Annotated in this window: 50 protein-coding genes and 3 tRNA genes (1 of these 53 cut by a window edge); 35 read left to right on the plus strand and 18 right to left on the minus strand. The window is 66.2% G+C overall.

Translation table 11 applies throughout. The annotated features are described in order from the left end of the window. Window positions 1-106 precede the first annotated feature (106 nt). From eno to truD, 5 genes are all read left to right on the plus strand, one after another. On the plus strand, window positions 107-1,399 hold the full coding sequence (gene eno, locus XcodCFBP4690_RS07785) for a phosphopyruvate hydratase (RefSeq protein ID WP_104540419.1): 1,293 nt from the start codon (window positions 107-109) through the stop codon (window positions 1,397-1,399). Window positions 1,400-1,402: 3 nt separating this feature from the next. After that, window positions 1,403-1,759, plus strand: coding sequence for a cell division protein FtsB (ftsB, locus tag XcodCFBP4690_RS07790; protein WP_104540420.1), 357 nt, complete (start codon window positions 1,403-1,405; stop codon window positions 1,757-1,759). Further along, window positions 1,756-2,556: a 2-C-methyl-D-erythritol 4-phosphate cytidylyltransferase gene (gene ispD / locus XcodCFBP4690_RS07795; protein ID WP_104540421.1), complete on the plus strand. Its 801-nt coding sequence runs from the start codon at window positions 1,756-1,758 to the stop codon at window positions 2,554-2,556. The genes ftsB and ispD overlap by 4 nt, the downstream gene beginning before the upstream one ends. Before the next feature lie 3 nt (window positions 2,557-2,559). Beyond that, a complete protein-coding gene (gene ispF / locus XcodCFBP4690_RS07800; RefSeq protein ID WP_104540422.1) occupies window positions 2,560-3,051 on the plus strand; it encodes a 2-C-methyl-D-erythritol 2,4-cyclodiphosphate synthase in 492 nt (163 codons plus the stop codon). A 102-nt stretch (window positions 3,052-3,153) separates the two neighbouring features. Beyond that, complete coding sequence (gene truD, locus XcodCFBP4690_RS07805; RefSeq protein ID WP_104540423.1) at window positions 3,154-4,263, plus strand: tRNA pseudouridine(13) synthase TruD; 1,110 nt, start codon at window positions 3,154-3,156, stop codon at window positions 4,261-4,263. A 135-nt stretch (window positions 4,264-4,398) separates the two neighbouring features. On the opposite strand, the gene XcodCFBP4690_RS07810 is transcribed toward truD, so the two are convergent. Beyond that, window positions 4,399-4,938, minus strand: a complete 540-nt coding sequence (locus XcodCFBP4690_RS07810) for a Smr/MutS family protein (protein WP_104540424.1) — start codon at window positions 4,936-4,938, stop codon at window positions 4,399-4,401. A 99-nt stretch (window positions 4,939-5,037) separates the two neighbouring features. Between XcodCFBP4690_RS07810 and surE the strand changes: the two genes are divergently transcribed. Genes surE through XcodCFBP4690_RS07830 form a run of 4 tightly spaced genes read left to right on the plus strand, consistent with a single transcriptional unit; the run spans window position 5,038 to window position 7,900 of the window. After that, a complete protein-coding gene (surE, locus tag XcodCFBP4690_RS07815) occupies window positions 5,038-5,817 on the plus strand; it encodes a 5'/3'-nucleotidase SurE (protein WP_104540425.1) in 780 nt (259 codons plus the stop codon). Further along, window positions 5,814-6,491 (plus strand): protein-L-isoaspartate(D-aspartate) O-methyltransferase, encoded by a 678-nt coding sequence (locus XcodCFBP4690_RS07820; protein WP_104540426.1) that lies wholly within the window; start codon window positions 5,814-5,816, stop codon window positions 6,489-6,491. Before surE ends, XcodCFBP4690_RS07820 begins: the two co-directional genes overlap by 4 nt. Window positions 6,492-6,509: 18 nt before the next feature. Then, complete coding sequence (locus XcodCFBP4690_RS07825) at window positions 6,510-7,124, plus strand: YqaA family protein (RefSeq protein ID WP_104540427.1); 615 nt, start codon at window positions 6,510-6,512, stop codon at window positions 7,122-7,124. After that, window positions 7,121-7,900: a peptidoglycan DD-metalloendopeptidase family protein gene (locus tag XcodCFBP4690_RS07830; RefSeq protein ID WP_167394525.1), complete on the plus strand. Its 780-nt coding sequence runs from the start codon at window positions 7,121-7,123 to the stop codon at window positions 7,898-7,900. The genes XcodCFBP4690_RS07825 and XcodCFBP4690_RS07830 overlap by 4 nt, the downstream gene beginning before the upstream one ends. 200 nt (window positions 7,901-8,100) lie before the next feature. Here XcodCFBP4690_RS07830 and XcodCFBP4690_RS07835 read toward each other — a convergent pair whose 3' ends face one another. Together XcodCFBP4690_RS07835 and yhbY are read right to left on the minus strand one after the other, a co-directional pair. Further along, window positions 8,101-8,481, minus strand: a complete 381-nt coding sequence (locus tag XcodCFBP4690_RS07835) for an Mth938-like domain-containing protein (protein ID WP_104540429.1) — start codon at window positions 8,479-8,481, stop codon at window positions 8,101-8,103. A gap of 16 nt (window positions 8,482-8,497) precedes the next feature. Then, window positions 8,498-8,803 carry a ribosome assembly RNA-binding protein YhbY gene (gene yhbY, locus XcodCFBP4690_RS07840; RefSeq protein ID WP_104540430.1) on the minus strand — a complete coding sequence of 102 codons (306 nt, stop codon included), beginning with the start codon at window positions 8,801-8,803 and terminating at the stop codon, window positions 8,498-8,500. 65 nt (window positions 8,804-8,868) lie between these two features. Between yhbY and rlmE the strand changes: the two genes are divergently transcribed. The 16 genes from rlmE (at window position 8,869) to XcodCFBP4690_RS07920 (ending at window position 29,617) form a co-directional block, all read left to right on the plus strand. Then, window positions 8,869-9,501, plus strand: a complete 633-nt coding sequence (rlmE, locus tag XcodCFBP4690_RS07845; protein WP_104540431.1) for a 23S rRNA (uridine(2552)-2'-O)-methyltransferase RlmE — start codon at window positions 8,869-8,871, stop codon at window positions 9,499-9,501. Between the two features lie 60 nt (window positions 9,502-9,561). Further along, complete coding sequence (gene ftsH, locus XcodCFBP4690_RS07850) at window positions 9,562-11,502, plus strand: ATP-dependent zinc metalloprotease FtsH (protein WP_167394516.1); 1,941 nt, start codon at window positions 9,562-9,564, stop codon at window positions 11,500-11,502. Window positions 11,503-11,847: 345 nt separating this feature from the next. After that, a complete protein-coding gene (folP, locus tag XcodCFBP4690_RS07855; RefSeq protein WP_104540433.1) occupies window positions 11,848-12,750 on the plus strand; it encodes a dihydropteroate synthase in 903 nt (300 codons plus the stop codon). Beyond that, window positions 12,750-13,733: a tRNA (adenosine(37)-N6)-dimethylallyltransferase MiaA gene (gene miaA, locus XcodCFBP4690_RS07860; RefSeq protein WP_104540434.1), complete on the plus strand. Its 984-nt coding sequence runs from the start codon at window positions 12,750-12,752 to the stop codon at window positions 13,731-13,733. Before folP ends, miaA begins: the two co-directional genes overlap by 1 nt. 77 nt (window positions 13,734-13,810) lie before the next feature. Beyond that, complete coding sequence (gene hfq / locus XcodCFBP4690_RS07865; protein WP_005915027.1) at window positions 13,811-14,089, plus strand: RNA chaperone Hfq; 279 nt, start codon at window positions 13,811-13,813, stop codon at window positions 14,087-14,089. Between the two features lie 11 nt (window positions 14,090-14,100). Next, a complete protein-coding gene (gene hflX, locus XcodCFBP4690_RS07870; protein WP_104540435.1) occupies window positions 14,101-15,420 on the plus strand; it encodes a ribosome rescue GTPase HflX in 1,320 nt (439 codons plus the stop codon). 452 nt (window positions 15,421-15,872) lie between these two features. Then, window positions 15,873-16,373, plus strand: a complete 501-nt coding sequence (locus tag XcodCFBP4690_RS07875; RefSeq protein WP_104540436.1) for a CinA family protein — start codon at window positions 15,873-15,875, stop codon at window positions 16,371-16,373. Window positions 16,374-16,610: 237 nt separating this feature from the next. Then, on the plus strand, window positions 16,611-19,160 hold the full coding sequence (locus XcodCFBP4690_RS07880) for a TonB-dependent receptor (protein ID WP_104540437.1): 2,550 nt from the start codon (window positions 16,611-16,613) through the stop codon (window positions 19,158-19,160). Between the two features lie 426 nt (window positions 19,161-19,586). Then, the gene (gene ubiB, locus XcodCFBP4690_RS07885; protein ID WP_104540496.1) at window positions 19,587-21,263 is read left to right on the plus strand and encodes a 2-polyprenylphenol 6-hydroxylase; all 1,677 of its coding nucleotides are present in this window, start codon (window positions 19,587-19,589) and stop codon (window positions 21,261-21,263) included. Window positions 21,264-21,346: 83 nt separating this feature from the next. Beyond that, entirely contained in the window at window positions 21,347-21,988 is a 642-nt protein-coding gene (gene lexA, locus XcodCFBP4690_RS07890) for a transcriptional repressor LexA (protein ID WP_104540438.1), read from the plus strand. A gap of 172 nt (window positions 21,989-22,160) precedes the next feature. Continuing rightward, entirely contained in the window at window positions 22,161-23,195 is a 1,035-nt protein-coding gene (recA, locus tag XcodCFBP4690_RS07895; protein ID WP_104540439.1) for a recombinase RecA, read from the plus strand. Window positions 23,196-23,447: 252 nt separating this feature from the next. Then, entirely contained in the window at window positions 23,448-23,936 is a 489-nt protein-coding gene (gene recX, locus XcodCFBP4690_RS07900) for a recombination regulator RecX (protein WP_104540440.1), read from the plus strand. A 101-nt stretch (window positions 23,937-24,037) separates the two neighbouring features. Beyond that, the gene (gene alaS / locus XcodCFBP4690_RS07905; RefSeq protein WP_104540441.1) at window positions 24,038-26,686 is read left to right on the plus strand and encodes an alanine--tRNA ligase; all 2,649 of its coding nucleotides are present in this window, start codon (window positions 24,038-24,040) and stop codon (window positions 26,684-26,686) included. Between the two features lie 138 nt (window positions 26,687-26,824). Next, window positions 26,825-27,037, plus strand: a complete 213-nt coding sequence (gene csrA / locus XcodCFBP4690_RS07910; RefSeq protein WP_003481884.1) for a carbon storage regulator CsrA — start codon at window positions 26,825-26,827, stop codon at window positions 27,035-27,037. A gap of 84 nt (window positions 27,038-27,121) precedes the next feature. Then, window positions 27,122-27,214 (plus strand) — tRNA-Ser (locus tag XcodCFBP4690_RS07915). Between the two features lie 450 nt (window positions 27,215-27,664). After that, window positions 27,665-29,617 carry a methyl-accepting chemotaxis protein gene (locus XcodCFBP4690_RS07920; RefSeq protein ID WP_208622711.1) on the plus strand — a complete coding sequence of 651 codons (1,953 nt, stop codon included), beginning with the start codon at window positions 27,665-27,667 and terminating at the stop codon, window positions 29,615-29,617. A 362-nt stretch (window positions 29,618-29,979) separates the two neighbouring features. Here the strand turns inward: XcodCFBP4690_RS07920 and XcodCFBP4690_RS07925 are convergent, their stop codons facing one another. Then, window positions 29,980-30,681 carry a pirin family protein gene (locus XcodCFBP4690_RS07925; protein ID WP_104540442.1) on the minus strand — a complete coding sequence of 234 codons (702 nt, stop codon included), beginning with the start codon at window positions 30,679-30,681 and terminating at the stop codon, window positions 29,980-29,982. Window positions 30,682-30,817: 136 nt separating this feature from the next. On the opposite strand from XcodCFBP4690_RS07925, the gene XcodCFBP4690_RS07930 reads away from it, so the two are divergent. Continuing rightward, window positions 30,818-31,762: a LysR family transcriptional regulator gene (locus XcodCFBP4690_RS07930; protein ID WP_104540443.1), complete on the plus strand. Its 945-nt coding sequence runs from the start codon at window positions 30,818-30,820 to the stop codon at window positions 31,760-31,762. A 44-nt stretch (window positions 31,763-31,806) separates the two neighbouring features. Then, window positions 31,807-32,799 carry a DedA family protein/thiosulfate sulfurtransferase GlpE gene (locus XcodCFBP4690_RS07935; RefSeq protein ID WP_104540444.1) on the plus strand — a complete coding sequence of 331 codons (993 nt, stop codon included), beginning with the start codon at window positions 31,807-31,809 and terminating at the stop codon, window positions 32,797-32,799. Between the two features lie 121 nt (window positions 32,800-32,920). On the opposite strand, the gene XcodCFBP4690_RS07940 is transcribed toward XcodCFBP4690_RS07935, so the two are convergent. From XcodCFBP4690_RS07940 to XcodCFBP4690_RS07980, 9 genes are all read right to left on the minus strand, one after another. Further along, window positions 32,921-32,997, minus strand: a tRNA-Arg gene (locus tag XcodCFBP4690_RS07940). A 96-nt stretch (window positions 32,998-33,093) separates the two neighbouring features. Beyond that, window positions 33,094-33,170, minus strand: a tRNA-Arg gene (locus XcodCFBP4690_RS07945). Between the two features lie 40 nt (window positions 33,171-33,210). After that, a complete protein-coding gene (locus XcodCFBP4690_RS07950; protein WP_104540445.1) occupies window positions 33,211-34,092 on the minus strand; it encodes an alpha/beta hydrolase family protein in 882 nt (293 codons plus the stop codon). Continuing rightward, window positions 34,089-34,898: a bifunctional hydroxymethylpyrimidine kinase/phosphomethylpyrimidine kinase gene (thiD, locus tag XcodCFBP4690_RS07955; protein WP_167394517.1), complete on the minus strand. Its 810-nt coding sequence runs from the start codon at window positions 34,896-34,898 to the stop codon at window positions 34,089-34,091. The genes XcodCFBP4690_RS07950 and thiD overlap by 4 nt, the downstream gene beginning before the upstream one ends. 82 nt (window positions 34,899-34,980) lie before the next feature. Then, window positions 34,981-35,463: a hypothetical protein gene (locus XcodCFBP4690_RS07960; RefSeq protein WP_104540447.1), complete on the minus strand. Its 483-nt coding sequence runs from the start codon at window positions 35,461-35,463 to the stop codon at window positions 34,981-34,983. Continuing rightward, a complete protein-coding gene (locus XcodCFBP4690_RS07965) occupies window positions 35,463-36,860 on the minus strand; it encodes a PhoH family protein (protein WP_104540448.1) in 1,398 nt (465 codons plus the stop codon). The genes XcodCFBP4690_RS07960 and XcodCFBP4690_RS07965 overlap by 1 nt, the downstream gene beginning before the upstream one ends. Window positions 36,861-36,942: 82 nt before the next feature. Further along, complete coding sequence (locus tag XcodCFBP4690_RS07970) at window positions 36,943-37,425, minus strand: peroxiredoxin (RefSeq protein WP_104540449.1); 483 nt, start codon at window positions 37,423-37,425, stop codon at window positions 36,943-36,945. Window positions 37,426-37,465: 40 nt separating this feature from the next. Continuing rightward, window positions 37,466-37,816, minus strand: coding sequence for a ribonuclease E inhibitor RraB (locus XcodCFBP4690_RS07975; RefSeq protein ID WP_167394518.1), 351 nt, complete (start codon window positions 37,814-37,816; stop codon window positions 37,466-37,468). A gap of 14 nt (window positions 37,817-37,830) precedes the next feature. After that, complete coding sequence (locus tag XcodCFBP4690_RS07980; protein WP_011036914.1) at window positions 37,831-38,457, minus strand: glycine cleavage system transcriptional repressor; 627 nt, start codon at window positions 38,455-38,457, stop codon at window positions 37,831-37,833. Between the two features lie 92 nt (window positions 38,458-38,549). Between XcodCFBP4690_RS07980 and dapA the strand changes: the two genes are divergently transcribed. Together dapA and XcodCFBP4690_RS07990 are read left to right on the plus strand one after the other, a co-directional pair. Next, entirely contained in the window at window positions 38,550-39,458 is a 909-nt protein-coding gene (gene dapA / locus XcodCFBP4690_RS07985; RefSeq protein WP_104540450.1) for a 4-hydroxy-tetrahydrodipicolinate synthase, read from the plus strand. Window positions 39,459-39,474: 16 nt separating this feature from the next. Continuing rightward, on the plus strand, window positions 39,475-39,993 hold the full coding sequence (locus tag XcodCFBP4690_RS07990; RefSeq protein WP_104540451.1) for a hypothetical protein: 519 nt from the start codon (window positions 39,475-39,477) through the stop codon (window positions 39,991-39,993). 106 nt (window positions 39,994-40,099) lie between these two features. Here the strand turns inward: XcodCFBP4690_RS07990 and fdxA are convergent, their stop codons facing one another. The 5 genes from fdxA to XcodCFBP4690_RS08020 form a co-directional block, all read right to left on the minus strand. Beyond that, the gene (gene fdxA / locus XcodCFBP4690_RS07995) at window positions 40,100-40,423 is read right to left on the minus strand and encodes a ferredoxin FdxA (RefSeq protein ID WP_039404267.1); all 324 of its coding nucleotides are present in this window, start codon (window positions 40,421-40,423) and stop codon (window positions 40,100-40,102) included. 328 nt (window positions 40,424-40,751) lie between these two features. After that, entirely contained in the window at window positions 40,752-41,630 is an 879-nt protein-coding gene (locus XcodCFBP4690_RS08005) for a 2-dehydro-3-deoxygalactonokinase (protein ID WP_104540453.1), read from the minus strand. Next, a complete protein-coding gene (locus XcodCFBP4690_RS08010) occupies window positions 41,627-42,538 on the minus strand; it encodes an SMP-30/gluconolactonase/LRE family protein (RefSeq protein ID WP_104540454.1) in 912 nt (303 codons plus the stop codon). The genes XcodCFBP4690_RS08005 and XcodCFBP4690_RS08010 overlap by 4 nt, the downstream gene beginning before the upstream one ends. Then, on the minus strand, window positions 42,532-43,680 hold the full coding sequence (dgoD, locus tag XcodCFBP4690_RS08015) for a galactonate dehydratase (protein ID WP_104540455.1): 1,149 nt from the start codon (window positions 43,678-43,680) through the stop codon (window positions 42,532-42,534). Before dgoD ends, XcodCFBP4690_RS08010 begins: the two co-directional genes overlap by 7 nt. Next, complete coding sequence (locus XcodCFBP4690_RS08020; protein ID WP_104540456.1) at window positions 43,677-44,309, minus strand: 2-dehydro-3-deoxy-6-phosphogalactonate aldolase; 633 nt, start codon at window positions 44,307-44,309, stop codon at window positions 43,677-43,679. The genes dgoD and XcodCFBP4690_RS08020 overlap by 4 nt, the downstream gene beginning before the upstream one ends. A gap of 415 nt (window positions 44,310-44,724) precedes the next feature. Here XcodCFBP4690_RS08020 and XcodCFBP4690_RS08030 point away from each other — a divergent pair, with 415 nt between their 5' ends. From XcodCFBP4690_RS08030 to galD, 6 genes are all read left to right on the plus strand, one after another. Beyond that, window positions 44,725-45,696, plus strand: a complete 972-nt coding sequence (locus XcodCFBP4690_RS08030; RefSeq protein WP_104540457.1) for a LysR family transcriptional regulator — start codon at window positions 44,725-44,727, stop codon at window positions 45,694-45,696. Window positions 45,697-46,032: 336 nt separating this feature from the next. After that, window positions 46,033-48,885 (plus strand): TonB-dependent receptor, encoded by a 2,853-nt coding sequence (locus XcodCFBP4690_RS08035; protein WP_430523609.1) that lies wholly within the window; start codon window positions 46,033-46,035, stop codon window positions 48,883-48,885. Between the two features lie 333 nt (window positions 48,886-49,218). Beyond that, window positions 49,219-51,939 carry a TonB-dependent receptor gene (locus XcodCFBP4690_RS08040; protein WP_104540459.1) on the plus strand — a complete coding sequence of 907 codons (2,721 nt, stop codon included), beginning with the start codon at window positions 49,219-49,221 and terminating at the stop codon, window positions 51,937-51,939. A gap of 111 nt (window positions 51,940-52,050) precedes the next feature. After that, complete coding sequence (locus XcodCFBP4690_RS08045) at window positions 52,051-54,312, plus strand: WD40/YVTN/BNR-like repeat-containing protein (RefSeq protein ID WP_104540460.1); 2,262 nt, start codon at window positions 52,051-52,053, stop codon at window positions 54,310-54,312. A gap of 106 nt (window positions 54,313-54,418) precedes the next feature. Beyond that, window positions 54,419-56,335: a sialate O-acetylesterase gene (locus XcodCFBP4690_RS08050; protein WP_104540461.1), complete on the plus strand. Its 1,917-nt coding sequence runs from the start codon at window positions 54,419-54,421 to the stop codon at window positions 56,333-56,335. Between the two features lie 83 nt (window positions 56,336-56,418). Beyond that, window positions 56,419-56,771: the start of a GH35 family beta-galactosidase GalD gene (gene galD / locus XcodCFBP4690_RS08055; protein ID WP_104540499.1), read on the plus strand. 1,318 nt of this gene lie beyond the right edge of the window; only the first 353 of its 1,671 coding nucleotides appear in the window; the start codon lies at window positions 56,419-56,421; its stop codon lies beyond the right edge, outside the window.

The raw sequence follows: 56,771 nt of genomic DNA on the forward strand, positions 1-56,771 counted from the left end.
AGGCACGCATCGGGCCCATGCGATTTGGCAATGGCGCGGTGTACGGCGATAATCCGGCAGCTTGTTTCCGGTGTACTTCCCCCCTTACTGGTAACCGAACGGACCTATGACCACTATCGCCAAGATCCTCGCCCGCGAAATCCTCGATTCCCGCGGCAATCCCACGCTGGAGGCGGAAGTCACGCTGGCAGACGGCTCGTTCGGTCGCGCGGCCGTCCCCTCGGGCGCCTCGACCGGCACCAAGGAAGCGGTGGAACTGCGCGATGGCGACAAGACCCGTTACCTGGGCAAGGGCGTGCGCCATGCAGTGGACAACGTCAACGGCACCATCGCCGAGACCCTGAAGAATTTCGACGCCGCCGACCAGCAGGGCCTGGACCGTCGCCTGATCGATCTGGACGGCACCGAGAACAAGGGCCGCCTGGGCGCCAACGCGCTGCTGGGCGTCTCGCTCGCCGCTGCGCATGCGGTGGCCGCCTCGCGCAAGCAGCCGTTGTGGCAGTACCTGTCCACCATCACCGAATCGGACGTGGTGCTGCCGGTGCCGATGATGAACATCATCAACGGTGGTGCGCATGCCGACAACAATGTCGACTTCCAGGAATTCATGGTGCTGCCGGTCGGCTGCGGCTCGTTCTCCGAAGCGCTGCGCGCCGGCACCGAAATCTTCCATTCGCTCAAGTCGGTGCTCAAGGGCCATGGCCTGAGCACGGCAGTGGGCGATGAAGGCGGCTTTGCGCCGGATTTCCGCAGCAATGTCGAAGCGCTGGACACCATTCTCGAAGCGATCGGCAAGGCCGGCTACACCGCCGGTGAAGACATCCTGCTGGGTCTGGACGTGGCTTCCAGCGAGTTCTACGACAACGGCAAGTACAACCTGGTCGGCGAGAACAAGCGCCTGACCAGCGAGCAGTTCGTCGACTTCCTGGCCGACTGGGTCGCGCAGTACCCGATCATCAGCATCGAAGACGGCCTGGCCGAGGACGACTGGTCCGGCTGGAAGCTGCTCACCGAGCGCGTCGGCAAGAAGGTGCAACTGGTGGGCGACGACCTGTTCGTCACCAACCCGAAGATCTTCAAGCAGGGCATCGACTCGGGCACCGCCAATGCGATCCTGATCAAGGTCAACCAGATCGGCACGCTGACCGAAACGCTGGAAGCCATCGCGATGGCGCATGCGGCCAACTACGCCTCGATCGTCTCGCACCGTTCGGGCGAAACCGAAGACACCACCATCGCCGACATCGCCGTGGCCACCACCGCCACCCAGATCAAGACCGGCTCGCTGTGCCGCAGCGACCGCGTGGCCAAGTACAACCAGTTGCTGCGCATCGAGCAGGCGCTGGGTTCCGGCGCGCGTTACGCCGGCCGCGACGCGTTCGTTTCGATCAAGCGATAAGCCGTGCGCAACTGGCGCTGGCTACTGCTGGTGCTGGCGGTACTGCTGGCTTGGCTGCAGTACCGCTTCTGGTTCGGGCCTGGGAATTCCGGTGAAGTCATGATGCTGGAAGCCCAGGTCGCGCATCAGACACAGGACAACGAAGGCCTGCGCCAACGCAACCAGGCGTTGGCCGCAGAGGTCAAGGATTTGAAGGATGGCGAGGCGGCAATCGAGGAGCGCGCGCGCAGCGAGCTGGGCATGATCAAGCCGGGCGAGACGTTCTACCGCGTGGTCGAGGATGCGCCGCTGCCATCGCCTGACGCTGCGGCTCCCGCACCGCAAGCGCCTGCCTCCACCGATCCGGTGGACCATCCGTGACCGGCTCGATCTGGGCGATCGTGCCTGCCGCCGGACGCGGCACCCGGTTCGGTGGGCCCACGCCCAAGCAATACCTGCACGCGGCCGGGCAGCCGCTGATGGCCTACACCCTGGCGGCACTGGCCGCACACACGGCCGTGGCCGGCATCCTGGTGGCGATCGCTGCCGACGATGTCGACTGGCCGGGCTGGACGGCGGCGCAGTCCAAGCCGGTGCTGACCTGTGCCGGCGGTGCGACGCGCGCTGCCTCCGTGCTGGCCGGCCTGCTGGCATTGCCCGACAGCGTACGCGCGGACGATTTCGTGCTGGTGCACGATGCGGCGCGCCCGAATCTGGCGTTGGCCGATCTGGACCGATTGCTGGAAATCGGCCGCGGCGACCCGGTGGGCGCTATTCTGGCGGCACCGGTGCGCGACACGCTCAAGCGTGCCGGCGACGATGGCGGCATCGATGGCACCGAGCCACGCGAGCGCCTGTGGCGCGCTCTCACTCCGCAATTGTTTCGCCGGCATCAGCTGATCCGCGGCCTCACCGAGGCCTCGGCCGCCGGGGTGGACGTGACCGACGAAGCGATGGCGATGGAGCGGCTGGGATTGCGCCCCTTGCTGGTGGAAGGGGCCGAAGACAACTTCAAGGTCACTACACCGGCAGATCTGGCGCGTTTCGAGTTCGAACTGGCGAGGCGGGACAGGGGACCCGGGACCCGGGACCCGGACAGCCTCGGTCCACCGTCTACCGTCTTGGCATCTGCCGTTCCGGGTCCCCGGTCCCGGGTCCCCGGTCCCGAAGAGATCTGATCCATGTCATTCAATTTCCGCATCGGCCAGGGCTATGACGTCCATGCGTTCGGTCCTGGCGACCACGTGATGCTCGGCGGCGTGCGTGTGGCGCATAGCCACGGCGTGCTCGCCCACAGCGACGGCGACGTGGTGTTGCACGCGTTGTGCGATGCCATGCTGGGCGCGCTGGCGCTGGGCGACATCGGCCAGCATTTTCCGCCCAGCGATGCGCGCTGGAAGGATGCCGACAGTGCGCAATTCCTGCAGCAGTGCGATCAGTTGCTGCGCGAGCGCGGCTGGCGGGTCGGCAATGCCGATATCACCGTGATCTGCGAGCGACCCAAGGTCGGCCCGCACGCGCTGGCGATGCGCGAACGCATTGCCGGCCTGCTGGCGATCGAACTCGATGCGGTCAGCGTCAAGGCCACCACCAGCGAAAAGCTCGGCTTCACCGGCCGCGGCGAAGGCATCGCGGCACAGGCGGCGGTGCTGCTGGGCAAGATCGCTGCTTGATCCACTCCTGCCTGTCGGCCCCATCCGGCAGGCCAGGCGACATTCCGCGCCGAGCCATCGGCCCACAGCGCACGCTGCGTCGGCGCGAAGGCAAACCACTACATGAGCGAGACCTCCGTTCTTCCACGCGCACACGGCGCAGCGGTGCTGCGTGCGGTCATGCGCAGCACGCCGGAGGACTTCCAGGTGGACGAGCAGCCGGCATTCGAGCCCTCCGGCGAGGGCGAGCATCTGCTGCTCACCATCCGCAAGCGTGGGCAGAACACCGCCTATGTCGCCAAGGCGCTCGCGCGTTGGGCAGGCATCGCCGAGATGGGGGTGAGCTACGCCGGCCTGAAGGATCGCCATGCGGTCACCACGCAGCGTTTCAGCGTGCACCTGCCCAGGCGGGTGGCGCCGGATCTGGCCACGCTCGACGACGCGCAACTGCAGGTGATCGATAGCACCTGGCACAACCGCAAGCTGCAGCGCGGCGCGCTGCTGGGCAATCGCTTCGTGCTGACCCTGCGCGAGGTGCACGGCGAGCGCGAGGCCATCGAGCAACGCCTGCAGGCGATCGCCGCGCGCGGCATTCCCAACTGGTTCGGCGAACAACGCTTCGGCCGCGACGGCGGCAACGTGGCATCGGCGCTGGCGATGTTCGGCCATGTACAGCACGCCGACGGCAGCCTGGCGCCGGCGCCGCCATCGAAACGGCGGCTGCGCAACGACCAGCGCTCGATCCTGCTGTCGGCGGCGCGCTCGGCGCTGTTCAATCGCGTATTGGCCGCGCGCGTGCAGCAGGGCAGTTGGGACGCCGCGCTGGAGGGCGAAGCCTGGATGCTGGATGGCTCGCGCAGCGTATTCGGTCCCGAGCCCTGGAGTGAGGTGCTGGCCGAGCGGCTGGCGCGCTTCGATATCCACCCCAGCGGCCCGTTGTGGGGTGCCGGCGAGCTGCGTTCGACCGGGCAGGCGGCGGCGCTGGAGCAGGGCGCGTTGTCCGATCCGCAATCGGACGTGCTGCGACACGGCCTGGAGGCCGCGGGCTTGAAGCAGGAGCGCCGCGCACTGCGCTTGCGTCCGCAGCAGTTGGAGTATCGCTGGTTGGAGGCGGACAGCCTGCAGATCGAATTCGCACTGCCGCCGGGCTGCTACGCCACCGCGGTGCTGTGGGAGCTGGGCGACGTCAGCGATGCCGGGCGTCTCGATGCCGGCCTGCGTTCCGATGCCTAGGCCTGTCCGGTGGTCGTCGGCGGCCCGGCAAACACGTCATCGTCGTAGGAGCGGACCTGGCCGCGACAGGCCTGCCCGTCAACGCGTCCTTTGCGCAAGCGCATGCCACACCGGCGACCCATCGCCCAATCGGCGCTAACGCCGCGCCAGCAGCACCAGCAACGCACCGGTGCCGCCCTGCGTGGGCGGCGCAGAATGGAACGCCAGCACGTCATTGCGCTGGCGCAGCAAGCGGTCCATCAGGTTCTTCAACACCGGCGCGCCGTTGTCCGATTGCAGACCCTTGCCGTGGATGATGCGCACGCAGCCATGTTCGTGCGCGTGCGCCTCGAGCAGGAACTGGCGCAACAAGGCCTCGGCCTGCGCGGCGCTGGCGCCGTGCAGATCCAGTTCGTCCTGCACCGAGAATTGCCCGCGCTTGAGGCGCTGGAACAGCCGGGCAGGCAGCGTGTCGCGCCGATAGCTGGCGATGTCGCCGGCTTCCAGCGGCGCGCTGTCGCGCAGCAGGCGGGCGAATTCGGTGTGTGCCTGCGCCTCGTCGCGCTCGGCCATGCGCGCGCGCGGCTTCGGCCGCGGCTTGGCATTGGCCGGCGGCGCCACCTCGCGGATCGGCTGGACCGCGCCAATGGCCGCGCGGAACAGCGCGCCCTCGTCTTCGTCTTCGGAATGCGACATGGGTACAGCCTAACCGTTCCAACCCCAGGCGCACGCGAAGATCAAGCGGCAAGCCCGTGGACGCATCCGGTATCATGACCGGGTTTTCCGAGGAGTCCCATGCGCGTACTGGTTAGCAACGACGACGGTGTCGACGCCCCCGGCATCCAGATCCTGGCCGAGGCACTGCGTGGTGCCGGTCATGAAGTGATGGTGGTCGCGCCCGATCGCGACCGCTCCGGCGCCAGCAATTCGCTGACGCTGGATGTTCCCATTCGTACCCGCCGCATCGACGCGCAGACCTGCGCGGTGGCCGGCACGCCGACCGACTGCGTGCATCTGGCGCTCACCGGCATGCTGGATTACGACCCGGATATCGTGGTCTCCGGCATCAACAATTCGGCCAATCTGGGCGACGACGTGATCTATTCCGGCACCGTCTCTGCCGCGATGGAGGGCCGTTTCCTGGGCCTGCCCGCCGTGGCGGTGTCGCTGGTCACGCAGAATCACCAAGCGCACAACTACGAGACCGCCGCACGCGCTGCAGTGGAAATCGTTGCGCGGTTGAAGGCCGATCCGTTGCCGGCCGACACCATCCTCAACGTCAACGTGCCGGATCTGCCCTGGTCGGATGTGCTCGGTTTCGAGGTTACCCGGCTCGGCAACCGCCACCGTTCCGAGCCGTGCGTGCCGCAGCGCGACCCGCGCGGCCGCACCGTGTACTGGATCGGCCCGGCCGGTCCCGAACAGGACGCCGGCGCCGGCACCGATTTCCACGCCGTGCGCACCGGGCGGATTTCGATCACGCCGATCCATGTCGATCTCACCCGCTACCAGGCGCTGGAGACCGTGGCCGGCTGGGTCGGCGGCCTGACCGCCGCGCTGGACGGACCGGCATGACGCCCAGGCTGCGCCTGCAACCGGAGTCGGTGGGGATCGGCATGACCTCGCAACGCGTCCGCGACCGCCTGGTCGAGCGCCTGCGCGAGGCCGGCATCCAGGACGAAGCCACACTCAATGCGATGCGCACCGTGCCGCGGCATTTGTTCATCGATGAAGCGCTGGCCTCGCGCGCCTATGAAGACACCGCGCTGCCGATCGGCCATGGCCAGACCATCTCCCAGCCCTGGGTGGTGGCGCGCATGACCGAAGCGGTGCTGCAGGTGGCGCCGACCAGGGTGCTCGAAGTGGGCACCGGTTCCGGTTACCAGGGCGCGATCCTCGCCGCGCTGGGGCTGGAGGTCTATACGGTCGAGCGCATCGGCGATCTGCTGCGACAGGCGCGCAAGCGCTTCCGTCACCTGGGCATGAATGTGCGCAGCAAGCATGACGATGGCCGCATCGGCTGGCCCGAGCACGGACCCTACGATGCCATCGTGGTCACCGCCGCCGCGCCGGCGCTGGTCGATGCGCTGGTCGATCAGCTGGCGGTCGGCGGTCGGCTGGTCGCACCGGTCGGTGGTGCGTCCTCGCAGTCGCTGGTGCAACTCACCCGCGCTGCCGACGGGGCGATCGAGCAACAGGTTCTGGCCCCGGTCACGTTCGTCCCGCTGTTGTCGGGCATGCTGGATTGACCCCATGAGAGTTCCACGATGAAGATTTTCGGGCCGTTGTACGACGTGGCCATCCGTTGGTCGCGCCACCGCCGCGCACCCGCGCTGCTGACCGGCCTCAGCTTCGTGGAGGGATTCATCTTCCCGGTGCCGCCGGAGGTGATGCTGGCGCCGATGTCGCTGGCCGAGCCCAAACGCTCGCTCTGGTTCGCCACCTTGAGCCTGATCGGTTCGATCTGCGGCGCATTGGTCGGCTATCTATTGGGCCACTTCGCTTTCGCCGCACTGCAGCCGTTGATCGAATGGCTGGGTTGGAGCACGAAGATCCAGGCGCAGATCGAGACCCTGCGCGTGCTGGTGGCCGACTCGCCCTGGAAGGCCTTCTGGGCGTTGGTGCTGGTTGGCTTCACCCCGATCCCGCTGAAGATCTTCACCTGGGCGTCGGGCGTGGTCGGCGTGCCGATCCTGCCGTTCATCGCCAGCATGCTTGTGGGGCGCGGCAAGCGCGTGTACCTGGTGGCCGGTGCCATCCGCCTGGGTGGCGCGCGGGCCGAGGCCGCCTTGCACAGGTGGATCGAGCCGCTGGGCTGGGTGGCGATGGCGGTGCTCGCGGCCGGCGCAGGCTGGCTGGTATGGAAGACAACGAACGGATGAGCAAGACGCAGATGAATTCGGTACGCAAGACAGCAGTCATGCTCATGGTCGCCATCGGGCTGACCGCCTGCAGCAGTGCCACGGTGGTGCGTTCGCCCGGTGCCGGCGGCGGTTCCGGGTCGTCGCGCCCTGCGGCGCCGCCGCGGCCGTCGGTACCGCGCCCCGGTGCCACCGTCACCGTGCAGCGCGGCGACACCCTGTATGCGATCTCGCGCCGGACCAATATCACGGCCGCCGACCTGGCCACCTGGAACGGCCTGTCGTCTCCGAACACGATCTATCCGGGGCAGACCCTCAAGCTGTATCCCGGCGGGGCGAGCAAGCCCGGCAGCAATGCCCCGGTGGCTGGCGGTACCGTAGTCCCGGCGCGTCCGGCCGCACCGGTCGCCGCGCCGGTCAGCAGCGGTTTTTCATGGCGCTGGCCTGCCGATGGCGTGGTGGTCGGTACGTTCGTGAGCGGCGAGACCACCAAGCAGGGTGTGGATATCGCCGGCACCAGCGGCCAAGCCGTGCGTGCGGCCGCCGATGGTGTCGTGGTCTATTCCGGCGCCGGCCTGGTCGGCTATGGCGAACTGATCATCATCAAGCACAACGACCAGTGGCTGTCGGCCTACGGCCACAACCGCAAGCGCTTGCTCAACGAGGGCCAGAACGTCAAGGCCGGCCAGCAGATCGCCGAAATGGGCCGCAGCGGCGCCGCGCGCGACATGCTGCACTTCGAGATTCGCTACAACGGCAAGCCGGTGGATCCGTTGCTGTATTTGCCCAAGAAGTGATTCGGGAATGGGGATTCGGGATTCGGGATTCGAAATTTGGGATTCGCAACAGCGCCTGGGCGGGCGCCCTGCGCGGGGTGTGACGTTCGATCGCTCGGTGGTCGTCAGCTGCAGCGCGTCATCGGCGAGTCGGCCTGGCAGCACGCGCAAGCGCGAAACACTGCAGTAGTCCGCTCCTGCGAATCCCCAATCCCGACGCCCTAATCCCGCCCTTCCAGAATCATCGCCAGCGCCACCCGGCGGCCTTCGCTGGCCAGCACGTTGTAGGTGCGGGCGGCTGCGGCGTTGGTCATCGCTTCCAGGCCGATGCCGCGGGTCAGGCAGGCGGCCAGGACCTGGGCATTGGGAAATTGCTGGCGGTCGCCAGTGCCCAGCAGGATCACGGCCGGGGCCAGCGCCAGGACCGCGTCCATGTGGCTGGCCTGCAGGTGCGCCAGATCCTGCACCGGCCAATGGTCGACCAGTTCGTCCGGCATCAGCACGAAGCTGCGTTGCAGGATCTGCTCGTTCACCTTGGCATGGCGGCCATCGGCCGCGCGCAAGGCGTAGGTGTAATCGGGGTGTTCCTGGCTCAAAGGCATGAAGGCACTCGCAGGTTCAACCGCGCGGCAGCACGATCTGGCGCTTTTCCTTGCTGGGGCGGTACAGGATGGCGATGTGGCCGATCCGCTGTACCAGGGCGCTGCCGGTCTGTTCGACCAGTTCGGCGATCAATGCATCGCGGGTCTCACGGTCCTCGGAAGCCACCTTCACCTTGATCAGTTCGTGGCGCTCGAGCACTTCCTCGAGTTCGGCCAGGAATGCCGGCGTGACGCCCTTGCCGCCGGTCTGCAGCAGCGCCTTGAGGTCGTGGGCCTGGCCGCGCAGGAAACGGGTCTGGGCGGAGGTGAGAACGATGGACATGCAGGATCGAAGGGCAGCAAAGGGTGTTCAGGGTATCATGGCGGCCCGTTCGGACCCCTTTGCCAATGCCTTCCCGCAGTAAAAGCAGCCAGCGCTGGCTCAAGGAACATTTCGCCGACCCTTACGTCAAGAAGGCCCAGGCCGAGGGCATGCGCTCGCGCGCGGCCTACAAGCTGGAGGAGTTGCTGCAGCGCGACCGCCTGCTCAAGCCCGGCATGGTCGTGGTGGACCTCGGCGCCGCGCCGGGCGGCTGGTCGCAGCAGGTGCGCAAGTCCATGGGCGACAGCGGCCGGGTGGTGGCCTTGGACATCCTGGAGATGCCCGCCCTGGCCGGCGTGGAGTTCCTTCACGGCGACTTCAGGGAGCAAGCCGTCCTATCGCAGTTCGAAGCGCTGCTGGGCGATGTGCCGGTGGACCTTGTGCTGTCGGATATGGCCCCCAATAAGAGTGGCATGGATGCGGTCGACCAACCGCGGATGATGCACCTGGCGGAACTGGCGATGGACTTTGCCGACTCCCACCTCAAACCGGGTGGGGCGTTCCTGATCAAGCTGTTCCAGGGTGTGGGGTCCGACGACTACATTCGCGAGCTTCGCCGCCGCTATGACAAGGTGACGATCCGCAAGCCGGCGGCCTCGCGCAAGCGCTCCCCGGAAGTTTATGCACTCGGTCAGGGCAAGCGTGTCCAGATCAAGTAAGCTGGCAGTGACCACCGTGTTTCAAGAATTAAAGAGTAGAGGGCACCGGAGCCAATGAGGATGAACGACTTGACCAAGAATCTGCTGCTGTGGGTGGTCGTCGCGGTTGTGCTGATGGTCGTCTTCCAGAGCTTCTCGCCGCGGATGGCGGGCGGTGTCGGTGTCGACTCGATCACCTATACCCAGTTCCTGAAGGAAGTGGATTCCGGGCGCGTCAAGTCGGTGGATTACACCGACGAGACCAACCTGGCCGTCAACGCGATCCGCTTCAAGCGCACCGACGGCAGCGAAGCCACCGTCTACGGTCCGCGCGACGACAAGCTGGTCGACGTGCTCTACAGCAAGAACATCGAAATGACCCGGCAGAAGCCCTCGACCGGCCCCGGGTTCTGGTCGCTGGTGCTGAATTTCCTGCCGGTCATCCTGATCATCGGCTTCTGGCTGTTCATCATGCGCCAGATGCAGGGCGGCGGTGGCGGCGCCAAGGGCGCGATGAGCTTTGGCAAGTCGCGCGCCAAGCTGCAGGGCGAGGACCAGGTCAAGATCACCTTCGCCGACGTCGCCGGCTGCGACGAGGCCAAGGAAGAAGTGGGCGAGCTGGTCGAATTCCTGCGTGACCCGACCAAGTTCACCAAGCTGGGCGGCAAGATCCCGCGCGGCGTGCTGATGGTAGGTCCGCCGGGTACCGGCAAGACCTTGCTCGCCAAGGCGATCGCCGGCGAGGCCAAGGTGCCGTTCTTCAGCATTTCCGGTTCGGATTTCGTGGAAATGTTCGTCGGCGTCGGCGCCAGCCGCGTGCGCGACATGTTCGAGCAGGCCAAGAAACATGCGCCTTGCATCATCTTCATCGACGAAATCGATGCGGTGGGCCGTCACCGCGGTGCCGGCCTGGGCGGCGGTCATGACGAGCGCGAGCAGACCCTGAACCAGTTGCTGGTCGAAATGGACGGCTTCGAGGGTGGCGAAGGCGTGATCGTGATCGCCGCGACCAACCGTCCGGACGTGCTGGACCCGGCGCTGCTGCGTCCGGGCCGCTTCGACCGCCAGGTCGTGGTGGGCCTGCCGGACGTCAAGGGACGCGAGCAGATCCTGCGCGTGCACATGCGCAAGCTGCCGCTGGCCGACGACGTGGCGCCGATGTTCATTGCGCGTGGGACGCCTGGCTTCTCGGGTGCGGACCTGGCCAATCTCTGCAACGAGGCGGCGCTGTTCGCCGCGCGCGAGGCGGTCAAGGAAGTGCGGATGGATCATTTCGATCGCGCACGCGACAAGATCCTGATGGGCGCCGAGCGTCGTTCGATGGCGATGAGCGAAGAAGAAAAGACCAACACCGCCTATCACGAAGCCGGCCACGCCATCATCGGCCGCCTGGTCCCGGATCACGATCCGGTCTACAAGGTGACCATCATCCCGCGCGGGCGTGCGCTGGGCGTCACCCAGTTCCTGCCCGAGGGCGATCGCTACAGCTCCACCCGCGAGAGCCTGCATAGCCGTCTGGCCACGCTGTACGGCGGACGCGTTGCCGAAGAGCTGATCTTCGGCGCGGACAAGGTGACCACGGGCGCCTCCAACGACATCGAGCGCGCCACCAAGATGGCACGCAACATGGTCACCAAGTGGGGCTTGTCCGATGAGCTCGGTCCGATCGCCTATGGCGAGGAAGAGGACGAGGTATTCCTGGGGCGTTCGGTGACGCAGCACAAGAGCGTGTCCGATGAAACCGCACGCAAGATCGACGATGTGGTGCGCGACATCCTGGATGGTGCCTACAACCGCGCCAAGACCATCCTGACCGAGAACATCGACAAGCTGCATGTGATGGCCAAGCTGCTGCTGGAGTACGAAACCATCGACGTGCCGCAGATCGACGCCATCATGGAAGGCCGCGACCCGCCGCCGCCGGCCGGTTGGGGCAAGTCGGACAAGGACGGTGGCAACAACAACGACAAGGGCAGCCCGCGTCCGTTGCCGCCGATCGCAGGTCCCGCCGAGCAGCTATAAGCTGCCGCTGACCAGCGTGACGTAACAAGCGTCGGGGCCAGGAAGCGATTCCTGGCCCCGATGCGTTGCAGCGTCAGGCAATGTGGGAACGTCTGCGGGAAGGGCGGCAATACGCATACCGTGTTGGTGGTGCGCAGGCTGTGGTAACCGGATAGGCACGCGCGGTTGCGCAAGATGCCAGATGCCACGCGCTGCGCGACAATGGCCGACACGCTGGCCGCCCGCCGCAGCGCTGGCCGGCTGCGATGACACGACACGGCGGCCGTTGCCGTCGCCATCGCTGCAGTACGCTCATGCAAGAGCGGCGTGCCCATGACCTCGTACCACCGATGCAGGAGCTTCCCGATGTTCGACACCGCCCTCAAACTGGATTGCGCCGGTCGCAGCCTGCGACTGGATGCGCCGCAGGTGATGGGCATCGTCAATGTCACGCCCGACTCGTTCTCCGACGGCGGCCAGCACGCGACTTGCGATGCGGCAATCGCCCATGGCCTGCGGTTGGTGGAGCAGGGCGCGGCGGTACTGGATATCGGCGGCGAATCCACCCGTCCCGGAGCAGCGCCAGTGTCGCTGGACGAGGAGCTGCAGCGCGTGATTCCGGTGATCCAGGCGCTGGCGCATCAGACGACGGCGCCGATCAGCGTCGATACGTTCAAACCGGAGGTCATGCGGGCGGCCGTCGCGGCTGGTGCCGGCATGATCAACGATGTGCATGCGCTGCGGTCGCCGGGCGCATTGCAGGCGGTGGCAGAGTTGCAGGTGCCGGTGGTGTTGATGCATGCGCGCAACGCGCCGCATGCGATGGAGCAGGCCCCGCACTACGACGACGTGGTGGGGGAGGTGCATCGTTTCCTCGCCGAGCGCATCTTCGCCGCGGAAATGGCAGGGATCGACAAGCGTCGGCTGCTGCTCGACCCCGGCTTCGGTTTCGACAAGACCACCGCACACAATCTCACCGTGCTGGCGCAACTGCAGCGCCTGCAGGAGTTCGGTTTGCCGGTGCTGGCGGGGCTATCGCGCAAGCGCAGCATCGGTGAGGTGACCGGCCGCGAAGTGGCCGCCGAGCGGGTACACGGTTCGGTGGCCGCGCATCTGATCGCCGCCCAGCACGGCGCGCTGGTGTTGCGCGTGCATGACGTGGCCGCGACCGTGGACGCGCTGAAGGTCTGGAGCGCGGTCGCTGCGATCCCGGTGCCACGGGTGACAGCGCCGGCTGCGCCGACGATCCGCTGGCCGGACGAGGACTGATGCCAGCGGACCGCCGCCCGCTGGCGATCGCGCTGATGGGCCCTACCGCCAGCGGCAAGACCGCGCTGGCGGTGGAGGCGGCGCAGCGCTGGAATGGCGAGATCGTCAGCGTCGATTCGGCGCTGGTCTATCGCGGGCTGGATATCGGTGCGGCCAAGCCGGACGCGGCAATGCGCGCGGCGGTGCCGCACCATCTGATCGATCTGCGCGATCCCTGGCAGACCTATTCGGCCGCCGAGTTCGCCAGCGATGCGCGGCGCGCGATCGACGACATCCTTGCGCGCGGCAAGCTGCCGATCCTGGCTGGCGGCACCGGGCTGTATTTCCGCGCGCTGCTGGAGGGCCTGTCGCAATTGCCCCAGGCCGATCCGGCGGTGCGCGCGGCGATTGCAGCGCAGGCCGAGCAGCTCGGATGGGCCGCCCTGCATGCGCAGCTGGCACGGATCGATCCTGTTGCCGCGGCGCGCATTCATGCCACCGACCCGCAACGCATCCAGCGCGCACTGGAGGTGCATCGCATCAGCGGCCGGCCGCTCAGCTACTGGCAGAGCCTGCCGGCGCCGCCACGGTTGCCGGTGCGGGTGCTGAAGCTGATTCTGGCCCCGCGCGAGCGGGCGGTACTGCATGCGCGGATTGCGCAGCGGCTGGAGCAGATGCTGGCGCAGGGTTTTCTCGGCGAAGTGGAAGCGTTGCGGGCGCTGCCGCAGATGCGTGCGGTGGCCGCACCGCTGGATCTGCCGGCAGTGCGCGCGGTGGGCTACCGCCAGGCCTGGGAGTATCTGGACGGCGCCGGCAGCCTGGCGGAGTTTGGCGACAAGGCGGTGCAGGCGACCCGGCAACTGGCCAAGCGGCAGCTCACCTGGCTGCGTGGCGAGCTCGACGCGCGCTGGTTCGACCCGGAGCGTGACCGACATCAATTGGAGGACGCACTTGTCGGCTTCCTCGCCCATTGTCCCCCTGTACGGCAGGCTTCAGGCGTGTAACATCCCGTTTCCGGGACCGGCTGGGGATGGCAGGTGTCGACCGGGACAATAAGAACAATAATGAACAGGAGTTTTCGATGGCTAAGGGGCAATCTTTACAGGACCCGTTCCTCAATGCGCTGCGGCGCGAGCGGGTGCCGGTGTCTGTGTATCTGGTCAACGGCATCAAGCTGCAGGGCACGATCGAGTCGTTCGACCAGTTCGTGGTCCTGCTGCGCAACACCGTGAGTCAGATGGTCTACAAGCACGCCATTTCCACGGTCGTGCCGGCGCGCAACGTGCGTGTGGGGCCGGGTGGCGGGTATGTGCAATCCAATGAAGGCAATCAGGCGGAAGATGACGACGTCGAGCAGTAATGGAGTAGTGCGTGTTTGATCGCTCACGCAAGGGTGAACACGCGTTGTTGATTCAGACCCACTCCGGTGGGCCTGCCGAAGAAGATGTGCTGGAGGAGTTCGCCGACCTCGCAAAGTCGGCGGGCGCCACGGTGGCGGCGACGCTCACCGCGCGCATCGACAAACCCAGCCCGTCGACCCTGATCGGCAGTGGCAAGCTGGAAGAGGTCAAGGCGGCCGCCGAGGCCACCGGCGCGGATCTGGTGCTGGTCAACCACACCTTGTCGCCCGGCCAGGAACGCAACCTGGAGCGCTATCTGGAGCGGCGCGTGATCGACCGCACCGGGCTGATCCTGGACATCTTCGCGCAGCGTGCGCGCAGCCACGAAGGCAAGTTGCAGGTGGAACTGGCGCAGCTGCGGCATATGGCCACCCGGCTGGTGCGCGGCTGGACCCACCTCGAGCGCCAGCGCGGCGGTGCGATCGGCCTGCGCGGCCCTGGCGAAACCCAGCTGGAAACCGACCGCCGTCTGCTGCAGAAGCGGGTGGAGCAGTTGCAGAAACGGCTGGAAAAGGTCGAGGTGCAGCGCAACCAGATGCGCCGCGCGCGGCTGCGCAGCGAGCTGCCGCGCATTGCGCTGGTTGGCTATACCAATGCCGGCAAGTCCACGCTGTTCAATGCGTTGACCGGCGCCGATGCGTACGCGGCCGACCAGTTGTTCGCCACGCTCGATCCCACCGTGCGGCGCATCGCCTTGCCGGGAGGCAGCGCGATCCTGGCCGATACGGTCGGCTTCGTGCGCGATCTGCCGCACGAACTGGTGGCCGCGTTCCGTTCGACCCTGTCCGAGGCGCGCGAGGCCGATCTGCTGCTGCATATCGTCGACGCCGCCGACCCGCTGCGCGAAGAACGCATCCTGCAGGTGGACGAGGTGTTGCATGCCGTAGGTGCCGGCGATCTGCCGCAGCTGCTGGTGTTCAACAAGATCGACAGGATCGAAGGTGCGCAAGTGCGCCACGACGCCCAGGACGGCATTCCCGATCCGGCGCGCCGCGAGCGCGTATGGATTTCCGCGCGCGATGGCCGCGGGCTGGAAGAACTGCAACACGCGCTCGGCCAGCGCCTGGATCTGCGCCATGTGACCGGGCAACTGCGGCTGCCGCCCTCGGCCGGCCGCCTGCGCTCCAAGCTGCATCAGCTGGAAGTGGTACGCGGCGAGCAGGTCGACGAAGACGGCTGGCTGCTCGAGGTCGATCTGCCGATGGTCGAGGCCGAGCGTCTGGCCGCCGGCGACGACGGTGCGCCCCTGCGGGCGATGTTGCCGGATCGCCGCGAAGACTGGGAAACCTGATCCCCGCGCCCGTCCGGCCTGCCGGGCGGTGGACAGCAACCGGCCAACCAATGGCCTGCTGTGCCGGGTGTGGTGGAACGCACGCCGCATCCGGCCGGTCGTGTGCTTCACCACGCAAGGGCGGGGCGATCGCCAGCGACATGGCCTGCCACCGCGCTGCCCTGCGCAAGCTCGAAGGCGATGCGGTGCGCGTCAGGAAACGCCATCGACGCCAGGCAGCGAGCAGCCGATCGTGGAGCGGTGATGCATGCACAGCGTGCAGCTGCATGCCATGCCACCTGCTGCGGCAAATCAGCGGTGGCCGCGCATCGTGGGCACGCGTGGGCAATCTGCAACCGTCGTCCAGCCGATGGTAACGACAGGCGTGCGGCCGATCATCGGGCGCACGGTGCGGGGAGACAGCACGCACAAATTCGGATAAAAGTGATCGCTGCCCATGCCTGATCCCCGCAATGACGTCTCCCACTGATCACGATCTGCTGCAGCTTGCCCAATCCCTGAGCGCGCAGTTGCGCGCGGCGCGCGAGCGTCTGGTGACCGCGGAAAGCTGTACCGGTGGCTGGATCGCCAAGGCCATGACCGATATCGCCGGTTCCTCGGACTGGTTCGATTGCGGCATGGTGGCCTACAGCTATGAGGCGAAACAGGCCCTGCTGCGGGTGCGTCCGCAGACCCTGGAAGTCCATGGCGCAGTCAGTCGGGAAACGGTGATCGAAATGGTGTCCGGCGCCCTGGTGACCTCCGGCGGCAGCATCGCGGTGGCGGTGACCGGCATCGCCGGCCCGGGCGGCGGTAGCGAGGACAAGCCGGTGGGTACGGTCTGGATCGGCTGGAAGCGGCGCGGCGGTTACGCATCCGCACAGTTGTTCCGGTTCGACGGCGATCGTGATGCCGTGCGTCGTCAGACGGTGGTGGCTGCGCTCCACGGGTTGAGCGCGCTGCTTCAGATGTAACTGCTGCGGCTGCTTGGCGACGGCTGGATGTGGTCGCAAGCACATCGACTCGTACTGTGATGAGCCGGTCCGGCGCATGGTTTGCATGCGCATTGGCGCGCGGTCGGGTTCGCCACGCGCACGGCGCATTCGGTTCGTTGCATATGACGCGCTGCGCAATTGAACGATGATGGAGCTTCGTGTGCGCATGCAGGGTCGGTGGCACTGCCTTGTTCGCGCCTTCGCCGGGGGAAACGCATGAATCTGCAGCAGCAACCTCGCGCCGCATTGGCGCTCGCCTTGCTCATGGCGCTGCCTGCGCCTTGTCTCCATGCGCAGGTCGCCTCGTCCGCGGAGCAGTCAACTACGGTGCCCTCCGAACCTGCCACCTTGGCGGCGCTCAGGGTCACCGCACAAAAGCGCGAGGAAGCGCTACAGAACGTCCCTGTCGTGGTATCGGTGTTGCCCGAGCAGCTGCTGCAGGACAGTGGCGTGCATGACATCAAGGAACTTCAGGTACTGGTGCCTGGCCTGATCGTCACCAGTTCGCAAAGTGCGGCGCAGACCACCGCGCGCATTCGCGGGATCGGCACGGTGGGCGACAACGCCGGGCTGGAATCGTCGGTGGGTGTAGTCATCGATGGTGTCGCGCGTGCGCGCAATGGCGTGGGCTTCGCCGATCTGGGCGAGCTGGAACGCATCGAGGTGCTGAAGGGGCCGCAAGGCACGGTGTTCGGCAAAAATACCTCGGCCGGCGTCATCAACGTGGTCACGCGCCGGCCCAGTTTCACCCGCAGCGCCGATGCCGAGGTCACGGCCGGCAACTTCGGCGCGCTGGGAGTGGCCGCTGCGTTCAACGACGCCCTGAGCGACAGCGCTGCGTTGCGTGCCTATGCCGCCAGACGGCAGCGCGACGGCTTCGAACAGGTGGTGACCGGCGCCGGCCCGCGCACGGCCACCGATGACGGCGACCAGAACCTGCGCACCGCACGCGTGCAGTTGTTGTGGGAGCCGAGCGCCGATCTGCAGATCAACCTTGCCGCCGATGCCACCAGCCGCAAGGAAAACTGCTGCGGCACCGTGACCACCGAGCGTGGCCCCACCGCCGCCCTGATCGATGCGCTGGCGCCGGGCGGGCAGGGTACGAGTCCGCGTGCCGAGCCGCAACGCCGGCGTGCCTACAGCAACCGCAGCACGGCGCAGGACATTCACGACAAGGGAGTGTCGGCGCAAGTCGATTGGACCACGCCCTGGCTCGAAGATGCGGTGCTGACCTCGATCACCGCACTACGCGACTGGAAGTCGGTCAACGGCCTGGACTTCGACTATGGCGCGGCCGACATCTTGTATCGCGACGCGCGCGAGGATGAAATGCTCACGAAGTTCAGGACCTTCAGCCAGGAACTGCGCTTTGCCGGTTCCACCGAACGCGTGGACTGGCTGGTGGGCGCGTTCTATGCCGATGAAACCCTGCATCGCAACGAGTCCTACCGCTTCGGTGACGCGTACGAACCGTATCTCTCCAGCGTGCTGCTGGCGCGCATCAATCCGGCCTTGACCGCACGTGCCGATGCGCCGCGTTTTCTCGCCGACGTCACCGGGCTGCCGACGGGAAGCCTGTTTCGCGGCCAGGGCAGCCAGGACCGTTTCCGTCAGGACGGTACCAGCGCGGCGCTGTTCACCAACAACACCTGGCACGCTACCGACGCGCTGGATGTGGTGGTCGGCCTGCGCTACACCTACGAACACAAGGCGCTGCGATCGGCCTTCGCCAACCCCGATGGCAGCCCTGCCTGCGCCCGCTACTTTTCTCCGAAGGGGCAGGTCGACCCGGCGGCCGTGCGGCGCATCGGCGCGGCGCTCACCTCGCGTGGCGTACCTGCGGCCGCCGTGCCGGCCATCGCACCGCAAGTCATCGGTTTCACCTGTCTGCCCTGGGCCAACATCGCTCACGCCGGTCGCCTGACCGAGCAGCGCCGTACCGAGCGCGAGTGGTCCGGCACCGCCAAGCTGGCGTATCGCTGGAACGAGGCGCTGATGACATACGTCTCGGCAGCGCGTGGCTACAAGGCCGGTGGATTCAACCTGGATCGCGTGCAATCGTCCGATGGCCTGTCCAGCGGTGTGCAGGGCATCGTGCCGGTGGACGACACCTCGTTCCCGGGCGAGTTCGTCGACAGCTATGAGCTCGGCGCCAAGAGCACCTGGCTGGGCGGCAACCTGTTGTTGAACGCGACGCTGTTCTACCAGGACTTCAGCGATTTCCAGCTCAACAACTTCCTCGGCACCAGCTTCGTGGTGCGCTCCATTCCCACCGTGGTGTCGCGGGGCATCGACACCGAGGTTCTGTGGCAGGGCGCACTTCCCGGGCTGATGCTGCAAGGCGGGCTCAGCTATGCGGACACCACCTATGGCAACGACCCGCTGCCGGATGCGGAGCTTGCACTGTTGCCAGGCAGTCGCCTGAGTTTTGCGCCGCGTTGGTCGGCCAACCTGTCGGCGACCTACGAACACGCGATAGGCAGCCGATTGACCGGCCGTGTCAATATCGGCGCCAAATACACCTCCGAATACAACGCCGGTTCGGATCTTGATCCGCAGAAGGCACAACCGGGCTACACCTTGCTCAACGCGCGCGTGGGCATCGGGGCCACCGACAAACGCTGGCTGCTGGAGGCATGGGCGGAAAATCTGGGCAACGAGACCTATCGGCAGATCGTCATCGACACGCCGTTGCAGGCCGGCTCGTGGAATGCATTCCTGGGTGCGCCGCGTACCTACGGGCTGACGTTGCGCTTGCGCTACTGAGCCGTGCTGCCACCTGCGTGCAACGGCACGGCGCCAGCATGCAGCCCACTGCGCGCTGAGTACCGATCGGTCCGGGGCGCGACATTGGCGGATGGATCGGCTACAAACAAGGTCTCATTGCCAACGCTGCGTGCCGATGTTTTCGTTTCCTGCTGCAGTGCCCGACGCCTTGCCGCCTCCTGTTCTGCATGAGCGGCCAGGTGCGCGGATCGGTTGGTCTGCATCGCCTGTCCAGGCTGCGATGGCGCAAACGGACGACCGTCATGGCCCGGTCTTGCGCCTGCGCGATGCGTGCGCATCTGTCCGGATGCGGCGGTTCGCTCATGGCATCTCGCGGCGGTGCCGGCTGATTGCCGGGCGCATGCGGGCCGTGCAGCCGAGCGCCCCGCAGTCCCGGGTGTGTGCGTCGCAGCAGGCGGTGCGCTGATGTGGGAAGCGCTTGGCACGGTGCGGGATCTGGGGCGCCTGCAGGAAATCGCATCCGTCCTGATTCGCTATGGCTTTGGCGATGTGGTGCGCCGCATCGGGCTGGCCGATGTGCTCGATCGCGCCGGCAGGTTGCTGCACTGGAACAACGTCGAAGGCCGCCTGCGCATGTCGGCCGCGCTGCGCGTGCGCCGCGCGCTGGAGGAACTCGGCCCCACCTTCGTCAAGCTGGGGCAGGTGCTGGCCACGCGCGTGGACCTGCTGCCGCCGGACTGGATCGAAGAGCTCAGCGAACTGCAGAACGCGGTGCCGGCCTTGCCGTTCGACCAGATCCGGCCGCAACTGGTGGCCGCGCTGGGCGCGGAACCGGAGGGCGTGTTCGCCCGGCTGGACGAGCAGCCTCTGGCGGCTGCCTCGCTGGCGCAGACCCATCGTGCCTGGCTGGCCGACGGCACGCCGGTGGTGCTGAAGATCCGCCGCCCCGGCATCGGCGACACCATCGACGCGGATCTGCGCCTGCTCGCGCGGCTGGCCGACATCGTCGAAACCCGTGCTCCGGACCTCAAGCGCTATCGCCCGGCCGAAGTGGTGCAGCAATTCACCGTCTCGCTGCGGCGCGAGCTGGATTTCGCTGCCGAGGGCCGCAACGCCGAGCGCATCGCCGCCAATTTCGCCAACGATGCGCAGGTGGTGGTGCCGGCGGTGTATTGGGAGTGGACCTGCGATGCGCTCAACGTGCAGGAATTCATCGATGGCATTCCCGGCCGCGACATGCCGGCGGTGGATGCCGCAGGCCTGGATCGCCAGGCATTGGCGCGCGCCGGCGCCGGCATCGTGCTCAAGATGGTCTTGCAGGACGGCTGTTTCCACGCCGACCCGCACCCGGGAAATATTTTCTATCTGCGCGACGGTCGTATCGCCATCATCGATTTCGGCATGGTCGGCCGGGTGTCCGAGCAGCGCCGTTTCCAGGTGGCGCAGTTGCTGCACGGCATGGTGAGCTACGACGCCGACGCGGTCATCGATGTGCTACTGGAGTGGGCCGGCACCAGTCTGGATATCGACGAGGCGCGCCTGCAGCAGGACATCGGCGCATTCGTCTACGAATACCGCGGCGTGCCGCTGAAGGAACTGCGCATCGGTGCGATGCTCGGCGATGTCACCGCCATCCTGCGCGACCATGGGCTCACGCTGCCGTCGGATCTGGCGCTGATGATCAAGGCGTTTCTTACTCTTGAAGGCATGGGACGCCAGCTCGACCCGGACTTCGACATGGCCACCGAAGCGCGGCCGTATCTCGAACGCGTGGTGCTGCAACGCTATGCGCCCAGTGCCATGCTGCGGCGCAGCCGCCGTACCGTGACTGGCGCGATCGACCTGATCGGCGACCTGCCGCGCGATCTCAAGCGCCTGATCCAGGCGGCGCGTCGCGGCAAGCTGCAATTGCATGTGGAGACGCGCGCCCTGCGCGAATTCGGCGAGCAGGTGGATCGCGCCGCCAACCGGCTCACCATGGGGATCGTGACTGCCGCGCTGGTGATCGGCTCGTCCATCGTGATGAACAGCGTCGGTGGCAGCGCAAGTCGCTGGCTGCTTGGCCTGGGCGTGGGCGGCTTCATCGGCGCCGGACTGTGCGGCATCTGGATCCTGTTTTCGATCTGGCGCAGTCGGCGCTAGCCGGGGCCATCGACACGTGCTGCTCGGCTGAGCGGGCCGGGAGGGGATTGCACACTGCGCGGTTAGTAGTAATACTACTAACCATGGACCTGACCGATACCCAGCACGCCATCCTTGCCTTGATCGCCGAGCGCATCGACGCCGATGGCGTCCCGCCCTCGCAGACCGAAATCGCCCGTGCGTTCGGTTTCAAGGGCGTACGCGCGGCGCAGTATCACCTCGAGGCCCTGGAGCAGGCCGGCGCGATCCGCCGTGTACCGGGGCAGGCGCGCGGCATTCGCCTGGCCGGGCAGGGCGCGGTGGCGCGCATGCCGGCGGTGAGCGCACCGCCGCGCGAGGACGTGCTGCGGTTGCCGGTGCTGGGGCGCGTGGCGGCCGGCCTGCCGATCGGTGCCGACATCGGCTCGGACGACTTCGTGGTGCTGGATCGGGTGTTCTTCTCGCCATCGCCGGACTATCTGCTCAAGGTGCAGGGCGATTCCATGCGCGACGAAGGCATCTTCAACGGCGACCTGATCGGTGTGCACCGCACCCGCGATGCGCGCTCCGGGCAGATCGTGGTGGCCCGGATCGATGAAGAAATCACGGTCAAGCTATTGAAGATCGGCAAGGACCGGATCCGGCTGTTGCCGCGCAATCCCGACTATGCCCCGATCGAAGTGCAGCCAGATCAGGACTTCGCCATCGAGGGCCTGTATTGCGGGCTGCTGAGACCCAATCGCTGAGCGCTGTACCGATGCCTGCGCTGGTCGTTTTCCCAGCCGGCATTGCAGTCTTTTCCGCTGCCTGGGAACGGATCGCATCGTTACTCTGAGTGTGTCGCCTGCAGTCTCAGCCTGTGCGATACACCACCGCTACATTGGCTCCACACCGAAATCACTGACAAGGATCACCCAGATGGATGAGAACAAGAAGCGCGCCCTTTCCGCCGCACTGAGCCAGATCGAAAAGCAATTCGGCAAGGGTTCGGTGATGCGCATGGGCGACCGTGTGATCGAGGCGGTCGAAGTCATTCCGACCGGCTCGCTGATGTTGGACATCGCACTGGGGATCGGCGGTCTGCCGAAGGGCCGGGTGGTGGAAATCTATGGCCCGGAATCTTCGGGCAAGACCACCTTGACCCTGCAGGCGATTGCCGAATGCCAGAAGAAGGGGGGTACCGCGGCCTTCATCGACGCCGAGCACGCGCTGGATCCGATCTACGCCGCCAAGTTGGGCGTCAATGTCGACGATCTGCTGCTGTCCCAGCCCGATACCGGTGAGCAGGCGTTGGAAATCGCCGACATGCTGGTGCGCTCTGGTTCGGTCGATATCGTGGTGGTCGACTCGGTCGCCGCGTTGACGCCAAAGGCGGAAATCGAAGGCGAGATGGGCGACCAGCTGCCGGGCCTGCAGGCCCGCCTGATGAGCCAGGCGCTGCGCAAGCTCACCGGCAACATCAAGCGCTCCAACACCTTGGTGGTGTTCATCAACCAGTTGCGCATGAAGATCGGCGTCATGATGCCGGGCCAGAGCCCGGAAGTGACCACCGGCGGCAACGCACTGAAGTTCTACGCCTCGGTCCGCCTGGATATCCGTCGCATCGGCGCGATCAAGAAGGGCGACGAGATCATCGGCAACCAGACCAAGATCAAGGTGGTCAAGAACAAGCTGGCGCCTCCGTTCAAGCAGGTCGTCACCGAGATCCTCTACGGCGAAGGCATCAGCCGCGAAGGCGAGCTGATCGATATGGGCGTGGAAGCCAAGCTGGTTGACAAGGCTGGTGCCTGGTACAGCTACGGCGACGAGCGTATCGGTCAGGGCAAGGACAACGCGCGTGGCTATCTGCGCGACAACCCGCAGGTGGCAGCCAAGCTCGAGGCCGAATTGCGCGAGAAGTTCCAGCCCGCCGAAGCGCCGCGCGAAGAAGGCGACGACGCCGAGAAGGAATAAGCGGTATCGGTGACCGGGCACGCTGGCGACGGCTGGCGCGACCGGCAGGCTGCGGCGCGTTGCTCTCCAGGGCGGTGTGGCAGCCTCGGCCGCTCTGCTTCTTACCGATGCAGTGCGTGAGGTCGTTTCAGGTTTTTCTATCGCGGGAACGGCGGAGTCAGTGCCGTCGCGTCCCGCGGTAGATCTATCGAGGGCCAGGAGGGCAGGCGCCAGGGACGGCGCATTGATGCAGCAATCGAGGGATACGTCACGATGGACGAGCAAGAGCCCGCACCCAAGCGGGGCCGCCGGTTCAAGGAGCAGACGCCGGTCCAACGCGCACTGGGGCTACTGGTGCGGCGCGAGCACTCTCGCAAGGAATTGAATCGCAAGCTGCTGGCGCGCGGGATCGAGCCGGACGCCGCGCAGGCGGCCGTTGATCGCCTGGCCGGCGAGGGGTGGCAGGACGACGCCCGGTTTGCCGCTTCAGTGGTGCGGAATAAGGCAAATTCGGGCTACGGCCCATTGCATATCCGTGCCGAACTCGGTACCCATGGCCTGGACAGCGAGGCCATCAGCGCCGCAATGGCGACGTTTGAGGGCGATTGGACCGAAAATGCGCGCGAGCTGGTCCGCCGCCGGTTCGGCGAGCAGGGACCGGTGGATCTGCCTCAGCGGCGCAAGGCCGCCGATCTGCTGGCCCGGCGGGGTTTCGACGGCAACAGCATTCGCAGCGCCACGCGCTTCGACCTTGAGGACTGAGGGCGTCAGGCCTGCTACCCTTCGTGGTTTCAGGTTGTTCCGCTCATCTGCGCCCACATCTCATTGGGTGACCGGGACTGCCGCCCGCCCAATGCCAGCACATGAACGCACCTGCCAAATTCAGCACTTCCCAGATCCGTAGCGACTTCCTTGCGTTTTTCGAGGGCAAGGGTCACACCATCGTGCCCTCCGCACCGTTGGTGCCGGGCAACGACCCGACCCTGCTGTTCACCAATTCCGGCATGGTCCAGTTCAAGGACGTCTTTCTTGGCGCAGAGAAGCGCAGCTATGTGCGAGCCGCAGACGTGCAGCGCTGCCTGCGTGCCGGCGGCAAGCACAACGACCTGGATTCGGTGGGTTACACCGCGCGTCACCACACCTTCTTCGAGATGCTGGGCAACTGGTCGTTCGGCGATTACTTCAAGAAGGACGCCATCGCCTGGGCCTGGGAGCTGCTGACCCAGGTCTGGAAGCTGCCGGCCGACCGCCTGCTGGTCACCGTCTACCACACCGACGAAGAAGCCTTCGCGCTGTGGCGTGACATGATCGGCATTCCCGAAAGCCGCATCGTGCGCATCGGCGACAACAAGGGCGCGCCGTACGCCTCGGACAACTTCTGGCAGATGGCCGACACCGGCCCCTGCGGCCCCTGCACCGAGATCTTCTTCGATCATGGCGACCACATCGCTGGTGGCCCGCCGGGCTCTCCGGACGAAGATGGCGACCGTTTCATCGAGATCTGGAACCTGGTCTTCATGCAGTTCGACCGCCAGCCCGACGGCACCCTGGTGCCGTTGCCGGCGCCGTGCGTGGATACCGGCATGGGGCTGGAGCGGCTGGCCGCGATCCTGCAGCACGTCCACACCAACTATGAAATCGACCTGTTCCAGACCCTGATCGGCAAGGCCAGTGCGCTGACCGGCGTCAGCGATCTGGAAAACAAGTCGCTGCGGGTCATCGCCGATCACATCCGCGCCTGTTCGTTCCTGATCGTCGATGGCGTGCTGCCGTCCAACGAAGGGCGAGGCTACGTGCTGCGCCGGATCATCCGGCGTGCGCTGCGGCATGGCTGGATGCTGGGCGTGCGCCAGCCGTTCTTCAGCAAGATGGTGCCCACCCTGGTCGAGCTGATGGGCGAAGCCTATCCCGAACTGGTGGTGGCCAAGGACACCGTCTCCCGCGCCCTGGTGGCCGAGGAGGAGCGCTTTGCCGAGACGCTGGACGCCGGCATGAAGATCTTCGACGACGTGGCCACGCGGTCGCAGGACGTCATTCCGGGTGAAGATGCGTTCCGTCTCTACGATACCTATGGGTTTCCGGTTGATCTGACCGCCGATATCGCGCGCGAACGCGGCATGCGCGTGGATATGGAGGGCTTCGAATTCGCCATGGAGCGCCAGCGTGAAACCGCCCGTGCCGCAGGCAAGTTCGGCGGCGGCGTCGCGTTGCCGGCCGACCTGGTCGCCACCATGTCGCCGACCGTCTTCCTGGGTTACGAGGCGCATGACGCCGACACGCTCAAGGTCGTCGCCCTGCTCAAACAGGGCCGTCCGGTCGAGCGTGCCGAGTCCGGCGACGAGGTCATCGTGTTCACCGATCGCACGCCGTTCTACGCCGAGTCCGGCGGTCAGGTCGGCGACAGCGGACAGTTGAGCAATACCGATGTGTCGATCGACGTCACCGACACCCAGAAGTTCGCCGGCCAATTCCATGGTCACGTGGGGCGCATCACCGAAGGCGCGCTTGCGCTGGGCGATGTGCTGGCGGGCGGCATCGATGTACAGCGGCGCGGCAAGACCATCCTCAATCACTCGGCAACGCACCTGCTGCATGCCGCGTTGCGTGAGGTGCTGGGCACGCATGTGCAGCAGAAGGGTTCGTTGGTGGCGCCGGACCGGCTGCGTTTCGACTTCTCGCATTTCCAGCCGATCACGGCCGACGAACTGGCGGTGATCGAAGGCAAGGTCAATGCCGAGGTGCGCACCAACCATAGCGTCGAAGTGCACAACATGGCCATGCAGGAAGCACTGGATTTCGGTGCGATGGCGCTGTTCGGCGAGAAATACGGCGAGCGCGTGCGCGTGCTGAAGATGGGCGGTTATTCGACCGAGCTGTGTGGCGGCACGCATGTGAGCCGCACCGGCGATATCGGTCTGTTCAAGATCACTTCCGAAGGCGGCGTGTCCTCGGGCGTGCGTCGCATCGAAGCGGTGACCGGGCAGGGTGCACTGGATTACGTTGCCGACCAGGAGCGGCGTTTGTCCGAGGCAGCCGGCCTGCTGGGCGGCAATGCCGGCGAAGTGGTCGACAAGGTGCGTGCGCTGACCGAGCGTCAGAAACGCCTGGAGCGTGAGCTGGAATCGCTGAAGGCCAAGTTGGCCTCCGGCGCGACTGCCGATCTCGGCGCCGGTGCGGTCGATGTGGCCGGGGTCAAGGTCATTGCCGTGCGTCTGGAAGGATTCGATGCAAAGGCCTTGCGCGAAGCGATGGACCGCCTGAAGCAGCAGCTTGGCGACTCGGTGATCGTGCTGGCCGGTGCATCGGCGGGCAAGGTCGCCCTGGTTGCCGGCGTGAATGGGAGCCCAACTGGCAAGGTGAAGGCGGGGGAACTCCTCGGCCATATCGCCAGTCAGATCGGGGGCAAGGGCGGTGGCCGTCCGGATCTCGCCCAGGGTGGTGGCGAGGACGGGCCCGCCCTTGCGACCGCTCTCGACGGTGTGCCCTCCTGGGTCAAGCAACACTTGGGCTGAACACTTGTCCTGCTATGCCTTGCTGGCTAGCAGGATGTCCCGCTACCATTTCTGGTCTATTCCCTTACCTAGGGCGCGTCTCACTCAGGAGGCCGTCGATGCTGGTGGGAAACCCACCGGTTCCAGGAGATTTGCAAAATGTTGATCCTCACTCGCCGGGTAGGCGAAACCTTGATGATCGGCGACTCGGTCACTGTTACCGTGCTCGGCGTCAAGGGTAATCAGGTGCGTATTGGCATCACCGCACCGAAGGATGTTGCTGTGCACCGCGAAGAAATTTACCAGCGCATCCAGCGTGGGGACGAGCCGGTGGCTTCCGGCGCGCATCACGGCGACGATTCTTCGAATTGATTGTCATAAAGGGTTTACGTTAGCCCCTCTTACCCGGTATTCTTCGCGGCCTGCCACGGACATCGCGGCAGGACGCAAAAAACTGGAGCGATGCCCGAGTGGCTGAAGGGGCTCCCCTGCTAAGGGAGTATAGGGTCAAAAGCTCTATCGAGGGTTCGAATCCCTCTCGCTCCGCCAGTGTTCTAGACGCCCGCAAATCAATGATTTGTGGGCGTTTTCATTTCAGGTGTTTGTTGTTCGATTCGGAATGCCGTCGGCAGCTACCTGATTTCGGAAGAGCTGCCAGTGCGTCCGGATGAGGCGGCGTTGCTGCGTTCTCGCGCGCTGATCAAACGACGAACAGTGTCTGGACGCGATGCAACGGTCCAACCTGGCCGCGTATTTGTCGCAGGCAGATGCGGCCGGCGACGGGCAGCCCGGCGTGCGATAAGCCATCTGCTCTGCGCCATCGTCGTATTCGTTCAGTGCGATGCGGCGGGAGCATGAACTTCGCGCGTCGTGAGAAGCGGGTCTGAATCACGCACTGATGCGTTGGGCGAACAGGGTCAAGTTCTGTGCAGATGTGTCGCTAAGGACGTGACCCATATCTCGGATTTCGACGTGATGCGCCTACCGCTGCTTGGACGCTTGTTCTCTTCCTCAAGTCGCGGCCTGCAGCACAAGGCCAATGCGGTGGACCGGGTGATGGCGGTGATCGAATTCGATCTGGAGGGGCGCATCCTGGATGCGAACCAGAACTTCCTGTCCTTGATGGGATACCGGCTGGAGGAGGTGGTCGGCCAGCATCACCGCATCTTCGTCACCCCAAACGACCGCGACAGCGAGAGCTATCGCCAGTTCTGGGACGCGTTGCGGCGCGGCGACTTCAATGCCGGGCGCTTCTGCCGGCTGGACAAGCGCGGGCGCGAGGTCTGGATCAATGCCTCCTACAACCCCTTGCTCGATCGTTCAGGCAAGGCGTATCGCGTGGTGAAGTACGCCACCGACATCACCGAGCAGGTGCGCCAGACCGCCGATTTCGAAGGGCGGATCGACGCGATCGACAAGGTGATGGCCGTGATCGAGTTCTCGCTCGATGGCACGGTGCTCGATGCCAACCAGAATTTCCTGCAGGTCATGGGATACCGGCTGGACGAGATCCGCGGCAGGCACCATGGCATGTTCGTGGATGCGGCCACGCGTCAGTCGGCGGCGTATCGCGCGTTCTGGGAATCGCTCGGGCGCGGCGCGTTCGACGCCGGCCGCTACAAGCGCGTCGGCAAGAATGGCCAGGACGTCTGGATCCAGGCCTCCTACAACCCGGTGCTCGACGAGCACGGGCGGCCGTACAAGGTGGTCAAGTACGCCACCGACGTGACCCGTCAGGTGATCGAATCGGCCGATGCGGATGGTCGCATCCAGGCCATCGACAAGGTGATGGGGGTGATCGAGTTCGATCTGGATGGCCGGGTGCTGACTGCCAACGACAACTTCCTGGCGATCCTGGGCTATACGCCGGAGGAGGCGATCGGTCAGCATCATGGGATCTTTGTCGATGCGGCCTTTCGCGCGTCCGAAGACTACCGGCATTTCTGGGCGAAACTGGCGCGTGGCCAGTTCGACGCTGGGCGTTACCGCCGCCTGCGCAAGGATGGCAGCCCGGTGTGGATCCAGGCGTCCTATAACCCGATCCTGGATGTCTCCGGGCGGCCGTACAAGGTGGTCAAGTACGCTACCGATGTGACCGATCAGGTGCGCTCAGCCGAGCGCATGCGCGACCTCATGCGGCAGACCATGAGCATTGCGCAGAACGTGCAACGCGAATCGCACCATATTTCCGTCAGCAACCAGGAACTGGTCAAACGCGCGTCTGCGCAGTCCGGCGCGGTGGCGCAGACCTCCAGCACCATCGATCAGCTGGCGGCCACCGTGCGCACCAACTCCGAGAACGCCGGCTCGGCGCAGCGCATGGCCGAAGAGTCTGCGGCAGTGGCACGACGCGGCGCCGATGTCATCGCCGGAGTGGTGCAGACCACCGCCGGCATTCGCTCGGCCACCGACCGGATCGGGCAGATCATCGAGGTCATCGACGGCATCGCCTTCCAGACCAATATCCTGGCGCTCAATGCGGCCGTGGAGGCCGCGCGTGCCGGCGAACAGGGGCGCGGGTTTGCGGTCGTGGCCACTGAAGTGCGCAGCCTGGCGCAGCGCTGCAGCGTGTCGGCCAGGGAGATCCGCTCGTTGATCGACAATGCGACCGACCAGGTGGGCGACGGCTCGCGGCTGGCCGAGCAGGCCGGTGTGGTGATGCAGGATCTGGTGACATCGGTGCTGCGCGTCACCGCGACGGTGGAGCAGATTGCCGCTGCCAGCCATGAGCAGGCGCAGGATATTTCCACCGCCAACACTGCCTTGCAATCGATCGGCGTGCAGGCGCGCGACCAGGCGCAGATGGTGGACGACCTGGCGCGTTCGGCGCGCGTGCTGGAGGCCGATGCCGATGCGTTGTTCGCGCTGGTCAACGGCGATGCCGAGGGCGCCGTGCCGCAAGCCGTCAGTGCGGACGCCGCGGCGCAGCGGGTCCGCCCACAGGCTGCATGACGCTGAGCGGTCTCGGCCTCGGCCTAGGCGTCGCGTCACCGACACGGCGCCCCAGCAGTGCGCAAAGACAGGCCCATGGCCTATAAGCCGGCATGGACGAATCGAGGCTTCACTCCATCCGTTCGGCCTGCCTGCAGGACTTGGGCGATCGGTCGCCTTCCCGGTACATCCAGCTCACGCCGTCGCCGCATCGCCACTGCCAATGCCGGGCGCGGGCGATGGCTGCAGATCAGCGCAACCGCAAACGGCCAGGCAGGCCGGTGCCTGCGTAAGACAAAAAGACGGCGCCTCACCGAAGCAAGGCGCCGCTCGTTCTCTGCGTCCCTCAGCTGTCGGCAAGGGGAGTGTGCGCGTCTGTCCGGTTACTTGGGCAGATCGAACACCAGCACTTCGGCATCGCGGGCGTCGGCCAGGATGATCTCCGGTTCGCCGATGACCTGCACCGCATCGCCGGCAGACAACGCCTGCCCGTTGATGGTGAGGCTGCCGCGGGCCACTTGCACGTAGCCGATGCGGCCTTCCGCCAGCGGTTGCTGCAAGCGGACGTCGCCATCGAGGATCGACGCATACAGCCGTGCATCCTGATGCAGGCGCAGCGAGCCATCGTCACCGCCCGGCGAGGCGATCAGGCGCAGCTGGTTGCGCTTGCTGTCGGTATCGAAGTGCTTTTCTTCGTAGCTCGGCTCGATCCCGGCGCGTTCGGGCATCACCCAGATCTGCAGGAAGTGCACCGGCTCGCTGGCCGAATGATTGAACTCGCTGTGGGTGACGCCGCTGCCGGCGCTCATGCGCTGCACATCGCCGTAGTGCAGAACCGACCCGGTGCCCATGCTGTCCTTGTGTTCCAGCGCGCCGCCCAGGACGTAGGAAATGATCTCCATGTCGCGGTGGGCGTGGGTGCCGAAGCCTTCGCCCGGGGTCACCTTGTCTTCGTTGATCACCCGCAGCGGGCCGATGCCCATGTGGCGCGGGTCGTGGTAACTGGCGAAGGAGAAGGTATGGCGCGAGGACAGCCAGCCATGCTCGGCGCGGCCACGGGTTTCGCTCTTGCGGACATTCAACATGCTGCTTCTCCTTGGTAGATTCGAATTGGCGCCGGGGTGTGAATCGGTGTGCCAGCGGCTTGATGCGTAGTCTCCGCCTCTGCGTAAGGAAGAAAAAGCGAGTAGATTTGGCCACTATCATCGAAAAAATCGAACAATGAAAATCAGCCTGGACGCGTTGCAGATCCTGGATGCGATCGACCGCCGTGGGTCATTTGCCGGCGCCGCCAAGGTGTTGTTCAAGGTGCCCTCGACCATCTCCTACACGGTGGGCAAGCTGGAAGAGGATTTGGGCGTGCAGCTGTTCGAGCGCTTCGGGCCGAAGGCGACCCCCACCCAGGCCGGGCGCGAACTGCTGCGCGAAGGCCGCCACCTGCTGCGTGCGGCGCAGGAGCTGGAAGTGCGGGTGCGGCGGGTGGCCTCGGGTTGGGAATCGGACTTTGCGATCGGGCTGGATGCGATCCTGCCTGCGGCGCTGCTGCAGGTGCAGATCCTGGCGTTCTACCAGGTGGCCGACAGCACGCGGCTGCGGGTGCTGAGCGAATCACTGTCAGGCGGTTGGGAGGCCTTGCTGGACCGGCGGGTGGACCTGATCGTGGCGGCAGGCGAGGGGCCAAGCGGTGGCGGCTATGTCGCCGAACCGATCGGCAGCGTGCGGTTCGTGTTCGCGGTGGCGTCCAGCCATCCGCTGGCGGGCGCCAACCTGCCGGGGCCGGCCGAGCTGGCCGATCACCGGGCGATCGCGGTGGCCGATTCGGCACGGCGGTTGCTGCCGCGCACCGTGGGCCTGTTGTCCGGGCGCGATGTGCTGACCGTGCCCGACATGCACACCAAGCTGCTGCTGCAGCTGGCCGGTGTGGGCTATGGCTTCCTGCCCGAGCCCTATGCGCGCGGCGCATTACAGGATGGGCGCCTGCAGGAGGTGCCGGTGGAGACAGGCAAGGCCGATGAAACCTTCTACCTGGCGTGGCGGCCGGGCGAGGAGGGCGAGGCCCTGAACTGGTGGCGCCAGGCGCTGCGTCGCCCGGGGCTGTTCGAGCGCTGGTCGCAGTCGCTGGCTGAAACGTATCGTTCCGTTGCCGCCGGGCAGTCGCGCGGTTAGGCAAGCGCGGATAATGCCTGCTTGCCGTCGCGCAGGATCCCCGCATGCAAGGCTTGATCGAACAGTACGGATTGGCGCTGGTGTTCGCCAACGTGCTGGCGTTGTCGCTCGGGCTGCCGGTGCCGGCACTGCCGACGCTGGTGCTGGTGGGCGCAGGCTACGCGCTGGCGGGCGGCGGCGATGCCTGGCTGGCAGGCCTGGCGGCGTGGGGGGTGTCGGTGCTGGCGAGCCTGCTGGGCGATCTGGCCTGGTATCTGGCCGGCCGCCGCTTCGGCAACCGCACCTTGCAGTCGCTGTGCCGCCTGTCGTTGTCGCGCGACACCTGCATGAAGCAGACCGAGCGGTTCTTTTCGCGCTGGGGCGTGCGCGTGCTGGCAGTGGCCAAGTTTGTGCCCGGTCTGTCGATGGTGTCGGTGCCGATGGCCGGTGCCAGCCAGGTACGGCTGGCGGCGTTCCTGCGCTACGACGCGTTCGGGGCCGCGCTGTGGGCGCTGGCCGGCCTGAGCCTGGGGGCGCTGTTCGCCGACCAGGTGCAGGACGTGTTGGCGTTCCTGTCCGAGCTGGGGTCCGGTGCGGTGGTGGTGCTGGCGATGCTGCTGGCTTGCTATGTCGGTTGGCGCTGGTGGCGCCGGCATAGCCTGCTGCGGTCGCTGGAACAGGCGCGCATCGCGGTGGACGAACTGCTGCCGTTGCTGGATGGCGATGCGCAGCAGCGCCCGACGGTGCTGGACATTCGTGCACCCGGGTACCGCGATCTGCAGCCGTACACGATTCCCGGTGCCGTGTTCGCCGATGAGCGACAGCTTGCGCAGATCCTTGCCAGCGTGCCGCGCGAACGTACGGTGGTGATCTATTGCGCGTGCCCGGGCGAAGTGTCTGCCGCATGGCTGGCCGGGCGCATGCGCGCGTGCGGCTATCGCGACGTGCGGCCGTTGCTGGGCGGGCTGGACGCATGGCACGCCGCCGGCTACCCGGTGACCTCGTTGCCGCCGGTGGTGGTGGCCGTCGACGTGGAGGCGCGAGGTGCGACGATGTGATCATCGGCGTGCGCGTGCGTGAAAGGAGCGTGGCGATCAACGACCGACGGTGACGCGGCCTGCGCGGGGNCAGGACGACGGGCAAAAAAAAGACCAGCAAGCTGGTCGTTTTCTTCAAGATTGGTGCGCCCGGAGAGATTCGAACTCCCGACCGCCTGGTTCGTAGCCAGGTACTCTATCCAACTGAGCTACGGGCGCATATCTTGTTTTTGTCTTGCGCATCCGATGCGTTGCAAGCGGACGTTTAACTGAAAAAACAGCGCTTCACTGCTGTCTTTTTGTACTTCCTGAAGATGGTGCGCCCGGAGAGATTCGAACTCCCGACCGCCTGGTTCGTAGCCAGGTACTCTATCCAACTGAGCTACGGGCGCCTCGTCAGGAGCGGAATTATGCGGATGCCCGCATGGGTCGTCAATCCCTTTGTGAACTTCGGCTGCTGTCGACCGCGTTGTTTCGCATCCCCAGCAGCGCCGCAGCCACCGCGGCGGGCGCCTTCATCCAGGCGAAATGATCGCTGCGCACGCCAAGTTGTAGATCGTCCAGCGGCTGCACAGCGGCTGGTGCGCGCGGCATCTTGCGCAGCAATGTCTGTAGCGCTGCAGGCGGGCCGAAGGGATCGCGGGCAAGGGTCACCGCCGTGATCGGCACGGTGAGCGCGCCCAGTGCGCGTTCCAGATCCCATGCGGTGCCTGCTGCGCGATAGCGATTGCTGCGACCGACCCGGGCCCAGTCGGCGATCAGGCTGCGCGCCTCGGTGCCGGCAAAGCGCAGCGAGCGCCCAGGCAGCACGCCTTGCACGCGTGCCAGCCAGGGCAGGAGTCGATACGCCACTGGCAGCCCGTAGCGCATGGGGCGCGGGAACCGCCGCCAGTACGGCGAGCCGCTGGCGACCAGCCACAGCTGCGCGATCCGCGCCGGCTGCAAGGCTGCATGGCAGCAGGCCAGCTGCCCGCCCAGGCTGTGGCCGCCGACGATGTGGGAGTGCTGCGGATCGTGCAGCGCCATCAGCGCATGGCTGGCCGGAATGTCATCGGCCAGCAAGCTGCGAAAGCCCCAGTCGTGCTGGCGCGATGGGCGCAGCGTGCTGCTGCCGTTGCCGCGCCATTCGTGCAGATGCACCGCGATGCCGGCGGATGCCAGTGCTGTTGCAAACGGCAGGTAATGCCGTGCCGCCACGCCCAGCGCCGGCAGCCACAGCAGCGAGGCGACCGGCTGTGCGGGCGCGCAGCGGATCACCTGCCAGCGATGTCCATCCGCCGCACTGGCGGTCAGGCTGTCGCTGTGCACGCTCATGCGCCGGGCGCGGCGCCGAAGTGGTCGAGCACCAGCACCTCGCCATGGCCCGGGCGCTGGCCGATGCGGATGGCGCGCGCCACATAGTCGATGCCCGCTTCGCAGGCGTTGAGCAGCGACAGGCCCTGGCACAGCTGTGCGGCGATCGCCGCCGACAGGCTGCAGCCGGTGCCGTGCGCATCCACCTGCAGGCGCGGATGCAGGAACACGTCCTGGGTGACGCCGTCATCGAAGCGATCGATCACGCGCGCGCCCTCCAGCAGATGACCACCCTTGAGCAGCACCGCCTGCGCGCCGAGGTCGAGCAGGGCCGCGGTGGCATGCTCGGCGGCATCCGCATCGTCGATGCGGCGGCCGGTCAGCAGCTCGGCTTCGGGCGTGTTGGGCGTGATCAGCGTTGCCAGCGGCAGCAGGCGGCTGCGTAGTGCGTCCAGCGCGGCGTCCTCGAGCAGGCGCGCGCCGCTGGTGGACACCATCACCGGGTCCAGCACCACGAACGGGGGGCGATACGTTTCGAGCAGGTCGGCCACGCAATGGATGACCTCGGCATTGGCCAGCATGCCCAGCTTCACCGCCTGGATCTGGAAGTCGTCGAAACAGGCCTGCACCTGCGCCTGCAGGAAAGCGACCGGCGGAACATGCACCGCGGTGACCGCACGGGTGTTTTGCGCGGTCAGCGCGGTGATGGCAGACAGACCATGCACGCGGTGCGCGGCGAAGGTCTTCAGATCGGCCTGGATACCGGCACCACCGCCGGAATCGGAGCCGGCGATGGTCAAGGCGGACAGCGTGCTGGGCGTGGTCATGTGCCGATTCTGCACTGCCCGGGCGGCGCCTGTGCACAAGCGGATGCGAGGCATGCGCCCGCTGGCGCGAAGCAGCCTCGCGTCAGGGACTGCCGTTGACGGCGATTTCCGAAAACGCCCCGGTCTGCGGGTCGTACAGCGCACCCCAGAACGCGCTGCCACCGTCGCAGACCCGGATCGCCTCCCGGGCCGGCTTGACCGGCGGGTCGTTGGGCAGCTTGAAGGCGTTGATGTAGATCAACTGCTGGCCCTGGATCACCACGCCCACGTACTGGCGGTCGTACTCGCGCGGTTCGGCAATGGTCGGGGTCAGCGCATCCTGGCGCGACTCCAGCAGTTCGATCTGCTGCTGGCTGGGTGCCCAGTAGCCACTGATGCGTCCGGGCTGGCGGGCGGGGCTATCGCGCGAGCAGGTGTCCAGCACCTGCTCTGCGATGCCCTGGCGGCTGATGATCCAGGACTGCCCGCTCTTGAGGTTGGTCGGCACGCTGGACGGCGAGGGCGTGGTGGCGCAGCCGCCCAGCGCGATCGCCGCAAGCGCCAAGGCGCCGCGCAGGGGGCGCATCACAATACCTCCGAGGCGAAATCGGCCAGGCGCGAGCGCTCGCCACGGCGCAGCGTGATGTGCGCGCTGTGCGGCCAGGCCTTGAAGCGGTCCACCGCGTAGGTCAGGCCCGAGGTGGTTTCGGTGAGGTAGGGCGTGTCGATCTGTTCGACATTGCCCAGGCAGACGATCTTGGTGCCGGGACCGGCGCGGGTGATCAGCGTCTTCATCTGCTTCGGGGTGAGGTTCTGCGCCTCGTCCAGGATCAGATAGCGCGACAGGAAGGTGCGTCCGCGCATGAAGTTCATCGAGCGGATCTTGATGCGGCTGGCGAGCAGGTCGTTGGTGGCCGCGCGGCCCCATGAGCCGCCTTCCTGGTTGTGCGTGAGCACTTCCAGGTTGTCGGTCAGCGCGCCCATCCACGGGGTCATCTTTTCTTCTTCGGTGCCGGGCAGGAAGCCGATGTCCTCGCCCACGCTGACCGTGGCGCGGGTCATGATGATTTCGCGGTAGCGCTGCTGGTCCATCGTCTGGGCCAGGCCGGCAGCCAGCGCGAGCAAGGTCTTGCCGGTGCCGGCGGTGCCGAGCAGGGTGACGAAGTCGATCTCCGGGTCCATCAGGGCATTGAGCGCGAAATTCTGCTCGCGATTGCGCGCCGCGATGCCCCACACCGCGTGCTGGGTGTGGCGGAAGTCGTCGACCAGGCACAGCGTGGCCTTGCCGCCGCCGACCCGCGCCACGCGCAGTTCCACCTCGTCGTCGCCCGGCAGGTACAGGTACTGGTTGGGATACCAGTCCTCGTCCTCGGCCAGCACGATCTCGTAATGGGTGCGGCCACGCTCGTTCCAGCTACGCAGGTCTTCGTTGTGCTTCTGCCAGAAATCTTCCGGCAGTTCGACCGCGCCGGTGAACAGCAGGCTGAAATCGTCCAGTGCGCGGTCGTTCTGGTAGTCCTCGGCGACCAGGCCGCTGATATAGGCCTTGATGCGTAGGTTGATGTCCTTGGACACCAGGATGACCGGCACATCCGGATTTTCTTCGCGCAGCGCCAGCACCGAGGCCAGGATCTTGTTGTCCGGCAACATCGCGCCGAAGGTACGGCCGGGGTCGATCGGGTGGATCTGGAAGTACAGCCGGCCGATCGCCGCCTGGCCCTTGAGCTGGATACCCTGCGGGTGGCTGAGCAGGATGCCGGCCTGGATCTGCTCGGCATTGGTGTTTTCCAGCAATTCGTCCAGGAAGCGGCTGACCTGGCGCGCGTTGCGGCTGACTTCGGAGGTGCCCTTCTTGGCGTTGTCCAGCTCCTCGATCACCTGCATCGGCAGGAACACATCGTGTTCCTCGAACTTGAACAGCGCGGTGGGATCGTGCATCAGCACGTTGGTGTCCAGCACGTAGATGCGCTTGCCTCGGGTCATTGGGTCTTCCAGGTGATGGAGCAGGGGCGAGCCATCACGCCTGCCGGGGCAGGGTGATGGAGGACGCGGGAAACGAGGGATGTCACTGTTTGGCGTGCGCCTTCAACGCAGCCAGCACGGCGTCGGCATGGCCGGCCACCTTGACCTTGCGCCATTGCTGCACGATGCGCCCCTCGGGCGAGAGCAGGAAGGTGCTGCGCTCGATGCCGAGCACCTGCTTGCCGTACATGTTCTTTTCCTTGATCACGTCGAAGGCGCGGCACAAGGCCTCGTCGCCATCGCTGACCAGCGGGAAGGCGAACCCCTGCTTGGCGCAGAAATTATCGTGCGACTTCACCGAGTCGCGCGAGACGCCCAGCACCGCCGCGCCGGCCTTCTTGAGCTGCGGCAGCAGCGCATTGAAGTCCAGGCCTTCGGTGGTGCAGCCCGGAGTGCTGTCCTTGGGATAGAAGTACAGCACCAGCCACTTGCCGGCGTAGTGGCGCAAGGTGGTCTGCGCGCCGCCGGACAGGGCCAGCGGCAGGTCGAGGGTTGCGGCGGAAAGTTCGGTTGCTGCGTCGGTCATCGTTGCTTGGCCTTGAAGGGGAAAGGCGGTCGGCGGCCGATCAGGCCGGGCCGACATCCATCCCATCATAAGCAGCCACATGGAAACGTTTGGCGAGCGCATCGAACTCGGCATTGCGCTGATTCAGCGACTCCAGCGTGTGGTGCTCGCGCTTGTCCACGTGCAGGAAATACGACTGCTCGTCGTCGCCATCGTCTTCGTCGCGTTCGCCGAGGAAGATGTCGATGACGCGGTAGCCGTCCTTGGTCAGTTGTTCGGCCAGCTGTTGCAGCGGCTGTTGCGCCGGGTCGGCGAAGAAGTATTCCCAGCGCAGCGGACCGTCCAGATTCCAGTCGGTTTCCGAGCGGATGTGGTCGAACATCTGTTTCAGCGCGGACAGTGCGATGGCCATGGAGAACTCCTGCCTCAGAACTTCATCGGGTCCATGATCGCGTCGAGATTGAGGTGATCACAGAATTCCAGGAAATCGTCGCGCAAGGCGGCGATATGCATGTTGGCCGGCACGCCGATGGTCACCTGTGCCGAGAACATCTCCGCGCCGGTCTGCATCGCGCGGTAGCGGGTGCTCTGCAGGTTTTCGATGGTGATGCCCTGGCGGTCGAAGAAATCGGCCAGCTGGAACAGGATGCCGGGCTTGTCGGCGGCAATCACTTCGACGATGTAGGGCAGCAGGTTGGACTGCGCCTGCTTGGGGCCGGTGCGGTACCACACTAGTTTCAGGCCTTCCTCGCGCTCGAGGCGGGTCAGCATGGCTTCGAGCTTGGCGACCGAGTCCCACGAGCCGGTGGCCAGTGCGGTGACCGAGACATCGCGCCCGACCGTGGCCAGGCGGGCGTCCACGAGATTGCAGCCGCTGTCGGCGATGCGGCGGGTGACGGGCAACAGGGGGGACTCCGGATGCGTCGTGTAGGCGTTGATCAGGAGGTGGTTTTCGGTCGGCGAAGGCCGGGGAGTGGAGTCGGTCAAAGGGGCTTCCGGCATTGCATCAGGCTGAATGGCCGCCCGGGCAGGCGCCCTGGCGGTGACCAGCATACTTGCCCGTGCTTTCGCGCCGCAAGTAACATGCAGGTGGTCTCAACCCGCGCCCGCGCGGGCCTTTCCTGTCACGTAAGAGCAGCAGAATCTTGTCCCTTTCCGGCATCATCACCGCGCTGGCGACCCCCTTCGGTCCCGATGGCGCACTCGACCTGGATGCCTGGCGGCGGCTGCTGGAGCAGCAGCTGCACGGTGGTGTGCAGGGAATCGTGGTCGCTGGCTCCACCGGCGAAGCGGCCGCCCTGAGCGACGACGAATACGACACGCTGCTGCGTGCAGCGGTGGCCCAGGTGGCCGGCCGCGTGCCGGTGCTGGCCGGTACCGGCCTGTCCGGCACCGCCAAGACCATCGCGCAGACGCGCCGCGCCGCCGCGCTGGGCGCGCAATACGCGCTGGTGGTCACGCCGCCGTACGTGCGCCCGACCCAGGCCGGGTTGAAGGCGCATTTCCAGGCCGTGGCCGACCAGGGCGGGCTGCCGGTGGTGCTGTACAACGTGCCCGGCCGCACCGGTTGCGACCTGCTGCCGGAGACGGTGGCCGAACTGGTCGATCACCCCAACATCGTCGGCATCAAGGAGGCGCGTAGCGAATCCGAGCGCGTGGCCGCGCTGGTGGCGCTGCGCAGTGGCTCCTTCGTGGTACTCAGCGGCGACGATGGCAGTGCGGCGCAGGCGATGCTGGCTGGCGCCGATGGTCTGGTTTCGGTGGCCTCCAATGCCTTGCCTTCGGCCTACCGCCGCCTGTGCGATCTGTCGCGCAACGGGCGGCGCGAGGCCGCCTTGGCCTGGGACGCACGCCTGAGCGAGTACCACAGCTTCTGCGGTATCGAATCCAATCCCATCCCGGTCAAGGCGCTGCTGCAACGCGCCGGGATCGGGCAAGGCCTGCGCCTGCCGCTGCTCCCACTTTCCGCGGCGCACCAGCCTGCCGCCGACCGCCTTGCCGCCGACGCCATTGCGTTGGAAGCGCTTTCCAGCCGCGAAATGCTCGCGGCCTGACCCAGGAGATCTATCGATGCGTCATTCCGTTTCCCCCGTCCGCGTGCTGTCGCTCGCGTTGCTGGCGACCGCCACTGTCGCTGCCACGAGCGGTTGCAGCTGGTTCAAGAAGGGCGCGCGCGGCGACTATGCGCTGGCACCGGAAGCCCGCCCGCTGGAAGTGCCGCCGGATCTGAACCTGCCCGACACCTCCGGTGCGATGAAGGTGCCGACCCTGGCCTCCACCGCGCAGCAGAACACCAACACGCCGCCGTCGGCGAGCGCCAACAGCGGCTTCAACGTGCCGGGCGAGCGCGACGAGGTGTTCGCCAAGGTGGGCGCCGCGCTGGCCGATATTCCGGGCCTGACCATCGCCAGCAAGGCGCAGATGCTCGGCTCCTACGACGTGAGCTACGAGGGGTCCAGCTTCCTGGTACGCGTAGTCAAGGTGGAAGCCGGCAGCTACGTGTCGGCGGTGGACCCGCGTGGCATGCCGGCCACGGCGGCCGCGCCGGTGGCGGTGATCTCCTCGCTGAAGAGCAAGCTCGGCGGCTGAGTGGTTGCAGCACGGCCGGACAGCGAAACGGGCGCCTGGGGCGCCCGTTTCGTTTTGCGTCGCTTGTGGTGATGGCGCTGTGCGATTGCGCCAGGAACAGGCGGCCTCAGCGCTGCAGCAGCGGCAGCTTGTTCGGCTTGCCATCCCATTCGGCGGCATCGGGCAGCGGCTCCTGGCGCACGGTCAGCACCGGCCAGGCCTTGGCGAGCTCGGCATTGAGCGCGACGAAGGCCTCCTGGCCTGCCGGCACATCGTCTTCCGGATAGATCGCGTTGGCCGGGCATTCCGGTTCGCACAGGGTGCAGTCAATGCACTCGTCCGGGTCGATGACCAGAAAGTTCGGGCCAACGTGGAAGCAATCCACCGGGCAGACCTCGACGCAGTCGGTGTATTTGCACTTGATGCAGTTTTCGGTGACAACAAAAGGCATGGCGGAATCCGGCGTTTAGCCTGTCAATTCTAAAGCAGTCGGGGGACGGGTGTGGAGTTGGTGATCTTTGGGGATGCGTGCGATTTTTGCTGCGCCGGCTGCGTGCCGTCCTGCGCAGGTGGTGCCTGTCGGTTAGTCAGGTTGGCTGACGGCGGTGCGCGCTTGGAGCGGTGTTGGGTGAGTTCGTCAAGTCGGCTGTCTGCCGCCGTACCCTCACCCCAACCCCCGCTCTGCGCCCCGGCCCGCGTCCGCGGCGCTGGCGCTCCAAGGCACACGCGCCAGTGGCGCGTAAGCCGTGCTTTCTCGCCCCGCGGGAGAGGGGCTTGCCTCAAGCCAGCCCGCGTTGCCTGGCCAGCGCGAACAACCCTGCCGCAGCCAGATCTTCCGGGTGCAACTGGCTGTCGACGCCCACATGCTGCAGCGCCAGCGCGTAGCGTTGCGCCAGGGCGGGGCTGCCGACCAGGTGCACGGTGGTGTGCGTGCCACGGTGTTCGCGCAGTTCGTGGCCGATCAGCAGGCCGGAGAGGTAGGACGGCAGTGCCGCAGGGGACAAGCGGTCGAACAGGCCCAGCGTGCGGGTGCCGAACAGATGGTGGCTCAGCCCGCCCGGTTCGGCGCTGCGCTCGATGCCGAGCAGGAACGCGGGCGCGTCGAGCTCGGCGTGGGCGTCGGGGATCAGCTTGCCGAGGATGCTGTGCTGGCACAGCACCGCGTACAGCTCGCCGGTCATGACGGTGGCGAAGTCGGTCAGCTGTCCGTTGGCGAGCGTGGCCCACTTGCTGTGGGTGCCGGGCAGGCAGGCCACGTGGTCGCCCTCTCCCAGGCTGGCGAGCAGGCCGACCAGCTGGGTCTCTTCGCCGCGCATCACGTCGGGCACGCCGGTCCGCTCGCCTGTGCTGACGCCGGGCACGAACCACAACGTGCGGCCGGGCAGCAGGTCGTCGTAGCGACGCATGGCCGCGGCCAGGGTGGCGGTGTCGGTCGGGCAGGGCAGGTAGGCCTGTTCGACCCAGCCATTGCGGCTGCCGATCATGCCCGAGAGCAGCACCGGACCCTCCCAGCTGTCGATCAATGCGCTCAGCACGTCGGCAAAACGGCCCTGGCAGGCGAGGATGCCGTCGCTGCCGCGACGTTGGTCGAGCACGGCGCCACTGGCGTCGAGCAGGTAGGCGCGCAGGCTGCTGGTGCCCCAGTCGATGGCGATCATGCGCTGGCCACCCGGCTTTCGGGCAGGCCGGCGATGGCGAGGTCGCACACGAACAGGCTGCCGGCCTCGGGCATGCGCGCCAGTTCTTCGGCGCTATGGTCCAGGCGCGAGGAGATCACGTGCAGGCGATCCAGCGCCGCGCCGCCGAACGCACTGCAGGTGGGGTGCTTGATCGGCAACTGCACGATGCGCTCCACGCTGCCGTCGGGCCGGTAGCGCACCACGCGGCAGGCGCGCCATTGCGCATTCCACAGATGGCCTTGGCTGTCGATGATCGAGCCGTCCGGTTCGGCGTCGTCGCGGTCCAGGGTGGTGAACACGCGCGTATTGCTGGTCTGCGCAGTCTCCGGGTCGTAATCGCAGCACAGGATCTGCGGGCGCACCGAATCGCAGTAGTACAGGGTGCGGCCGTCGAGGCTGAAGCAGATCGAGTTGGGGATCGACACGCCCGGCAACGGCAAGGCGCGCAAGCCGTGCTTGAGCGAAAACTGGTAGAACGCGCCGCGTGCGGCCTTGCTGTCGTGTTCGTCCATGGTGCCGAACACCAGATTGCCGTGCCGATCCACGCGGCCATCGTTGCTGCGCGTGAGCGGGTTGTCGGCTTCGATGTCGGCCAGCTTCTCGAAGGGCAGCGCGTCTGCCTCGGTATTGTCCGGGTCGACGATGCCGATGGCCTTGGCCAGCGCGACCAGCACGCGGCCATCGTCCATCAGGCCCAGGCACCCCGGGCGATCGGGCAGCGTCCAGTAACGCGATTGCGCGGTGGCCGGATGATGCCGCCACAGGCGCTTTTCAACGATGTCGACCCAGTACAGCGCCTGGCGCTGTTCGCACCACAGCACGCCTTCGCCATGGGTGCAGCGGCTGTCGACCGCCAGTACGGCGGTGTGTTCGGGCGTGCTCACCATTCGGCGATGCTGCCATCGGCGTGACGCCACACCGGGTTACGCCAGTCGGGCGGATTTTCGTTGGCGCGCTTGAGCATGTCTTCGTCGATCTCCACACCGAGCCCGGGCTTGGGCAATGCGGCGATACTGCCATCGATACACTGGAAATCGTCCTTGTTGACGACGTAATCGAGCAGGTCGGCGCCTTCGTTGTAGTGGATGCCGATGCTCTGTTCCTGCAGCACCGCATTGTGCGAGACGAAGTCCACGTGCAGGCAGGCGGCCAGCGCGATCGGGCCGAGCGGGCAGTGCGGGGCGAAGCCCACATCGTAGGCCTCGGCCATCGCGGCGATCTTGACGCATTCGGTGATGCCGCCAGCGTGCGACAGGTCTGGCTGCACCATGCCGATGCCACCGGCGCACAGCACGTTCTTGAACTCGAAGCGCGAGAACATGCGCTCGCCGGCGGCCAGCGGAATCGAGGTGCTCGCGGCCAGGCGCGGGTAGTACTCGGCCTGTTCGGCCAGCACTGGTTCTTCGACGAACAACGGCTTGAACGGTTCCAGCTCGCGCAGCAGCGCCTTGGCCATCGGTGCGCCGACGCGGCCATGGAAGTCGATGCCGAAATCAATGGCGTTGCCGAAGGTTTCGCGGATCTCGGCCACCTTGACCACCGCCGCATCGACCGCGCGCGCGCTGTCGATCAGCTTCATTTCCTCGGTACCGTTGAACTTGAAGGTGTCAAAGCCCAGCGCACGGTAGTCGGTGATCTGCTGGATGATGGCGCCGGGGCGGTCGCCGCCGACCCAGCGATAGGTCTTCATGCGATCGCGTACCAGCCCGCCCAGCAGCTCGTACACCGGCACGCCCAGCGCCTTGCCCTTGATGTCCCACAGCGCCTGGTCGATACCGGCGATGGCGCTCATCAGGATCGCGCCACCGCGATAGAAACCGGCGCGGTACATGGTCTGCCACAGGTCGTTGATGCGCGCCGGGTCCTTGCCGACGATGTAGCCGGCCAGTTCATGCACGGCGGCCTCAACGCTGCGCGCGCGACCTTCGATGACAGGCTCGCCCCAGCCGGTGATGCCCTCGTCGGTCTCGACCTTGAGGAACAGCCAGCGCGGTGCGGCGTGGTAGGTGGTGAGGCGGGTGATCTTCATCCTTGCAGTTCCTGGTAGGCCTGCACGAACGCGCGTGCATGCGTCTGGGTTGTTTCGAGGGATTGGCCGGGTTTGTACAGTTCGCCGCCGATGCCGGCGCCGGCCGCGCCCTGGGCCATGAAGCCGGCCAGGGTCTGCGGGCTGACGCCGCCGACCACGTAGACCGGGATGTGCGTGGGCAGCACCGAGCGCAGGGCGCGCACATGTGCCGCGCCATAGGTGGCCGCCGGGAACAGTTTGAGGATGGTGGCACCGGCGTCGATGGCGTCGAAGGCCTCGCTGGCGGTGGCAAAGCCGGCCACCACGGTCAGCCCGCGCGCCACTGCATGGCGGATCAGGCTGGGACGCGTATTCGGGGTGACGATGAAGCGCGCACCGATCTCGGCAAGGGTGTCCACGTCTTCGTTGCGCAGCACGGTGCCGGCACCGATCCAGGCGCGCTGGCCATAGGTCTGCTGGGCCAGGGCGATGCTTTGCTCCCAGCGCGGCGAATTGAGCGGAATCTCGATCGCATCGAAGCCGGCCTCGATCAGCGCGCCGACATGGGCAGGCGTCTCTTCCGGCGTGATGCCGCGCAGGATGGCGATCAGCGGCAGGGCGAACAGGCTGGCGGTGGTGTCTGAGGTCATGCGGTTACTCGCGATAGAGCGGAAAGCGGCCATTGGCGGCCAAGCGGCCGGCAACGTCGGGGGAGCTTGCGCAACTGCGCAGGCGACAGGTCGCCGCCGATGCGCAATCCGGGAAGAAAAACGAAGTGCGGTGGCAGCGCCGCGATGCGATGCCGATGGGCACGCCCGGCATGCACACGCATGCAGCTACGGCCCGCAAGCGGCCGGCAAGTTGCCGTCATCGTCGTCCACCTCCGCGGTCATGGCGTACGTGTTATCGCCTGGTCGAGGCGGGTCACGTCTGTTCTGGCCGCGCCCGGGAGGTAGGGGCTCCTGTTGCGGCGAGCGCTAGCCTCGCGCGGTGAGATATGTGCTGCAAATGAAATTTTCGGCATATTCTATTCCTCCGACGAATACACGGCCGCAACCGCACCCCATGGCAAATTCCGGTACTCCCTGGTTCAACGCAGCCCGCCTGAAAACCCGTCAACTGTTGCTGCTGCTGCATCTGCACGAACAGCGCTCGGTCCTGCGCGCGGCCGAGGCCGCCAGCATGACGCAACCGGCCGCCTCCAAGCTGCTGGCCGAAATGGAGGACATGCTGGGGGTGAAGCTGTTCGAGCGGCATGCCCGGGGTGTCGAGCCGACCTGGTACGGACATGTGCTGATCCGGCGCGCCCGCGCGGCGATGTCGGAGATCGGCCGCGCGCAGGAGGAAATCGCCGCCCTGCGCGCCGGACGGATGGGGCAGGCGTCGATCGGCACCGTGGTCAACCCGGGCACCAACCTGGTGCCGCAGGCCATTGCCGAGGTCAAACGCGAGTTTCCCGACATCCTGGTGCGGGTGGAGATGGACTACAGCCGCCCGTTGGTGGCCAAGTTGCTGGATGGCCAGCTGGATATCGTGATCGGCCGCATCCTGGGGCCGGAAGGGGTGGGCGAGCTGGAGTTCGAGCCGCTGGCCGACGAGCCGCATTCGGTGATCGCCCGCGCCGGCCACCCGCTGGCCAGCCGCGCCGGCCTGCAGCATGCCGATCTGGTGCGGCATGGCTGGATCCTGCCGCCGGCCGACAGCGTGCTGCGCGCACGGCTGGATTCGATGTTCATGGAGCATGGCGTGCAGACGCCGACCAATGCCATCGAAACCTCGTCGCTGCCGGTCACCTCGACCCTGCTGCGTGGCACCGACATGCTGACCGCCTTGCCGGTGGAGTCGGTGGCGCCGCTGATCCAGGCCAAGCTGCTGACCGTGCTGCCGATCGAGTTGGGCGTGCGGATGGAGTCGTTCGGCATCATCCGGCGGCGCGATTACATCCTCCCGCCGGGTGCCGAGCGGATTTTGCAGGCGCTGCGCACCACCGCCAGGCGCCTGTACCCGGCGCTGCGCGGGCCGGAATCCTTTGCTTAACAGGCTCTTCCATTTGTATTCCTTGAGGTAATACCAGGATGTGAATTTTTCATTGGCTGGCGCTAGACCGGACGCCTATATCTGTGCACCAGATCGCACGCTGAAGCGCACGTGAAGTCGGGCAGGTGATCGGCGGCCAAGCCGCCTTGTAGGAGTTAAGTGAGGGCGGGCGCCAGCGTCTGTTCTGCTCGATCACGCGGCGCGCCCTGCGTCGCGACAACCAGTCTTCAGTCGTCTTGCGTCCTGGGAGGGATTCAGATGTTCAAGTTTTCAAGCCATGCCTCGGCGGGAACGGGCGTGCGCGCGCGTTGTCTGCCACCGTTGCGTCGTTCGGCCATGGCCATCAGCATCGGGCTGCTGCTCGCTGCGCCGGCGTATGCCCAACAGGCCGCGTCCCAGCAGAGCGCACCCTCGGGCAACGCCAGCAGCGCGGTCGATCTAGACACGGTGGAGGTGCGCGGCGTGCGCGCCAGCCTGATCAAGTCGCAGGTGATCAAGCGCGATGCTGCGCAGATCGTCGATTCGGTCAGTGCCGAAGACATCGGCGCGCTGCCCGACCGCAGCGTCACCGAAACCCTGCAACGCGTCAGCGGCGTGACCATCGACCACTTCGCCGCACGCAGCGACCCCGATCACTTCTCGGCCGAAGGCAGTGGTGTGATGATCCGCGGCCTGACCCAGGTGCGCGGCGAACTCAACGGGCGCGACATCTTCAGCGCCGCCAGCGGCCGTGGCCTGAGCTTCGAAGACGTGCCGGCCGAGTTGATGGCCGGCGTGGACGTGTACAAGAATCCCTCGGCGGAAATCATCGAAGGCGGGCTGGGCGGCACGGTCAACCTGCGCACGCGCATGCCGTTCGACAACCCGGGCCGCATCGTCGGCGGCAATGTCGACGTCAACTGGGGCGACATGAGCAAGAAGTACAAGCCGTCGGCGTCGTTCCTGTTCAGCGATCGCTGGCAGACCGGCGTCGGCGAGATGGGCTTCATGATCGACATCGCCCATTCGGAACTGGCGACCCGCTCGGACGGCATCCAGGTCGAGCCATACGTGCGCCGCACCGACGACGCGGTGCTGGCCGGCAGCGGCCGCAGCGAAGTGTTCGTTCCGGGCGGGGTCAACTGGCGCCAGCTGGATTTCGAACGCAAACGCGACGGTATCGCGGCCGCGTTCCAGTGGCGGCCCAGCGACCAGACCGAGATCTATGCGCAATACCTGCGCTCGCGCTACGACATGAACTGGCAGGAGCGCGCGGCGTTCTTCAACGACAGCAACAACAGCATCAGCCCGGCGCCGGGCACCACCTTCCAGTACGACCAGAACGGCGTGTTCCAGCGCGGATCGCCGGTGTCCAACTCCTGGCGCGGCCTGCTGACCGGCGACGGCGTGCGCTTCAATACCGACAACCGCTATTCGGATCAGCAGACCACCACCTCCGACCTGTCGGTGGGCTTCAGCCATTACTTCAACGACAACCTGCAGATCAAGGGCGATGTGCAGCTGGTGCAGTCGGAGAACGACCAGCTGGACTTCACCGTGTTCAGCGCGACCTATCTGCCTGGCCTGACCTACGACGTATCGGGCAAGTATCCGAGCGTGCAGATCGCCAACCAGGGCTTTACCCAGGACCCGTCCAACTACTTCTGGGCCGCGGCGATGGATCACCTGGGCCACAACCGCGGGCGGCAGCTGTCCACCCGCGTGGATCTGGAATACACCTTCCAGGACAGCAGCTGGCTGCGCTTTGCGCGCTTCGGCATGCGCGCCACCGACCGCAACCAGACCAACAAGAACTCCGGCTATAACTGGGGCGTGCTGTCGGACAACTGGGCGGCCATCCCCGGTAGCGCCAATGGCCTGGCCAACATGTCGCAGTACCTGCCGAACGAGTCCTCGCAGTTCACCTTCTCCAACTTCTTCCGCGGCGGCGTGAACGTGCCGACCACCTTGATCGTGCCCAATGGCGGGCTGGTCCGGAACTACGGACGCGCATCGGATCTGCTGCAGCAGCAGATCGTGGCGCTGCGTGGGTGGGGCTGGGCACCGGATACCTATCAGCCGCAGGACACCAACCGGCAGTTCGAACGCACCCAGGCCGCCTATGCGGCGCTGTACTTCGGCAACGAGGAAGCGCTGGGGGTGCCGGTGGACGGCAACGTCGGCGTGCGGATCGTGCAGACCAAGACCCAGGCCGAAGGCTTCGGTCAATTTCAGGATCTGTCCGGCCTGAACGTGTCGCCCGAGCTGCAGGCGCGCTACACCGGCCAGTATTTCGACAACAACTCGCAGGGCAGCTACACCAACGTGCTGCCCAGCCTGAACCTGCGCGCGCGTTTCACCGACAGCCTGCAATGGCGCTTTGCCGCATCCAAGGCGATGGCGCGCCCGGACTACACCCAGCTGCAGCCGTATGTGCTGCTGAACGTGGAAACCGACGACGCCGGCAACGCCACCAACTTCGTCGGGACTGCGGGCAACCCGACCCTCAAGCCGATGCGGGCCAATCAGTTCGACACCGCGCTGGAGTGGTACTTCGACACCAGCGACATGCTCTATACGACGCTGTTCTACAAGAAGGTCAAGGACTACTTCTCCACCCAGACCCGCGCCGAGACCTACGACAACCGCCAGTGGCTGGTGACCCGGCCGTACAACACCGACGAAGGCACCATCCGTGGCGCCGAAGTGGGCTACACGCAGTTCTTCGACAGCCTGCCGGGCTGGATGAGCGGCTTCGGCGTCAATGCCAACTTCACCTTCGTCGACAGCAAGGGCGGCGCCAATACCGCCATCGATCCTTACACCCGGACCACCGTGGAGGGTGTCGACCTGCCGCTGGAAGGCCTGTCGCGGCGCAGCTACAACCTAGCCGGCATCTACGAGAAGGGTCCGCTGTCGTTGCGCCTGGCCTACAACTGGCGCTCGCGCTACCTGTTGACCACCAGCGACGCGGCGACCCGCCTGCCGACCTGGGCCGACGATTATGGTCAGCTCGATGGCTCGTTCTTCTATCGCTTCAACGAGCATCTGCAGCTGGGCGTGCAGGCCAACAACCTGACCAACACGGTGACCAAGGTGCTGATGGGCCCGACCTCGTACGAGGGCGGCGAAGTGGACACGCGGCTGTACACCCGCTCGTCCTTCGTCAACGACCGGCGTTATTCGCTGGTGCTGCGCATGAACTGGTAAGTGTGCGCAGTCACGCCTCGACTGTGAAGCCAGCCGCGCAGTCGAGGCTGTTTCGCGCTGATCGGCAGGTCTGGCCGCAATGCCAGACCTGTCAGGTTTCGCGCGGTTGCTATAGGTTTAAAGAATAGATTTCCAGGAATATTTCATTGGTGTGGCATGACGGCCGCACCCTATGCTCCCGCCGCAGTCGCAGGTCTGCCCGTCAGGGCGACCACGCATCCGCATGACCGGCAATGGCCGGATGGCAGATGCAGGCCAGCAACAACGACGGGCAGGGCGTTTGCGCACCGGCCCGCTAAAACGAGCAGTACATGCGTCCTGGGAGGGAGCACCATGTCAGTGCAACATCGCCACATTCCGGCAGGCCGGGCTGTGGGTCAGCGTTCGATCCGTGATTTCCGCCGCTCCGTGATGGCCATCAGTGTGGCCACGCTGTTGAGCGCGCAGGCCTATGCGCAGGATGCGACCACCACTGCTGCACCGGCGTCGGATGCGACCACCCAGCAGCTGGACACGGTGCAGGTCACCGGCACGCGCAGCAGCGTCACCAAGGCGCAACTGGTCAAGCAGAATGCCGAACAGATCGTCGACTCCATCGTCGCCGAAGACATCGGCAAGCTGCCCGACAACAACGTCGCCGAAGCATTGCAACGCATCTCCGGCATCCAGATCTCGCGCAACTACGGTGAAGGCAGCTCGATCGCCATTCGTGGCCTGACCCAGGTGCGCACCGAGCTCAATGGCCGCGATATCTTCACCGCCAACGACGGCCGTGGCCTGAGCTTCGAAGACGTGTCGGCCGAACTACTCGGCGGCGTCAACGTGTACAAGAACCCGTCGGCCGACATGATCGAAGGTGGCCTGGGCGGCACCGTCGACCTGCGCACGCGCCTGCCGTTCGACTATGAAGGCCGCAAGATCGCCGGCAGCGTCCAGTACAACTATTACGACTTGGCCGACGACGGCAAGCCGGCGTTCTCGGGCTTGTTCAGCGATCGCTGGCAGACCGGCATCGGCGAGATCGGCATCCTGGTGAACTACTCGCAGCAGAAGAGCCCGTTCCGCCAGGACACCATCTCGATCGAGCCGTGGTACACCCAGACCGATCTGCCGGGCTACGAAGGCCAGGGCATCTCGGTGCCGCACGGTGCAGGCATCAATACCACCATCGGCGAGCGCGAGCGCAAGACCGGTGCGTTTGCGATGCAGTGGCGTCCCAACGACGATGTCGAGGTCTATACGCAGGTGCTGCGGTCGGACTACGACTTCAGTTGGCACGACTATTCGTTCTTCGCGCTGACCGGCGCCAACCCGATGCAGGGCTTGCCGGGCATCCAGGTCAACAACCGCAACGAATTCGTCAACGGCTCGTTCCAGAACGTGCCGACCGAATCCAATACCAGCCTGACCGAGCGTCACTCGGTGACCACCGACTACTCGCTGGGCGCCAAGTGGACGGTCAACGAAAAGCTGACCCTGAGCACCGACTTCCAGTATGTCGATGCCACCACCAAGGGCACCCGCTACATCATCGCCACCGGGCAAGACACCAGCCCGCAGTTCAACGTCGACTTTCGTGGCGATCTGCCGCGCCTGTCGGTGACCGATGCCAGCGGCGCAGAAGGCTACCTGGCCGATGTCAACAACTACGATGGCTGGCGCTGGCACCTGGACAACAAGGACGACAATAAGGGCACCGAGTTCGCCTGGCGTTCGGACATGGATCTGGCGTTCGACAGCGATTTCGTGCGCAGCTTCAAGGCCGGCGTGCGCTACACCGACCGCGATGCCGAGACCAAGGGCAACGTGTGGCGCTTCATGTGCATCAACGATTGCTCGGGCACGCCGTTCTCGCAGTTCCCCAGCATCGGTCTGGTGGCCAACCCCATCACCGACTTCTTCCGCGGTGAGAGCAGCACCTTCGGTCGCACGCTGACCGCCTCGGACGCAGCGGTGGCCAATTACGAACAGAGCCTAGCGACCTTCGGTGCCAGCCCGCTGGAATTTGCGCCCAACAACATCAACACCCAGAACGAGAAGACCTACGCGGCCTACGGTGTGTTGCGCTTCGGCGTGGATGGCGACATCCCGTTCGACGGCAACATTGGCGTGCGCGTGGTCCGTACCGAAGTCGGCTCGCAGGGCGTGCGTACCGGCACCGATGCCGAAGGCGGCGGCCTGATTCCGGTCGATGCGCAGCAGACCTATACCGACGTGCTGCCTAGCCTCAACTTGCGCTGGATGCTGAGCGACCAGCTGCAGTGGCGGTTTGCGGCCTCGCGCGGCATTTCGCGCCCGACGTTCGACAAGCTCAACCCCAACCTGAGCCTGAGCACCGGTACCTCCAACGGCGCCTCGACCTTCACTGGCAACGCGGGTAACCCGAGCCTGGAAGCGGTCAAGGCCGACCAGTTCGACACCGCGCTGGAGTGGTATTTCGGCCAGGGCTCGATGATGTACGGCACCGTGTTCTACAAGAAGGTGGAAGGCTTCATCGCCAACGCCGTCTTCAACGAGGTGTACGACGGCCAGGTGTGGCAGATCACCCGTCCGGTCAATGGCGACTCGGGCAAGATCCGCGGCGCGGAACTGGGCTATACGCAGTTCTTCGACTTCCTGCCGGGCTGGCTGAGCGGCTTCGGCCTGCAGACCAACTACACCTACGTCGACAGCGAGGCGCCGAGCCCCACCGCCACCGATACCAATGGCCAGGCGCTGACGGTACCGCTGGAAGGCCTGTCCAAGAACAGCTACAACGCGATCCTCAGCTACGAAAACAAGCGCTTCCAGGGCCGCGTGGCCTACAACTGGCGCAGCGACTGGCTGGTGACCACCGCGGGCAACGGCACCGGCAACCTGCCGGTCTACAACAAGGGCTTCGGCCAGTTGGATGCCTCGCTGCGTTTCAACCTCAATGATGTGTGGTCGATTTCGCTGGATGGCGTGAACCTGCTCGATACCCGCCGCGAGAGCTATCTGGGTGTCGAGTCGCGCTACCGCGACTTCGTGATCAACGATCGTCGGTATGGCCTGACCTTACGGGCCAGCCTGTAGAACGCGCCGTAGGAAGTGCGTCTCCGGTCCGGCGAGCTGTGCAGGCAGCTCGTCGGGCCGGTGTTTTTCCTATCGATGGCGATGCCATCGATCGCGAGGGGAGCTGGAGGAATGATCGCCATGATCGATCCGCCTACTGCTAAGCGCCGCCTTTCCGCAGCACATGCGTGGCTGACTGCCGTTTGCCTGACGCTGGTGTTGCCCTTCATGACGCCCCACGTGTCTGCGGCCGAGCCCGGCACGCCCGGGCCGTATCACTGGCGCAGTGTCGCCATCGGCGGTGGCGGATTCGTCACCGGCGTGCTGTTCCATCCCGCCGAGCGCGATCTTGCCTATGCACGCACCGATGTCGGTGGCGCGTATCGCTGGGACGCGCGAGCGCAGCAGTGGATTGCCCTGACCGATTGGCTGGGTGCGAACGACTGGAACCTGATGGGCATCGATGCCTTCGCCATCGACCCTGCCGACCCCGAGGCCATCTATCTGGCGGCGGGCACCTATATGCACGAACGCGCCGGCCATGCGGCCCTGCTGCGCTCGTTCGATCGCGGCCGCAGTTTCCAGCGTGCGGACCTGCCGTTCAAACTGGGGGGCAACCAGCTCGGCCGCGCCAATGGCGAGCGGCTGGCGGTGGACCCCCACGATGGCCGCGTGCTGCTGCTGGGCTCGCGCGATGCCGGCCTGTGGCGCAGTGAGGATCGCGGCGCGCACTGGTCGCGCGTGACCAGCTTTCCGGCCGAGGCGTTTGCAGGAGCGCACGCGCGCAACCATGTCGGGCGCGAACAGGCGGTGGGCGTGGCGTTCGTGGTGTTCGACGCGGCCAGCGGCAAGCAGGGGATGCTGACGCCACGCATCTATGTCGGGGTGTCCACCGAACAGACCAGCCTCTACGTCTCCGACGATGCGGGCCGCACTTGGTCTGCCGTAGCTGGACAACCCAAGGGCCTGCGCCCCAGCCACATGGCCGGCGGCAGCGACGGACACTGGTACCTGAGCTACGGCGACCAGCCCGGCCCGGACCTGATGGCCGGCGGCGCGTTGTGGAAGTACACCCCGGCGCAGTCGCGCTGGGACGAGATCAGCCCGATCGCGCAGCCGGCCAGCGGCGATGGCTTCGGTTGGGGCGCGGTTGCGGTGGATCCGCAACAGCCGCAGGTCGTGCTGGCCAGTACCTTCCGCCGCCGCACGCCACGCGATGAGCTGTTTCGCAGTACCGACGGCGGCCGCAGCTGGACGCCCTTGCTGGCGGACTCGCAGTTCGACCACAGCACTGCGCCGTGGACCGCGCAGGCAACCCCGCACTGGATGGGCGCGCTGGCGATCGATCCGTTCGACAGCAACCACGCGCTGTTCGTCACCGGCTATGGCATCTGGGCCTCGCGCAATCTGCAGGAGTTCGCGCGCACGCAGCAGCCATTGCACTGGTGGTTTCAGGACCGCGGGCTGGAGGAAACCGTGCCGCTGGATCTGCTCAGCCCGATGGCCGGTGCGCATCTGCTCAGCGCGCTCGGCGATATCGATGGCTTTCGCCACGACGATCTGGACAGCGCGCAGCTGCAATATGCCGGCCCGCGCCTGACCAATGGCGAGAGCATCGACGCCGCCGGCCAGGCGCCGTTGACGGTGGTTCGCAGCGGCACCGTGCGCAATCGCCGCAACAACGAAATCCGCGCGCTGTACTCGCGCGATGGCGGTGCGCACTGGCGTGCATTCGCCAGCGAGCCGCCGGCCGGGCAGGGAGCCGGCACGATCGCCATCGGTGCCGATGCGGCGCAGGTGGTGTGGGCGCCGGAGCACGGCGGTGTGTGGCGCACTGCGGATTTCGGTAGGCACTGGCAGCGTGTGCAGGGCCTGCCCGAGACCGCGGTGGTGGTGGCCGACCGTGTCGATGCGCAGCGCTGGTACGCCGCCGATGCGCTCAGTGGGCGCCTGTACGAGAGTACCGATGGTGCGGCCAGTTTCCGCGATACCGGGCAGGCGCTGGGCACGCCGGCGCGCGACGAGCGCAGGCGTCCGCAGTTGCGGCCCGATCCCTGGCGCGCAGGCGTCGTGTATCTGGCCAGTCCGGCGCGTGGCGTGATGCGCTGGCAGGACGGCCGCCTGCAGACCCTGTCGACACCGGACGAGGCACGCTCGCTCGGCATCGGCAAGCCGCTGCGCGACGGCGCGCCACCGGCGCTGTACCTGGCCGGTCGCGTGGCCGGGGTGGATGGGGTGTTCCGCTCCGACGACGACGGTGCGCACTGGCGGCGCATCAACGACGACGCGCATCGCTTCGGCAAACCATACAGCGTCACCGGCGACCCACGGCTTCCCGGCCGGGTGTATTTCGCGACCGGCGGACGTGGCATCTTCTACGGCGACCCGCGATGAGCGCGCCGTCCCTATGCGTGTCATCGCGTTGTCCTAGCGTGTCCAGCTTCGTCCCCCGTTGCCTCGTTGCGCGCCGACTGGCCGCGCTGCCCCTGGAGATCACTGCATGACCGTCACCTTCGTTTGCCGCGCCTGCCTGCTGGGCCTGGCGCTGGTCAGCCCGCTCGCAGCGGCGCAGCCGACCCTGCCACTGTTGTTCAGCGATGGCGCGGTACTGCAGCGCGACCAGCCGATGCCGGTCTGGGGCTGGGCGACACCGAATGCATCCATCAGCGTGAGCCTGGACGGCAAGCGCGCCACCACCAAGGCCGATGCGCAGGGAGCATGGAAGGTCAGCCTGCCGGCGCACACGGCGGGCGGCCCCTACGTGCTGAGCGTGCAGGGCGACGGTGGCCAGCTGCAGGTGCGCGATGTGCTGGTCGGCGATGTCTGGCTGGCCAGCGGTCAATCCAACATGGAATGGCCGTTGGCGCAGGCCAGCGACGGCGCGCAGGCGGTAGCGGCGGCCAACGATCCGCAGCTGCGTCACTTCAAGGTCCCCAAGTCGTGGTCGGTGCAACCGCAAGCGCGCCTGGCCGGAGGCGAGTGGAGGGCCGCCACGCCTGCCAACGCCGGCGAGTTCACCGCAGTGGGCTACTTCTTCGCCAGGGAACTGCGCGCCAGTACCGGCGTGCCGATCGGCATCATCAACAGTACCTGGGGCGGCAGCGCGATCGAGGCCTGGATGGACGCCGCCTCGCTGGGCTTGAACGCCACTCAGAATCAGGGCGCCATCGAGGCGATCAAGCAGCGCGATGCCGCGGCGCAGGCCGCCACCGGCAAGCGCATCGCGCGCTGGCCCAAAGTCGATGGTGACACGCCGCAGTGGCGTGAGCCGGACTTCGACGACAGCAACTGGGACAGCATCCCGACCAGCCAGCAATGGGAGGCCAGCGGTTTCGATGGCATGGATGGCATTGCCTGGTACCGCACCACCTTCACCTTGACTGCGGCGCAAGCCAAGGCCGGCATCGCGCTGGGCGTCGGCCAGATCGACGACTCGGATATCACCTACGTCAACGGCCAGCAGGTGGGCAGTACCGAAAAGCAGTGGAACCTGCCGCGCGTCTACCAGGTGCCGGCAGCGGCGTTGAAGGCCGGCGTCAATCACATTGCGGTGCGCGTGGAAGATCTCAGCGGCGGGGGCGGCATGCATGGCCCGGACGAGCAGCGCTTCGTGCAGACCAACGACGGCGCCAAGCATGCATTGAGCGGCTGGAAGTTCCGCCCCGCTGCGGTGCGCGTCTCGTTGACCGACAACAAGAACCAGCTGCCGACGCTGCTGTACAACCAGATGATTCACCCGCTGCAGCCGTTCCCGGTCAAGGGCGTGATCTGGTACCAGGGCGAAACCAATGCCAGCGAGAGCGGGGCGGTGAAATACCGCGAGCAGTTTGCCGCAATGATCCAGCAGTGGCGCGCCGAACGTGGCCAGAAGGCCCTGCCGTTCCTGTGGGTGCAGCTGGCCAACTTCAAGGCCGGCGGCGACCAGGGCGAGCTGAGTCCATGGGCGCTGCTGCGCGAGTCGCAATCCAAGACGCTGGCACTGCCGGCGACCGGGCAGGCGGTGATCATCGATATCGGCAACCCCACCGACATCCATCCCACCAACAAGCGCGATGTCGGGCATCGCCTGGCGCTGGCTGCGCGGCACGTGGCCTATGGCGAGAAACTGGTGTACAGCGCGCCGGTATTCAAGCGCGCGCGTTTCGACGGCGACAAGGCGGTGCTGACGTTCGATCTGCAGGGCAGTGCGCTGCAGGTGCGCAGCGGCGGTGCGGTGCAAGGCATGCGTATTGCCGGTGCCGATCAACGCTTCCATCCGGCCACCGCGCAAATCGACGGTGACCGCATCACCGTGCACAGCGACGAGGTGAGCGCGCCGGTTGCGGTGCGCTATGGCTGGAGCGAGAACCCCGACGACGCCAACCTGATCAGCCGCGAGCAGTTGCCCGTTTCCCCCTTCCGCACCGATACCTGGTGACACGGAGTCTTATGACCATGCATTCCCCCGTCACGCCTGCAGCCTCCCGTTCCAGTGTTCGTCACTGTCTGCGTCCTCTGCTGCTGTCCGCACTGACGCTGGCCCTGGCGGCCTGTCAATCCGGCGAGCAGGACAGCGCTGCCAAGCCCGACACCGCCACTCCCGCGGCAACTGCGCCAGCCACTCCACCTGCCTCTGCGCAGGCGCCTGCCACGCAGACGCCGATGCCGCAGTTCGTCAGCAAGGACGGCAAGCATGCGTTGCTGGTCGACGGCGCGCCATTCCTGATCCTGGGCGCGCAGGTCAACAACTCCAGCAACTATCCCGGCGTGCTGGACAAGGTATGGCCGGCGATCAAGGTGATGGGCCCCAACACCGTGCAGGTGCCGATCGCCTGGGAACAGGTGGAGCCGGAAGAGGGCAAGTTCGATTTCTC

This window comes from Xanthomonas codiaei (genome assembly GCF_002939785.1).
GTDB classification, from domain to species: Bacteria; Pseudomonadota; Gammaproteobacteria; order Xanthomonadales; family Xanthomonadaceae; genus Xanthomonas; species Xanthomonas codiaei.

Bases quoted from the DNA above. Each gene is read 5' to 3' on its own strand.
- XcodCFBP4690_RS07935 (WP_104540444.1), top strand. From the start codon at position 31,807: ATGCAAGGCTTGATCGAACAGTACGGATTGGCGCTGGTGTTCGCCAAC.
- XcodCFBP4690_RS07975 (WP_167394518.1), bottom strand. From the start codon at position 37,816: ATGGCCATCGCACTGTCCGCGCTGAAACAGATGTTCGACCACATCCGC.
- XcodCFBP4690_RS07965 (WP_104540448.1), bottom strand. From the start codon at position 36,860: ATGACCCGAGGCAAGCGCATCTACGTGCTGGACACCAACGTGCTGATG.
- XcodCFBP4690_RS07925 (WP_104540442.1), bottom strand. From the start codon at position 30,681: ATGTTGAATGTCCGCAAGAGCGAAACCCGTGGCCGCGCCGAGCATGGC.
- XcodCFBP4690_RS07960 (WP_104540447.1), bottom strand. From the start codon at position 35,463: ATGCGCCCCCTGCGCGGCGCCTTGGCGCTTGCGGCGATCGCGCTGGGC.
- XcodCFBP4690_RS07980 (WP_011036914.1), bottom strand. From the start codon at position 38,457: ATGCTGGTCACCGCCAGGGCGCCTGCCCGGGCGGCCATTCAGCCTGAT.
- XcodCFBP4690_RS07825 (WP_104540427.1), top strand. From the start codon at position 6,510: ATGAAGATTTTCGGGCCGTTGTACGACGTGGCCATCCGTTGGTCGCGC.
- XcodCFBP4690_RS07820 (WP_104540426.1), top strand. From the start codon at position 5,814: ATGACGCCCAGGCTGCGCCTGCAACCGGAGTCGGTGGGGATCGGCATG.
- XcodCFBP4690_RS08030 (WP_104540457.1), top strand. From the start codon at position 44,725: ATGGCAAATTCCGGTACTCCCTGGTTCAACGCAGCCCGCCTGAAAACC.
- hfq (WP_005915027.1), top strand. From the start codon at position 13,811: ATGGCTAAGGGGCAATCTTTACAGGACCCGTTCCTCAATGCGCTGCGG.
- recA (WP_104540439.1), top strand. From the start codon at position 22,161: ATGGATGAGAACAAGAAGCGCGCCCTTTCCGCCGCACTGAGCCAGATC.
- csrA (WP_003481884.1), top strand. From the start codon at position 26,825: ATGTTGATCCTCACTCGCCGGGTAGGCGAAACCTTGATGATCGGCGAC.
- yhbY (WP_104540430.1), bottom strand. From the start codon at position 8,803: ATGTCCATCGTTCTCACCTCCGCCCAGACCCGTTTCCTGCGCGGCCAG.
- alaS (WP_104540441.1), top strand. From the start codon at position 24,038: ATGAACGCACCTGCCAAATTCAGCACTTCCCAGATCCGTAGCGACTTC.
- rlmE (WP_104540431.1), top strand. From the start codon at position 8,869: ATGCCTTCCCGCAGTAAAAGCAGCCAGCGCTGGCTCAAGGAACATTTC.
- miaA (WP_104540434.1), top strand. From the start codon at position 12,750: ATGCCAGCGGACCGCCGCCCGCTGGCGATCGCGCTGATGGGCCCTACC.
- surE (WP_104540425.1), top strand. From the start codon at position 5,038: ATGCGCGTACTGGTTAGCAACGACGACGGTGTCGACGCCCCCGGCATC.
- XcodCFBP4690_RS07970 (WP_104540449.1), bottom strand. From the start codon at position 37,425: ATGACCGACGCAGCAACCGAACTTTCCGCCGCAACCCTCGACCTGCCG.
- XcodCFBP4690_RS07875 (WP_104540436.1), top strand. From the start codon at position 15,873: ATGACGTCTCCCACTGATCACGATCTGCTGCAGCTTGCCCAATCCCTG.
- ftsH (WP_167394516.1), top strand. From the start codon at position 9,562: ATGAACGACTTGACCAAGAATCTGCTGCTGTGGGTGGTCGTCGCGGTT.
- XcodCFBP4690_RS08045 (WP_104540460.1), top strand. From the start codon at position 52,051: ATGATCGCCATGATCGATCCGCCTACTGCTAAGCGCCGCCTTTCCGCA.
- XcodCFBP4690_RS08020 (WP_104540456.1), bottom strand. From the start codon at position 44,309: ATGACCTCAGACACCACCGCCAGCCTGTTCGCCCTGCCGCTGATCGCC.
- XcodCFBP4690_RS07930 (WP_104540443.1), top strand. From the start codon at position 30,818: ATGAAAATCAGCCTGGACGCGTTGCAGATCCTGGATGCGATCGACCGC.
- XcodCFBP4690_RS07830 (WP_167394525.1), top strand. From the start codon at position 7,121: ATGAGCAAGACGCAGATGAATTCGGTACGCAAGACAGCAGTCATGCTC.
- XcodCFBP4690_RS08005 (WP_104540453.1), bottom strand. From the start codon at position 41,630: ATGATCGCCATCGACTGGGGCACCAGCAGCCTGCGCGCCTACCTGCTC.
- eno (WP_104540419.1), top strand. From the start codon at position 107: ATGACCACTATCGCCAAGATCCTCGCCCGCGAAATCCTCGATTCCCGC.
- fdxA (WP_039404267.1), bottom strand. From the start codon at position 40,423: ATGCCTTTTGTTGTCACCGAAAACTGCATCAAGTGCAAATACACCGAC.
- ispF (WP_104540422.1), top strand. From the start codon at position 2,560: ATGTCATTCAATTTCCGCATCGGCCAGGGCTATGACGTCCATGCGTTC.
- recX (WP_104540440.1), top strand. From the start codon at position 23,448: ATGGACGAGCAAGAGCCCGCACCCAAGCGGGGCCGCCGGTTCAAGGAG.
- lexA (WP_104540438.1), top strand. From the start codon at position 21,347: ATGGACCTGACCGATACCCAGCACGCCATCCTTGCCTTGATCGCCGAG.
- XcodCFBP4690_RS07880 (WP_104540437.1), top strand. From the start codon at position 16,611: ATGAATCTGCAGCAGCAACCTCGCGCCGCATTGGCGCTCGCCTTGCTC.
- XcodCFBP4690_RS07990 (WP_104540451.1), top strand. From the start codon at position 39,475: ATGCGTCATTCCGTTTCCCCCGTCCGCGTGCTGTCGCTCGCGTTGCTG.
- folP (WP_104540433.1), top strand. From the start codon at position 11,848: ATGTTCGACACCGCCCTCAAACTGGATTGCGCCGGTCGCAGCCTGCGA.
- XcodCFBP4690_RS08010 (WP_104540454.1), bottom strand. From the start codon at position 42,538: ATGGTGAGCACGCCCGAACACACCGCCGTACTGGCGGTCGACAGCCGC.
- XcodCFBP4690_RS08035 (WP_430523609.1), top strand. From the start codon at position 46,033: ATGGCCATCAGCATCGGGCTGCTGCTCGCTGCGCCGGCGTATGCCCAA.
- XcodCFBP4690_RS08050 (WP_104540461.1), top strand. From the start codon at position 54,419: ATGACCGTCACCTTCGTTTGCCGCGCCTGCCTGCTGGGCCTGGCGCTG.
- dgoD (WP_104540455.1), bottom strand. From the start codon at position 43,680: ATGAAGATCACCCGCCTCACCACCTACCACGCCGCACCGCGCTGGCTG.
- XcodCFBP4690_RS07810 (WP_104540424.1), bottom strand. From the start codon at position 4,938: ATGTCGCATTCCGAAGACGAAGACGAGGGCGCGCTGTTCCGCGCGGCC.
- XcodCFBP4690_RS07835 (WP_104540429.1), bottom strand. From the start codon at position 8,481: ATGCCTTTGAGCCAGGAACACCCCGATTACACCTACGCCTTGCGCGCG.
- XcodCFBP4690_RS08040 (WP_104540459.1), top strand. From the start codon at position 49,219: ATGTCAGTGCAACATCGCCACATTCCGGCAGGCCGGGCTGTGGGTCAG.
- thiD (WP_167394517.1), bottom strand. From the start codon at position 34,898: ATGACCACGCCCAGCACGCTGTCCGCCTTGACCATCGCCGGCTCCGAT.
- ubiB (WP_104540496.1), top strand. From the start codon at position 19,587: ATGTGGGAAGCGCTTGGCACGGTGCGGGATCTGGGGCGCCTGCAGGAA.
- truD (WP_104540423.1), top strand. From the start codon at position 3,154: ATGAGCGAGACCTCCGTTCTTCCACGCGCACACGGCGCAGCGGTGCTG.
- XcodCFBP4690_RS07950 (WP_104540445.1), bottom strand. From the start codon at position 34,092: ATGAGCGTGCACAGCGACAGCCTGACCGCCAGTGCGGCGGATGGACAT.